General features: G+C 34.1%; 47 protein-coding genes, 1 other RNA gene and 1 pseudogene (1 of these 49 running past the window's edge). 24 read left to right on the forward strand and 25 right to left on the reverse strand.

Annotation, left to right across the window (positions count from 1 at the left end; all coding sequences use genetic code 11):
* Positions 1 to 386: 386 nt before the first annotated feature.
* Positions 387 to 1,448 (reverse strand): alkaline phosphatase D family protein, encoded by a 1,062-nt coding sequence (locus EKL97_RS08455; RefSeq protein ID WP_126568644.1) that lies wholly within the window; start codon positions 1,446 to 1,448, stop codon positions 387 to 389.
* 347 nt (positions 1,449 to 1,795) lie between these two features.
* On the opposite strand from EKL97_RS08455, the gene EKL97_RS08460 reads away from it, so the two are divergent.
* Positions 1,796 to 4,264 (forward strand): zinc-dependent metalloprotease, encoded by a 2,469-nt coding sequence (locus tag EKL97_RS08460; RefSeq protein WP_126568645.1) that lies wholly within the window; start codon positions 1,796 to 1,798, stop codon positions 4,262 to 4,264.
* A gap of 89 nt (positions 4,265 to 4,353) precedes the next feature.
* Here EKL97_RS08460 and EKL97_RS08465 read toward each other — a convergent pair whose 3' ends face one another.
* Positions 4,354 to 5,772: an adenosine deaminase gene (locus EKL97_RS08465; RefSeq protein WP_126568646.1), complete on the reverse strand. Its 1,419-nt coding sequence runs from the start codon at positions 5,770 to 5,772 to the stop codon at positions 4,354 to 4,356.
* A 373-nt stretch (positions 5,773 to 6,145) separates the two neighbouring features.
* Between EKL97_RS08465 and EKL97_RS08470 the strand changes: the two genes are divergently transcribed.
* On the forward strand, positions 6,146 to 7,678 hold the full coding sequence (locus tag EKL97_RS08470) for a SulP family inorganic anion transporter (RefSeq protein WP_126568647.1): 1,533 nt from the start codon (positions 6,146 to 6,148) through the stop codon (positions 7,676 to 7,678).
* A 526-nt stretch (positions 7,679 to 8,204) separates the two neighbouring features.
* On the opposite strand, the gene EKL97_RS08475 is transcribed toward EKL97_RS08470, so the two are convergent.
* A complete protein-coding gene (locus EKL97_RS08475) occupies positions 8,205 to 8,732 on the reverse strand; it encodes a GNAT family N-acetyltransferase (RefSeq protein ID WP_126463434.1) in 528 nt (175 codons plus the stop codon).
* 170 nt (positions 8,733 to 8,902) lie between these two features.
* Between EKL97_RS08475 and yaaA the strand changes: the two genes are divergently transcribed.
* A complete protein-coding gene (gene yaaA / locus EKL97_RS08480; protein WP_126463432.1) occupies positions 8,903 to 9,661 on the forward strand; it encodes a peroxide stress protein YaaA in 759 nt (252 codons plus the stop codon).
* 23 nt (positions 9,662 to 9,684) lie between these two features.
* Here the strand turns inward: yaaA and EKL97_RS08485 are convergent, their stop codons facing one another.
* The 4 genes from EKL97_RS08485 to EKL97_RS08500 all read right to left on the reverse strand — a co-directional run bounded on the left by EKL97_RS08485 (position 9,685) and on the right by EKL97_RS08500 (position 14,462).
* Positions 9,685 to 11,268: an MDR family MFS transporter gene (locus EKL97_RS08485; RefSeq protein WP_126555429.1), complete on the reverse strand. Its 1,584-nt coding sequence runs from the start codon at positions 11,266 to 11,268 to the stop codon at positions 9,685 to 9,687.
* Positions 11,269 to 11,334: 66 nt separating this feature from the next.
* The gene (locus EKL97_RS08490) at positions 11,335 to 12,414 is read right to left on the reverse strand and encodes an HlyD family secretion protein (RefSeq protein WP_126463428.1); all 1,080 of its coding nucleotides are present in this window, start codon (positions 12,412 to 12,414) and stop codon (positions 11,335 to 11,337) included.
* A gap of 10 nt (positions 12,415 to 12,424) precedes the next feature.
* Entirely contained in the window at positions 12,425 to 13,756 is a 1,332-nt protein-coding gene (locus tag EKL97_RS08495) for a TolC family protein (protein WP_126463426.1), read from the reverse strand.
* Positions 13,757 to 13,808: 52 nt separating this feature from the next.
* Positions 13,809 to 14,462, reverse strand: a complete 654-nt coding sequence (locus tag EKL97_RS08500) for a TetR/AcrR family transcriptional regulator (protein ID WP_126463424.1) — start codon at positions 14,460 to 14,462, stop codon at positions 13,809 to 13,811.
* 243 nt (positions 14,463 to 14,705) lie between these two features.
* Between EKL97_RS08500 and EKL97_RS08505 the strand changes: the two genes are divergently transcribed.
* Positions 14,706 to 15,263 (forward strand): DUF4494 domain-containing protein, encoded by a 558-nt coding sequence (locus EKL97_RS08505; RefSeq protein WP_126455916.1) that lies wholly within the window; start codon positions 14,706 to 14,708, stop codon positions 15,261 to 15,263.
* 108 nt (positions 15,264 to 15,371) lie between these two features.
* Here the strand turns inward: EKL97_RS08505 and EKL97_RS08510 are convergent, their stop codons facing one another.
* Positions 15,372 to 15,902, reverse strand: coding sequence for a GNAT family N-acetyltransferase (locus tag EKL97_RS08510; RefSeq protein ID WP_126555440.1), 531 nt, complete (start codon positions 15,900 to 15,902; stop codon positions 15,372 to 15,374).
* 419 nt (positions 15,903 to 16,321) lie between these two features.
* Between EKL97_RS08510 and EKL97_RS08515 the strand changes: the two genes are divergently transcribed.
* Together EKL97_RS08515 and EKL97_RS08520 are read left to right on the forward strand one after the other, a co-directional pair.
* Complete coding sequence (locus tag EKL97_RS08515) at positions 16,322 to 16,858, forward strand: lipocalin family protein (RefSeq protein ID WP_126463420.1); 537 nt, start codon at positions 16,322 to 16,324, stop codon at positions 16,856 to 16,858.
* Between the two features lie 143 nt (positions 16,859 to 17,001).
* Positions 17,002 to 18,179: pseudogene (locus EKL97_RS08520) on the forward strand (MFS transporter).
* A gap of 88 nt (positions 18,180 to 18,267) precedes the next feature.
* Here the strand turns inward: EKL97_RS08520 and EKL97_RS08525 are convergent.
* Positions 18,268 to 20,787, reverse strand: coding sequence for a M14 family metallopeptidase (locus EKL97_RS08525; RefSeq protein WP_126568648.1), 2,520 nt, complete (start codon positions 20,785 to 20,787; stop codon positions 18,268 to 18,270).
* 224 nt (positions 20,788 to 21,011) lie between these two features.
* Here EKL97_RS08525 and EKL97_RS08530 point away from each other — a divergent pair, with 224 nt between their 5' ends.
* Complete coding sequence (locus EKL97_RS08530) at positions 21,012 to 21,944, forward strand: peptidylprolyl isomerase (protein WP_126455419.1); 933 nt, start codon at positions 21,012 to 21,014, stop codon at positions 21,942 to 21,944.
* 144 nt (positions 21,945 to 22,088) lie between these two features.
* On the opposite strand, the gene EKL97_RS08535 is transcribed toward EKL97_RS08530, so the two are convergent.
* Positions 22,089 to 22,973, reverse strand: coding sequence for a transporter (locus tag EKL97_RS08535; RefSeq protein ID WP_199742826.1), 885 nt, complete (start codon positions 22,971 to 22,973; stop codon positions 22,089 to 22,091).
* Positions 22,974 to 23,096: 123 nt separating this feature from the next.
* Between EKL97_RS08535 and EKL97_RS08540 the strand changes: the two genes are divergently transcribed.
* The 8 genes from EKL97_RS08540 (at position 23,097) to EKL97_RS08570 (ending at position 30,087) form a co-directional block, all read left to right on the forward strand.
* Positions 23,097 to 23,381 carry a DUF4834 family protein gene (locus EKL97_RS08540; protein WP_126455421.1) on the forward strand — a complete coding sequence of 95 codons (285 nt, stop codon included), beginning with the start codon at positions 23,097 to 23,099 and terminating at the stop codon, positions 23,379 to 23,381.
* Positions 23,382 to 23,429: 48 nt separating this feature from the next.
* Entirely contained in the window at positions 23,430 to 25,850 is a 2,421-nt protein-coding gene (locus EKL97_RS08545; RefSeq protein WP_126568649.1) for a YfhO family protein, read from the forward strand.
* A 235-nt stretch (positions 25,851 to 26,085) separates the two neighbouring features.
* Positions 26,086 to 26,289 (forward strand): hypothetical protein, encoded by a 204-nt coding sequence (locus EKL97_RS15820; RefSeq protein ID WP_233579320.1) that lies wholly within the window; start codon positions 26,086 to 26,088, stop codon positions 26,287 to 26,289.
* A gap of 12 nt (positions 26,290 to 26,301) precedes the next feature.
* Positions 26,302 to 26,559 carry a hypothetical protein gene (locus EKL97_RS15825; RefSeq protein WP_233588568.1) on the forward strand — a complete coding sequence of 86 codons (258 nt, stop codon included), beginning with the start codon at positions 26,302 to 26,304 and terminating at the stop codon, positions 26,557 to 26,559.
* 4 nt (positions 26,560 to 26,563) lie between these two features.
* Positions 26,564 to 26,791 carry a hypothetical protein gene (locus EKL97_RS08555; protein ID WP_126463410.1) on the forward strand — a complete coding sequence of 76 codons (228 nt, stop codon included), beginning with the start codon at positions 26,564 to 26,566 and terminating at the stop codon, positions 26,789 to 26,791.
* A 2-nt stretch (positions 26,792 to 26,793) separates the two neighbouring features.
* Positions 26,794 to 28,083, forward strand: coding sequence for a glycosyltransferase family 4 protein (locus EKL97_RS08560; protein WP_126568650.1), 1,290 nt, complete (start codon positions 26,794 to 26,796; stop codon positions 28,081 to 28,083).
* Positions 28,084 to 28,124: 41 nt separating this feature from the next.
* Positions 28,125 to 29,585: a lipopolysaccharide biosynthesis protein gene (locus EKL97_RS08565; RefSeq protein ID WP_126568651.1), complete on the forward strand. Its 1,461-nt coding sequence runs from the start codon at positions 28,125 to 28,127 to the stop codon at positions 29,583 to 29,585.
* A gap of 202 nt (positions 29,586 to 29,787) precedes the next feature.
* Positions 29,788 to 30,087 carry a hypothetical protein gene (locus EKL97_RS08570; protein WP_126463404.1) on the forward strand — a complete coding sequence of 100 codons (300 nt, stop codon included), beginning with the start codon at positions 29,788 to 29,790 and terminating at the stop codon, positions 30,085 to 30,087.
* Between the two features lie 3 nt (positions 30,088 to 30,090).
* Here EKL97_RS08570 and uvrA read toward each other — a convergent pair whose 3' ends face one another.
* The gene (gene uvrA / locus EKL97_RS08575) at positions 30,091 to 32,886 is read right to left on the reverse strand and encodes an excinuclease ABC subunit UvrA (protein ID WP_126564442.1); all 2,796 of its coding nucleotides are present in this window, start codon (positions 32,884 to 32,886) and stop codon (positions 30,091 to 30,093) included.
* Between the two features lie 224 nt (positions 32,887 to 33,110).
* Here uvrA and EKL97_RS16035 point away from each other — a divergent pair, with 224 nt between their 5' ends.
* A complete protein-coding gene (locus EKL97_RS16035; protein WP_317125237.1) occupies positions 33,111 to 33,446 on the forward strand; it encodes a hypothetical protein in 336 nt (111 codons plus the stop codon).
* Between the two features lie 226 nt (positions 33,447 to 33,672).
* The gene (locus tag EKL97_RS08585) at positions 33,673 to 34,257 is read left to right on the forward strand and encodes an RNA polymerase sigma factor (protein WP_126562083.1); all 585 of its coding nucleotides are present in this window, start codon (positions 33,673 to 33,675) and stop codon (positions 34,255 to 34,257) included.
* Between the two features lie 287 nt (positions 34,258 to 34,544).
* Here the strand turns inward: EKL97_RS08585 and EKL97_RS08590 are convergent, their stop codons facing one another.
* Positions 34,545 to 35,195: an endonuclease III domain-containing protein gene (locus EKL97_RS08590; RefSeq protein WP_126555464.1), complete on the reverse strand. Its 651-nt coding sequence runs from the start codon at positions 35,193 to 35,195 to the stop codon at positions 34,545 to 34,547.
* A gap of 77 nt (positions 35,196 to 35,272) precedes the next feature.
* Between EKL97_RS08590 and bcp the strand changes: the two genes are divergently transcribed.
* Positions 35,273 to 35,725, forward strand: a complete 453-nt coding sequence (bcp, locus tag EKL97_RS08595; RefSeq protein WP_126463396.1) for a thioredoxin-dependent thiol peroxidase — start codon at positions 35,273 to 35,275, stop codon at positions 35,723 to 35,725.
* A 144-nt stretch (positions 35,726 to 35,869) separates the two neighbouring features.
* Here the strand turns inward: bcp and EKL97_RS08600 are convergent, their stop codons facing one another.
* Positions 35,870 to 37,333: a TonB-dependent receptor gene (locus EKL97_RS08600; RefSeq protein WP_126463394.1), complete on the reverse strand. Its 1,464-nt coding sequence runs from the start codon at positions 37,331 to 37,333 to the stop codon at positions 35,870 to 35,872.
* Positions 37,334 to 37,427: 94 nt separating this feature from the next.
* On the opposite strand from EKL97_RS08600, the gene EKL97_RS08605 reads away from it, so the two are divergent.
* Together EKL97_RS08605 and EKL97_RS08610 are read left to right on the forward strand one after the other, a co-directional pair.
* Positions 37,428 to 38,192, forward strand: coding sequence for an MBL fold metallo-hydrolase (locus EKL97_RS08605; protein WP_126463392.1), 765 nt, complete (start codon positions 37,428 to 37,430; stop codon positions 38,190 to 38,192).
* 11 nt (positions 38,193 to 38,203) lie between these two features.
* Complete coding sequence (locus EKL97_RS08610) at positions 38,204 to 38,704, forward strand: hypothetical protein (protein WP_126555469.1); 501 nt, start codon at positions 38,204 to 38,206, stop codon at positions 38,702 to 38,704.
* A 51-nt stretch (positions 38,705 to 38,755) separates the two neighbouring features.
* On the opposite strand, the gene EKL97_RS08615 is transcribed toward EKL97_RS08610, so the two are convergent.
* The 4 genes from EKL97_RS08615 to EKL97_RS08630 form a co-directional block, all read right to left on the reverse strand.
* Positions 38,756 to 39,406, reverse strand: a complete 651-nt coding sequence (locus EKL97_RS08615; RefSeq protein WP_126568652.1) for an alpha/beta hydrolase — start codon at positions 39,404 to 39,406, stop codon at positions 38,756 to 38,758.
* A 3-nt stretch (positions 39,407 to 39,409) separates the two neighbouring features.
* Complete coding sequence (locus tag EKL97_RS08620; protein ID WP_126455457.1) at positions 39,410 to 39,748, reverse strand: hypothetical protein; 339 nt, start codon at positions 39,746 to 39,748, stop codon at positions 39,410 to 39,412.
* Between the two features lie 4 nt (positions 39,749 to 39,752).
* Positions 39,753 to 41,006, reverse strand: a complete 1,254-nt coding sequence (locus tag EKL97_RS08625) for a dihydroorotase (RefSeq protein ID WP_126568653.1) — start codon at positions 41,004 to 41,006, stop codon at positions 39,753 to 39,755.
* A gap of 111 nt (positions 41,007 to 41,117) precedes the next feature.
* Entirely contained in the window at positions 41,118 to 43,046 is a 1,929-nt protein-coding gene (locus tag EKL97_RS08630; RefSeq protein WP_126568654.1) for a BatA domain-containing protein, read from the reverse strand.
* Between the two features lie 182 nt (positions 43,047 to 43,228).
* On the opposite strand from EKL97_RS08630, the gene EKL97_RS08635 reads away from it, so the two are divergent.
* On the forward strand, positions 43,229 to 44,341 hold the full coding sequence (locus tag EKL97_RS08635) for a lactonase family protein (RefSeq protein ID WP_126562076.1): 1,113 nt from the start codon (positions 43,229 to 43,231) through the stop codon (positions 44,339 to 44,341).
* Positions 44,342 to 44,488: 147 nt separating this feature from the next.
* Here the strand turns inward: EKL97_RS08635 and EKL97_RS08640 are convergent, their stop codons facing one another.
* From EKL97_RS08640 to EKL97_RS15690, 6 genes are all read right to left on the reverse strand, one after another.
* Positions 44,489 to 45,841 (reverse strand): DEAD/DEAH box helicase, encoded by a 1,353-nt coding sequence (locus EKL97_RS08640; RefSeq protein ID WP_126568655.1) that lies wholly within the window; start codon positions 45,839 to 45,841, stop codon positions 44,489 to 44,491.
* 781 nt (positions 45,842 to 46,622) lie between these two features.
* Positions 46,623 to 48,152, reverse strand: coding sequence for a phosphoethanolamine--lipid A transferase EptA (gene eptA, locus EKL97_RS08645; protein WP_126568656.1), 1,530 nt, complete (start codon positions 48,150 to 48,152; stop codon positions 46,623 to 46,625).
* The gene (locus EKL97_RS08650; protein WP_199739627.1) at positions 48,133 to 48,960 is read right to left on the reverse strand and encodes a phosphatase PAP2 family protein; all 828 of its coding nucleotides are present in this window, start codon (positions 48,958 to 48,960) and stop codon (positions 48,133 to 48,135) included. Before EKL97_RS08650 ends, eptA begins: the two co-directional genes overlap by 20 nt.
* Positions 48,961 to 49,468: 508 nt before the next feature.
* Positions 49,469 to 49,865: a transfer-messenger RNA gene (ssrA, locus tag EKL97_RS08655) on the reverse strand.
* Positions 49,866 to 49,971: 106 nt separating this feature from the next.
* Positions 49,972 to 51,171 (reverse strand): serine hydrolase domain-containing protein, encoded by a 1,200-nt coding sequence (locus tag EKL97_RS08660; RefSeq protein ID WP_126463373.1) that lies wholly within the window; start codon positions 51,169 to 51,171, stop codon positions 49,972 to 49,974.
* A complete protein-coding gene (locus tag EKL97_RS15690) occupies positions 51,083 to 51,271 on the reverse strand; it encodes a hypothetical protein (protein ID WP_197037256.1) in 189 nt (62 codons plus the stop codon). The genes EKL97_RS08660 and EKL97_RS15690 overlap by 89 nt, the downstream gene beginning before the upstream one ends.
* A 149-nt stretch (positions 51,272 to 51,420) precedes the next feature.
* Between EKL97_RS15690 and EKL97_RS08665 the strand changes: the two genes are divergently transcribed.
* Both EKL97_RS08665 and EKL97_RS08670 read left to right on the forward strand, forming a co-directional pair.
* Positions 51,421 to 52,623 (forward strand): NAD(P)-dependent oxidoreductase, encoded by a 1,203-nt coding sequence (locus EKL97_RS08665; protein WP_126568657.1) that lies wholly within the window; start codon positions 51,421 to 51,423, stop codon positions 52,621 to 52,623.
* 171 nt (positions 52,624 to 52,794) lie between these two features.
* Positions 52,795 to 53,802, forward strand: a complete 1,008-nt coding sequence (locus tag EKL97_RS08670; protein WP_126463369.1) for an LLM class flavin-dependent oxidoreductase — start codon at positions 52,795 to 52,797, stop codon at positions 53,800 to 53,802.
* Positions 53,803 to 54,010: 208 nt separating this feature from the next.
* On the opposite strand, the gene fumC is transcribed toward EKL97_RS08670, so the two are convergent.
* Positions 54,011 to 55,408 (reverse strand): class II fumarate hydratase, encoded by a 1,398-nt coding sequence (gene fumC / locus EKL97_RS08675; RefSeq protein ID WP_126463367.1) that lies wholly within the window; start codon positions 55,406 to 55,408, stop codon positions 54,011 to 54,013.
* A gap of 250 nt (positions 55,409 to 55,658) precedes the next feature.
* Between fumC and EKL97_RS08680 the strand changes: the two genes are divergently transcribed.
* Positions 55,659 to 55,823, forward strand: coding sequence for a hypothetical protein (locus tag EKL97_RS08680; RefSeq protein ID WP_091170588.1), 165 nt, complete (start codon positions 55,659 to 55,661; stop codon positions 55,821 to 55,823).
* 124 nt (positions 55,824 to 55,947) lie between these two features.
* On the opposite strand, the gene EKL97_RS08685 is transcribed toward EKL97_RS08680, so the two are convergent.
* Positions 55,948 to 57,671, reverse strand: the 3' portion of a protein-coding gene (locus tag EKL97_RS08685) for an outer membrane beta-barrel family protein (RefSeq protein ID WP_126568658.1). It continues 730 nt past the right edge of the window; the window shows 1,724 of its 2,454 coding nt (coding positions 731-2,454); its start codon lies beyond the right edge, outside the window; its stop codon occupies positions 55,948 to 55,950.

Below are 57,671 nucleotides of genomic sequence, written 5' to 3' on the forward strand. Positions count from 1 at the left end.
AAATAAGTATTTTTCGACTAAATCTGTTTTCGGACAGTTGATTTCTTTAATAGATGATTCAATGATTCAGAAAGCTGGTGTCCGAGCGGAAATAATCCCAACGGCTAGCGCGATGCCTCTGGCTCGTGCCCAATGTCATTAAGTTAAGGATTTTCATATTGTATCTTTATGATTTTTAAGTACTACAGTTCTACCTAAGTCTTAGTTATGTTTGCAACCGAGTGAATGAGATTGCTAAAAAAATAAGAATAGTCACTGAATTCATACTTTATCCAGACTTATTTTCAATATAAAAATATCTTGAGCTTGTTTTTATGGTTTAGGAAGCGAACTTTTGATTTTTAAGAAAATTATAGGCTAGCATAAAAAATCATTCTTAAAATCTGCTATTTTCTAAAACTAATTTCATCCAACCCAATTGTGTATTCTGCACGTTGATTATTATTGATATCCCAAATTTCCATTTTTATTTGAGGAATTTTTCCCCCCCAATTAATTGTTAATAAGCCAAAATGGTTATCCATAATAGGGCCTTCAATTCTATTTTTGTTGGGTGTCGCAAAGTGCCAGGTGGAGGAAAGTCCGCTGGAGGTAAAGTCGTAAATAGGATATAATCCGGGTTCTGTAAGTTTAGAAATTTCACCATAATGAACGTCTCCGGTCAAAAACAAAATACCGTTTGCTTTGGTTTTCTTGATTAGATCTAAAAATCTTTGTTGCTCCAGCGGAAAATTAGCCCAGCCTTCATACCCGTTGTACTCAATCCCAAACTGGGATCCTGAACCAATTAGGCGAAGATCAGCTGGTTTTTGTAGTTCTGTTTCTAACCATTTCCACTGTTCTGCTCCTAAGTATGTGGAATCCGGGTTTTGTACTGGTGCATAGTCCAAGGAGTAAAAATAACGTTTGTCATCCTCAAGTTCGTTATTATATAGCTTGTAATCATCCCGGAAAGTACGGTTGTCTAACAGGATAATCTGTACTTTTTTGCCTTTAGTTTCATACAAATAAGAGGTATATATTCCCTCGTGTTTTCGTCTTTCGGAAGCTATAGGTTCCCCAAAAAAATTAAGAAAAAGTTCTTTTGATTCTTTCTTTTTGGGATAATGCCTTCCTGCATCATTTTGGCCGTAATCGTGATCATCCCAAGTAGCTATGATAGGCATATTTTTTTTCAAATTTTGAAAAGTAGGTTTAGCTGCCAATCGCTCGTATTTGGCTTGCAGTGTGTGCATATTTTCAGTGTCACCGTAAATATTATCTCCCAGAAATATAAATAAATCTGGTTGGTGTTTTACCACGACATCAAAAATAGACAGGGAATTACTTTGGTTTGAACACGATCCAAAAGCAATTTTTGAAAGGTTTTTTTGCGAGTAACCATTGCAGGAAAGCAATGTTAAAGCTGCTAAAAACAAGGGTATTTTAAAGAGATTATTTTGAATCATTTTTTATTGTTTTGTTTTATAATTGTATTTAAAAGGAGATTGGTTGTCCAAAAAAATTAATGCTTCTCTACAAATCACATGGCGACTTTTAGAAAGTATTTTTAAACGGTGACAATTAAAAATATAGGTTTGAGTAATAATTTTGAACTTAATTGTAAAAAAATAATCTTCCCAAATGTAATAAAAAAAAGGGATCTAACTAAAATCACATTAGAAACGTATTGCCACTATATTACCTTAAAACAGATTGGTTTGCTGTTAATTAAAAGTTAAACCAATAGATTATATGCAATTTACAGGTGCTAAAATTTATTTTTGATATTGATTAACCAATAAAAAACCTATTAATGAAGAAATTTTTCATTTTAACTGCAATCGCAGCATTAATGCTTGTGCCTACAACCCAATTTGCACAATCGAAAAGAAAAAAAGATAAAAACACCACTGTAGCCCCTCCACCAGAAAAGAAACCAGAAGCTACCATCAAGGAATACAGCAAGGTGATTACCAAAGACGCCGTTTCTGACGAAGGTTTGTTTATGGTACACAAAGTGGACAAAAAATATTTTTTCGAAATCCCGAATAAATACTTGGATAAAGACATGCTTTTGGTAAGTAGGTTGGCTAAATTACCGGCTAATTTAGGAGGCGGATATGTAAATGCGGGTTCCGAAACCAATGAACAATTAATTATCTGGCATCGTTTTCAGGACAAAATTCTGATCAAATTAAAATCATTTAGTGCCGTTGCCAATGACAGTTTACCCATTAGTATTTCAGTAAAATCAAATAATTATGAACCTACTTTATTTGCTTTTGATATTGTAGCATTTAGTAAAGATTCTTTAAATACCGTTATTGATGTGACTAAATTTTATAGCACTGACGTTAAATCAATCAGCGGTTTATCTAGTGAAATGAGAGAAACCTATAAAGTAAAAGGCCTCGATGAATCCCGCAGTTTTATCAATACGATGAAAAGTTATCCTATGAATATTGAAGTGGTTCAGGATTTCACTTACAATGCATCTAAACCGCCTGTTCAGGAAGATGCAGAAACAATTAGCATCCAAATGAATCAATCGATGATTTTGTTGCCAGAAAAACTGATGCAACCCAGATTAGCAGATCCGCGAGTGGGTTGGTTTACCATGAGCCAGATTGACTATGGAAGTAATGAATTGAAATCCGACAGTAAAACCTATATCCGCCGTTGGAAATTGGAGCCTAAAGATACTGTCGCTTACGCAAAAGGTGAACTGGTAGAACCCATCAAACCTATTGTGTACTATTTAGATCCTGCCACGCCTGAAAAACTACGCAAATACATTAAACAAGGAATTGAAGATTGGCAAAAGCCTTTTGAAACTGCTGGTTTTAAAAATGCAATTATTGCCAAAGATGCGCCTACTAAAGACGAGGATCCTGATTTTAGCCCGGAAGACATTCGGTATTCTGTGATTCGTTATGTAGCGAGTACGACGCGTAATGCGGTTGGACCAAGTGTTTCTGATCCCAGAACAGGAGAAATTATAGAGAGTGATGTTATTTGGTACCACAATCATTTGCGTTCCTATAGAAACCGTTATTTGTTAGAAACCGGAGCAGCAAATCCTTCAGCAAGAACCTTGAATACCAGCGACGAAGAGATGGGTGAAATGATGCGCATGGTTATTGCACATGAAGTAGGGCATGCGCTTGGTTTTCCTCATAATATGGGCGCGAGTTGTGCGTATGATACTGAAAATTACAGAGACGGTGCCTTTACTCAAAAAAATGGAATTTCAGCGAGTTTGATGGATTATGCCCGTTTTAATTATATCGCTCAACCTGGAGATAAAGACATTCGTTTCATACGCCAGATGGGGCCTTACGATCATTATGCTACCAATTGGGGATACAGAGTCATTCCTAATGCCTCTTCTCCGGAAGTAGAAGTGCCTATTTTAGACCAATGGATTATGGAAAAAGCAGGAAATCTTGTTTATAAATATGGGAAACAAAGCAGTAGTTTTGATCCAACTTCACAAACGGAAGATATCGGAAATAATTCCATGAAAGCAAGTTCATACGGACTTAAAAACTTGCAATATGTAGCTTCTCATTTATCAGAATGGACGAGTGATGTGACTAATAACTATGAGGATTTAGACGAATTATACAAAGAAATGCTGGATGTCTGGAGTAGATATGTGGGACATGTGGTAACGAATGTGGGCGGTGTTTATGAAACAACCAAAAAGCCAAACCAAACCGGAAATATTTATGAAATTGTACCAAAAGCAAAACAACAAGAAGCCATGCAATGGTTACAAGCCAATGCTTTTACTTCTCCAACGTGGTTGGTGAATGTAAGTACATTAAAAAATATTGATTACTCCGGTTACACAGAACGTTTTCGAAATTTACAAGCCAGACATTTGAATGCTATGTTGAGTTTTGAACGAATTGGTCGATTGATGGATGCGGAAATAATGGGAACTACTAATTATAAAGCATTGGATTTATTGAGTGATATGCGTAAAGGAATTTGGAAAGAAGCCAATTTAGCTTCGAATGTGACTATTTACAGAAGAAATTTGCAACGCGCATACATTGAAAGAATGAGTTATCTGATGAAAGAAGAAATTAAATCCGGACGTTCTTCTGACTATTATAATGTGGCTCAGTCCGATGTGAGAGGATTGGTGAGAGGCGAGTTGAATGCATTAAAAACCACCTTAGCAGTTGCTAAAACCAGAGTTGTAAATGCAGAAACAAGATACCATTATGAAGACGCGATTAAAAGAATTGAATTGATTTTAAATCCAAAATAATCAAAACTTAGATTCTGTTTTACAAAAAAAATCCGCTTTCGAGCGGATTTTTTGGTGTTATAAAAAAGATTTTATACTATGAAAATGATTTACTTCAAAGGAAATGTAGCTTCGAAAGCCTTAAATCTGGACTCTAAATCATTTAGCAATTGTTTTTTTACAGAAGCCTCTTTGATGAAACTGTACTGAATGCTGTTGTACACATATTGCTTTATATCTTTAAAGGAAACGTCTTTGTATCTTTTGGCTAACAAGACATATTGTTCGGTCATATTCGTGCGTAAAATCCCTGCATCATCCGTACTAATTACGATTGGCACGCCAAATTCTTTATATAAAGTCAATGGATGACGGCTTTCTTTTACCTTCAAAATAAACTCATTGCTTACTAAATTGATTTCGATAGGAATGGTTTTCTTTGCCATATAACGGAGCAAATTATACGAATCTTTCTCGTAGGCCATATCTACTCCGTGCCCAATACGGTTGGCTCCTGCAGTATAAACGGCTGATCCAATATGCCACGTTAACTCTTCTGGTTGTACCAAACCAAGCGTCAACTCGCCGGCGTGCATTGTATATTTTACATTTGGATAACGGGAATGACAGTATTTAAACATTAGCATGTGTAACCAATAATCCTTCATCGAGGTTTCGCCATCTTCCGGAGAAACAATGTTAACTCCTGCCATCAGTGAACTTTCATCTGCAGATATGAATGCGATTACCAGATTTTTGAATAAATCTACGGGTTCCATAAATCGCAATACAAAATTTTGATACCGCATTGTAAATTGCTTGTCATCGATTTTAAGGTCTTTGTGCAGCTTAGTAACAAAATTGGTATTGAAGGCTTTAGCATAGGATTCGGCATCTTTTTTTAGTAGTGAATTGTACACCGAATCCAATGATTTTAAAACTGCTTTTTCATCTTTTGCTAAAGCTGATTTTCGCAATCTGGAATTGAATTTTGTTAAATCATCGGTATTCATATCTGTTGGGATTGTAGACAATTGGGTTTCAATATAACTGACATTTTCTGAAATAGCTCTGTTTTTAAGTTCCAATAATCCTTGTCCAAAATTCCCTTTGATGGCCGGTTCGAACTTCATAAATGATTCGAAAAACAACTTGTCGGATGGATAATCTACATCATTATAGTCTTTTATAGACCACTTTTGCATGATTTTTTGCTTATATGCTTCTAATGTTCCGTTATTTTTCAATGTCGAAAATAGTAGCCAGTTTCCCGTTACTGGTTTTTCTTTTAACACATCCATCGTCTCAATATTGAGATAAAAATCGTCTGCAATAGCGCGTTGCAAAATAGGTTCGGCGTAAATAGAACCTGAGAAATGATGATGCAAATCACCGCCTTTTGGCATTTGCGAAAAGAAAGCAGTTAGTTCCGCTTCATTGTTTCTGATCTTTTCAAAATAGTCATTCGTGGATTGTGAGTAACTATTATTTAAAAAAAGTGCGAAGAATAAAGTATAGAGTAATTTCATGATTTTTTAATTGTATTGATAGTATTTTGCTGGTTCTTTTTTCAAAACGGTTTTTTTGCTTTTAAGCTTTTAATGCAAAGGATATTTTTTTATGCTTGAATCTATTGATGTGGCATTTAAACCCTTGTTTTTGAAAAAAAGATATACCTTTTGCCAAATTTAAGCAATTTCACTTTCTGTTTGGTGAAACAATTAAAAAGTTTTATTTTTGCAACTCTTATGAAAAACGGTACCATTCTAATCTCTCAAGGTACTCCGCCTTGATTTATAGTTTTTAAATTAAAAGAGTTTTTAAAAACATTTTATCGCATTTTTTGTCGATACAACTTCTTTATATGAAATTGTACCAAAATATTCTTATTATAATTATCACATGAAAAAAGTATTTAACTTATTTGATTTTTCACGGCAAGTCAATTACAAAACTGAAATTTTAGCAGGATTAACCGTGGCTATGACTATGATTCCGGAATCATTATCTTTTGCAATAGTAGCAGGTTTTCCGCCATTGATGGGTTTATATGCGTCTTTTATTGCGGGATTGATTACGGCTGTCTTTGGTGGTAGACCGGGAATGATTTCTGGAGGAGCAGGAGCAACGGTAATTGTTTTAATTGCTTTAATGAATTCAAATGGATTAGAATATGTTCTTGCAGCAGTTGCTTTGGCAGGAGTTTTACAAATTTTAGTAGGGCTTTTTAAACTTGGAAAATTTATCCGACTGGTACCACAGCCCGTTATGTTTGGTTTTGTAAATGGATTAGCCGTAATTATTTTCATGTCGCAATTGGATCAATTCAAAACCTTTGTTAATGGTAAAAGCGAATGGCTTTCTGGAACTTCTTTCTTTATTATGACAGGATTGGTTGCATTGACAATAGCAATTGTGGTGTTGCTACCCAAAATAACAAAAGCAGTTCCATCTTCATTAGTGGCAATTATTGTGGTATTTGGACTGGTTTTTTTCTTTGGAATTGAGACTAAAACGGTGCGGGATATTGCTTCCGTAAGTGGCGGTTTTCCACCTTTTCATATTCCTAATATTCCTCTTAACCTGCAAACGTTACAAATAATATTTCCTTACGCATTAATCATGGCTTCTGTGGGATTGACAGAAGGGTTATTGACCTTGAACTTAGTCGATGAAATAACTGAAACAAAAGGCAAAGGAAATAAAGAGTGTATCGCCCAAGGAAGTGCTAATATTTTGAATGGTTTTTTCTTTGGCATGGGAGGTTGTCCTATGATTGCACAAACATTAGTTAATCTTTCGGCGGGTTCCAGAGCGCGATTATCAGGAATCATTGCTGCACTAACCATACTTGTAATTATTTTGTTTGGTGCTCCAATAATTGAACAGTTACCTATGGCGGCTCTGGTTGGTGTCATGATTATGGTAGCAATTGGAACATTTGAATGGGCGAGTTTCAGAATCATCAATAAAATGCCAAAACACGATATTTTTGTTGGGATTTTAGTGGCACTAATTACTATAGTACTACACAATTTGGCTTTAGCCGTCTTAGTTGGAGTCATCATTTCTGCATTAGTTTTCTCTTGGGAAAGCGCCAAAAGAATTAGGGCTAAAAAATACCTAGATGATAAAGGAGTGAAGCATTACGAAATTTATGGGCCTTTATTTTTTGCTTCAACAACCGCTTTTTTGGAAAAATTTGATATTTTGAATGATCCAAACGAAGTCATTATTGATTTTAAAGAAAGTAAAATTACCGATATGAGTGCTATTGATGCCGTAAATAAAATTACAGAGCGGTATGCAAAAGTCGATAAAACGGTTCATTTGCGACATTTAAGCGAAGATTGCAGAGTGTTACTAAAAAACGCGGATAGCGTAATTGACGTAAATATTTTAGAAGATCCTACTTATAAAGTTGTTGTTGATTAGCATTACAACTTGAAGCTATTCAAAAAAGAATAGCCACAGATTCACTAATTTTATTTTTTATTCGAATTAAAATCATTAAAAATGTGGCGATAATCTTATTGCTTATTTTTATAATAAGCTATACTTTCATCGCCTCTGCTGCTAATCATCCTGTTTTGAGAGCGGCATTGATAGAACTATTCAGTAAGTTGTCGCCACAAATGAACAGCGTATCTGATATTTTTATTTCCGAAACAGCAATCGTATTTCGCACACTTGCCTGATTAGGCAAAGCATAGTCAATGTGATACGCCTTTAGAATTTTCCACGAACTTATTTTTGAACCAAGGGTATTTATTTTATCTTTTAAATTCCCAACGGGAGCAAAAAGAGTGGCAAGTGCGGCCGATGGTATTCAGAATGGATCTGCCAGTCTAGCTCCCACAATAATTACATCCTGTTTCATAGCTTTTTGATAAATTTTCGTATAAAAACAGACCAAATAGAGTTTTATAGTCACTTAAATAAACGACAATTTAAATTTTGATTATTGTTGCTGTATTTGAAATTGCATCATTAAGTCAATTTGTTCGTCATTTCCTAAGGTAAAAATGTGTTTGTCAAATACTACAAATCCATTTTTAGTATAAAATCGAATGGCTCGGTGATTTTCTTCCCAGACACCAAGCCAAATATAATCAACGCCAGTACGTTGTGCAATCTTTTTTACTTCGTTCAGCAACAGTTGCCCAATGTTTTTACCATGAAAAGTTTGTAAAACATAAATCCGATGTATTTCTAAAGCATTTTTGTTTATGTTTTCCGTTTGAGCATCACCAATGTTTATTTTTAAATATCCAACGATTTCTGATTTTGAAATGGCTACATAAAAAAAGGAATTTGGATTGTTCAATTCAGTTGTTAATTGTACTGCATTGAAGTTTTTTTCGATGTAATTAGTGATGTTTTCAGGGGTGTTTACAGCGGCATAAGTTGCTGTAAATGTTTGGATACTTATCTTTTGCAGTTCTTTAAGATCAGCGATTGTAGCTTTTCTAATTTCAATTAGATTCATGTTGACCTACTCTTTGTGTTATTTTTAAACTCAAAAATACCAAAAAAAAGGTTGCTAAACTAAATCCTCTAGTACACTATTAAACAAATTAGTTTAAAGGCTCTTGATTTCTTGATTTCAATTAGTACTTTTGGGAGAATTAATAAAAAGCGCTCGAAAGAGTAATGTGTATGAAAATTGTAATATCGCCAGCCAAGTCGTTAAATTTAGAGAAACAGCTACCTACGGAGTTGCACACCCAACCTTTGTTTTTAAAAGAATCGCGAGAAGTCCACAAAGTTTTAAAAGAGATGAAGCCTGCTGATTTATCAATTTTGATGAGTATTTCAGATAAGCTAGCTGATTTGAACTGGAAACGAAATCAAGATTGGAAAACACCTTTTACCACTTCAAATGCACGTCCGGCTGTGTTTACTTTTGATGGTGATGTGTACATTGGATTAGATGCGTATTCGATTCCAGAAAAAAAAACAGAAGCTTTACAAGATCGTTTAAGAATCCTATCCGGTTTGTATGGCTTGCTGAAACCATTGGATTTAATTCAGGCGTACAGATTGGAAATGGGCACCAAATTACCCATTGGCGAAAGCAAAAATCTGTATGAATTTTGGAAACCAATCGTTACAAAAGCTTTAAATAAAGAGCTCAAAGAAGACGAATTGTTTGTCAATCTTGCAAGTACGGAATACTTTTTGGCAATTGATGTCAAGGCGTTGAAAGTTCCTGTGATCACTCCGGAATTTAAAGAGTACAAAAACGGAAAATTAAAGATCATCAGCTTTTTTGCCAAAAAAGCTAGGGGAATGATGGTGCGTTATATTATTGATACGGATGCTCAAACGATTGAAGATTTAAAAGGGTTCAATTATGATAGCTATCAATTTGATGCAAATTTATCGGAGGGCAATCATTTGGTTTTTACCCGTTAGAGACGCTATTAATCGGCTCTTTATTAATGCATGGCATCAGCAGGATTGATTTTGTTTTTCCCTTTTTTGATAAAAAAGATGATTGGAATACAACACAGAAACATAATTCCCAGATACAGAAAAATATCCATATACGATAAAACGGTACTTTGTTTCATCACTGAATAATCAATAACCTGATAGGCTTTTTTCAGCGATTCATTAGCACTAAATCCTTTTGACATAAACCCTTTTTGCAACATTATAACGCGTTGTTGGACTTCGAACTTGCTGGCATCTAAATTTGAAATCAAATTTACTCTGTGTTCCTGACCAAATCTCGTGATAAAGGTGGTGATAATTGCTATTCCAAATGAACCTCCCAATTGGCGCATCATTCCTGTAAAGGCTGCCCCTTCGCCAATATCCTTTCCTTTTAAGGTGGAGAGTGACAGTGTGGTTATGGGTACAAACAGCAGTCCCAATCCTATTCCTCTTAAAATTAATCCCCAATACAAATGCTCAACACCCGTATTAGGAGTCAAGCTGTTGTGCATCATTAGGGTAAAGAAAAAGAAAATCAAAAAACCAAGACCCACCATATAACTTTGCGGAACACCTCTTTGAATTAGTTTACCAATAATGGGCATCATAATAGCAGTGGTGATTGAACCCGGAATAAGCAATAATCCTGCATCTGTAGCGGTCCAGCCTAGAATGGTTTGGGTGTAAATTGGAATTATTAATGTGGAACCATAAAGACCAAAGCCTAATATGAAACACATTATGACACCAATTCTTAGATTTCCATCTTTTAAAACCTGCAAATTGACAATAGGATGTTTGTAGGTCATTTCTCTCCAAATGAATAATACCAGGCCAAAAATGGATACCGTACTCAAGAATATAATTATTTTATTGTTGAACCAGTCATCTTGTTGTCCGTGTTCTAGAACATATTGCAAAGAACCAATAAACACAGTCAACAGAAAAATCCCCAACCAATCGACCTGATTGGCTTTTAGTTTTTCGCCATATTTAGGACTTTTAACAAAAGTTAAAGCTAGAATAGTAGCTATGATACCAATGGGAATATTGATATAAAAAATATAAGGCCAAGAGAAATTGTCAACAATATAACCCCCTAATGGCGGACCCAAAGTAGGTCCCACGATAACTCCCATTCCATAAATAGCCTGTGCCATACCTCGTTTTGCAATGGGATAACTCTCTGTTATAATGGTTTGTGCGGTCACTAATAAAGCACCACCGCCCAAACCCTGAATAAATCTAAACGTAATAAGTTCCCATATATTATTGGCATTGCCGCACAAAAAAGAGGCTACTGTAAAAATGATAATGGAAGTCACAAAATAATTTCGTCTTCCAAATTGTTGTGAAAGCCAGCTGGTCATAGGGATTACAATCACGTTTGCAATAGCATAAGCGGTAATGACCCAAGCAACATCATTTAATGTGGCACCCAGACTTCCTCTCATGTTTGTCAGTGCCACATTGACTATAGTGGTATCTACGATTTCAAGTAAAGCACAAAGTACTGCTGTGATCGTAATAAGAACTCGTCTGTAGCCATATTCTACTAAATCGTCTTCTCCTGCTTGTGCCATTTATACTAAAGTGTAAACTATCATTTTATTAAAAGAGGTGCCGTTTTTAATTCAAAAAAAACAGCTTTAATCTAAATGTACATCAACATCTACATTCATTCCCGGGCGCAGTAATTTTATTTTTTCAGGGTCATTTGTTGGAATCAAACTTATTTTAACAGGTAATCTTTGAATGGTTTTTACAAAATTTCCTGTGGCATTATCTGGCGGTAATAAGGAGAAACGGGATCCTGTTGCTGGGGAAAAGGAAGTAATGGTTCCCTTGAAATCATATTCGGGATACGCATCTACTTTTACGATTACTTTTTGACCAATAACCATTTTGTTGAGTTGCGTTTCTTTGAAATTAGCAACTACCCATGCTTCATTGTTGTTGATAATATAAAATAGGGATTGCCCTGGTTGCACTAGTTGTCCCGGCTGAATATCAATTTTTGATACCTGACCATCAATAGCAGCAGTGATAGCAGTGTAGGTTAAATTTAATTTTGCGGCATCAAGCATTGCTTTTGCTCTTTGTATATTGGCTGCAGCCACTTCTGTCTGTTTACCTGAAACTTTAGATTTAGCTATAATAACTGATTTTTGAAAGGCAGTGGCTCTTTCCTGTTGTTGTAACACGCGTACTTGACTTTCAGCTTCCAGTTTGGCGGCTAAAGCCTGTTCGTATTGTTGTTTTGTGATCGAATGGCTTTTGTATAAATTATCATATCGATTGTAATCACTGGTTATGCGTCCCAATCTTATTTTTGCGGATTCGATATTACCACTTGCAGATCGTACATTGGCATCCGAAACAGAAATACTGGCTAAAGCACTTCCTATATCAGCTTTAGTAACTTCAAAATTACCTTCAGCGCCAATCATTGCAGCATGTGCTTCTTCAATTTTTAACTGGTAATCCCTTTTGTCAATGGTAAAAAGCGTATCGCCTTTCTTTACAAAATCATTGTCCTTGATGTACACTTTATCCACATATCCTGAAACTCTTGGGATAATTGGGTTCATGTTTTTTTCAATTTGGGCATCATCAGTTTCTTCGTGAGATTGTGAATGCAGGTATTTAAAAGTTCCGTACGTCCCACCTAAAACTACCAATGCCACTAGGATTATGATAAATTTTGTATTTGTTTTTTTGTTTTCCATGGTAGGTATATTATAATTTTGAAAGTGTGAAGGTTTGAGATAATTGGCCGGTTACCGAGAGTAACTCATAGTATTTTTGAATGGTATTGGCTTTGGCCAAAGTCTTATTGATTTTAGAACTCAATTGCTCTACATCAGCCTCCAGTAAATCATTAGTGTCCGAAAGACCATTATCATATTTATCTTTGATGATTCTGTAATTTTCAGAAGATTGTTCCAGCGCTTGTCCATATACAACATCTTGTTTTAAAGCTAAATCATAATCTTCAATCGCTTTTTGAACTTGGATTTTAATATAATCCGTTAGTATGGCTTCAGAGTTTTGGACTTCTAAAAATTTATTTTCGGCCAGCCGCACTAAAGTTCCGTTTTTTAGAATGGCACTCAAATCATACGAAAGCCCGATGCCTATATTCATCGCGTTTTGCACCGTAATCACATTGCTCAGGTCTAATGCCGTATACCCGCCAACTAACGCAATGGCCGGATAGTACGACCCTTTAGCTATTTTTATATTGGCTTCACTGGCTTTTCCCTGAAACCGAAGGGCTTCTAAATCCTTCCGATTTTCTAGTGCCGGTAATTCATTTTCAGGGATATTAGTCATTTGGAAATCGGCAAAATCACGCTCTCGAATCTCTAATTTTGTGTCCGGATTTAGTTTTAAAAGCGTAACCAGATAAAAGTTGATGATTTTTAAATTATTATTTGTTTCGTCTAATGACAATTGGATTTTCGAAGCCTGTAATTGGGATTTTAACAAATCATTTCTGGGGATAATTCCGTTTTTTTCAAGGGCTATAAAATCGTTTACCCGCTGTTGCGCACTTTTTTGATTTTCTTTTAGTAGTTCAATTGTTTTCTGGGCTTTGTATAAACTGGCATAATAATCAATCACCCGCAACGCAATTTCCTCCTTTGTTTGCAATGCCGTAGCCATTTCTGCCTGATACAAATTTTCATAAACGGTGATGCTATTTTGAATTTTAAAACCTGAGAAAACCGGAACACTAGCATTCAACTGTCCAATCATCAATTGATTGACAATTGGGAGTGCTTCCTGAGTTCCTGTATTATTTTGATTGAGTTTGAAATTAACGGAAGCATTTGCTAATCTTTGGTATTGCCCTGAAAGTTTCAAATCAGGATATTGATTGTTTTTGGTAGATTGCAGTTCGTACTTTTTAGTTTTTACTTTTGTATTGGCTAGTGTAACTTCATTACTTTTGGCCCAAGCCAAATTGATGGCTTCGTTCAATGTTAAACTTGTTTTTTCTTGCGCTGCTGCAGATGAAATTCCAATGAAGAAAATCACAATGAGCATGAATGGACTAACTTTCATACGTAGATAATTTTTGTTTTTTGTAGGAATATGGAATTCGCATAGGTCTTTATTATTGTTTGCATAGCATTTCTGGTGTGCCCATTTCATAGATCAGAAGTGCCTTTACAGTTTGTTGAATGTGCGTTGTCAAATTGGTTTTGATGTAATTATTGTATAAATCTTCAGTTTTCAAGTTTAATAAATTTTCGAAGAAAGGTTTGTTCATGTGAAAATGAAAAAAAGTGCCCAGAATTGTGGGTGTGATAAGCGGAATAATAATATCTTTTCTGAAAATGCCTTTATTCTGGCCTTCTTTAATTATAATTTCAAGGGATTTTAGATTTCCTTTTTTTAATTCTGAAAAAACTGAAAGATTTTGTTTGCTTTTTTTGGAGGGGAATTCAAAGTGTAATATTCTATAAATCCCTCGATTACTATTGATTCTGTTGATGTACAGTTCAATCAGCTTATTGATTTTGTCAAGGGGTTCCAGATCTTCCAGTAATAAATGTTCTAATTGATTTTTAAGATCTGAAGTTCTGTACACTATAAGCGATTCCAGTAGTCGCTCTTTGGACCCAAAATAATACGAAACCATAGCAATATTGATTTTTGCTATTTTTGCTATGTTCCTAATCGAAGTACCGTCAAATCCCTTTTCTGCAAAAAGAGTTTCTGCAACTTCCAGGATTTGAATTTGTTTGTCGTTAAAATTACGTTTCAAGAGAATTTAATTTTTTCAAAAACAAAACTAAACAAGCGTTTAAATTAAACAACCGTTTGGTTTTTATTTAACATTGTTTTAACATTTTAAATAAAGCCGAACGGTTTTTTTTATTTTTGATAGTCTCAAAAAGGAAGGTTTCGGGAACGGTGACTTCTATCTAAAATTGTGAATATCTATTTTAGGAATAGTAAATTTAGTTTCCTTTAAAATCTATCTTTGACATCCTAAAAATAAAATAAAATGAGCACAACTTGGTACGAATGCAAAGTGAAATATAGAAAAACAGATGAAACTGGCGGGCAAAAAATTACGACCGAACCCTACTTGGTAGATGCGTTATCTTACACAGAAGCCGAAAGCCGAATTAATGAAGAAATGTCAGCGTATATCAGTGAAGAATTCAAAATCACGAATATAAAAGTGGCTAATTATGCTGAGATTCATCCTTTTGAAAATGCAGATCGCTGGTTTAGATCTAAAGTTTCATTACTCGCCTATGACGAAGAAAGTGGCAAAGAACGCAAGACCAATATGTATTTATTAGTGCAAGCCAATGAGGTAAAAGAGGCTTATGATAATACTATCAGTGTGATGAAAGGCACGATGGGAGATTATACGATTCCTGCTATTTCAGAATCTCCTATTATGGATGTTTTTCCGTATTTCAGTGGAGAAGAAGGAGAATTGGAACAATTAGAAAGGTTCAATGCAATCAAAGCTTCTAAACCGGAAGCAACTGTCGAGATAGAAGATCACATGGAGTTTGAAACCGCACTTGAAGAAGAAGTTGCAGTTTAAGACAAATTGTATTAAATAAAACTCACCGCAAATTCGCAAATTATAGAAACCGTTGCTAACTGTTTTTATCTGCGAATTTGCGGTTTTTAAATTTTAATACTAAGTTTTTTATAATTCCAATTGGTTCTGTCTAGCCAAGACTTTCTCGTATGCTTTTCGTGGGCTTCCTCTAAAATAAACTTCACCACAATAGGTATAACCTGAACTTTCAAAAATTTTTATCATGGCAATGTTGTCAAAATTGGTGTCTGCTTTTATGCTGTAAATGAGGTTGCTTACCGCAAAATCCTCAATGTGTCTGAGAATCATTTTAGCCAAGCCTTTGCCTAAATACTTTTCAGCAATAGCTACGCGGTGAAGTACAACAAAATCATCATTGGTTAACCAGTTTCCTTCAATTTTCTCATAAGCAGGCTCGTCATTGATTAATACCGCACTATAGCCAATGATGGTTTCTCCTTCAACCAAAACAAATCCTTCCCCTTTTTCTATATCTTTTTGTACAACCTCTGGATTTGGGTAACCGTCTTGCCATTGATTGCTGCCGTCTTTTTTTCTTCGAATGATAGCTTGTTGTAATATCTCCCATATTGGAGATATCTCAGAGGATTCTGCTTTTCTAAAGTGATACTTGATCATCGTAATTTAAGTTTTTTAGGGTATTCGCTAAAGTATTTCTGCCGCTTACAAAGGGTACTAAATTAGGTTTTATTTTTCGTTTTTTTTTAGCTTTGGTCTATAAAAGAGTGTTTTTTTATACTCAAAAGAAGCTGTAGAGTACAAATGAATCAACTTCTGGAACGTTTATGGAATGACAGAACAGAACTGTTGAATAAAAAAAAGACTACAGCAATTCCTGAAATTAAACTAGAGTCAAATTTAACAATGATAGCGGTGGTGGGCATCTAACACTATTTGTCAATAGATAAAATACGTTTTTTATGTTTCATAAGTGTGTAAATTATTCGAGCGCAATACCCAAAACAAATCCTAAAGTATTCTAAATTGTATTGATTTACAGTTTTTTATTTCTGAATTTTGATATCTAAAGATAGATCATGAAAAAGAAAATTCTGGCCTTAGGAAGTCTAACATTGCTCTCAGTAACTTTATTCGTAATGAATCTGTGCCACTCTACACCTAAAAAGGTAAAGGCAATACAAAATTTTGATAAAGACAAATTTCTAGGCAACTGGTACGAAATTGCACGGCTGGATTTTGTTTTTGAAAAAAATTTAAACAATACCACAGCTAAATATTCACTCAATAAGGATGGAAGTCTTAAAGTGATAAATCGGGGTTTTAATTTTATAAAGAACAAATACGTTGCAGCTACAGGCAAGGTTAAGTTTGCGGGCGATTCAAACACCGGAAAATTAAAAGTTTCTTTTTTTGGTCCATTTTATTCAGGGTACACCATTATAGCACTTGATTCGGATTATAAATATGCTTTGATGGCTGGGAGAAGTCTTAAGAATTTATGGTTTCTTTCACGAGATAAAACAATGCCTCAAAATATAAAACAAGAGTATCTAAAAACAGCACAAGACCTTGGCTACAATACTTCACAACTCATTTGGGTCCAACACAATTAATTGATACAATTGAAAACGTACTTGCTTATTTTCAATAATTGGTACTTAGTACGTTCCAATTGAAGCCGTAAATTGTGCAGGAATGTATGAAAAAAAATATTTATTAATTTTTTCAGGAAAAATTAGAATAGTATTTTTGTCACATGAATTTATCCAAATCAAGTGTTTTGTTTATGGCAGCCTGCACTGGACTTATTGTTGCCAACCTCTATTATTGCCAACCCTTAATTATTTTAATAGCATCCGAATTTAAAATCCCCGTTACGGATTCCGGTACAATAACCTACCTGACGCAAGCAGGTTATGCTATTGGACTTTTTTTTATGGTTCCGCTTGGCGATAAGATTGAACGTAAAAAACAGATTTTAATCACCACTTTTGCCTCAGTAATAGCCTTGATTATTGCGGCTACTGCCCAAAGTTTTGTGGTGCTAGAAATTGCTTCATTACTTATAGGTATTACTTCTATAGTACCACAATTGATTTTACCTTTGGCTGCCTCTTTGAGTAAGCCGGAAGAACGGGGTAAAGTGGTAGGGACCATTATGAGTGGTTTGCTTGTGGGGATATTATTGTCTAGAACCCTTAGCGGCTTTATTGGAGATATTTGGGGCTGGCGAGCCATGTTTTGGATAGCCGCCGGAATATGTCTTTTTATTTTTTTGTAATCTACAAGCAATTTCCATTCAATCAACCAGTATTCGGGGGAACTTATGCGCAATTAATCCAATCGCTTTTTTCTTTGATAAAAACCCAACCGTTATTGCGAGAAGCAACCGTGATGAATGTATTTTGTTTTGCTCAATTTGGAGCGTTTTGGACCACAATGGTGTTATTGCTTTCTGATGATCCTTTTCATTTTAATAGCGCAACAATAGGTCTTTTTGGCGTGGTGGGCGCTTCCGGAGCATTAGCGGCACCTTTGGTAGGTAAAATCGGAGACAAAGGCAGTTCTAGAGTTGTTGTGGGATATGGCAGTTTATTGATGTTAGTCAGTTTTGTTATTTTTTATTTTTCAGCACAAAGTATTATCGGAATAATTATAGGGATTGTCTGTATTGATATTGGTTTACAAAGTGTTCATATTTCAAATCAAACCCGTGTATATTCAATACTTCCAGAGGCACGAAACCGTATGAACACCGTGTATATGTCGTTTAGTTTTTTAGGAACTGCGGCAGGTTCAGCTTATGGTTTGATGTTATGGAAATATGGAGGCTGGAAGGCTGTTACTTTGGGTTGCATTATTTTGTCATTATTAGCATTAACTGTGTATGCAGTTACTTATAAACGCAAAGACAAAGTGCAAAAAGTACAATGAATTGAGTATTATAAAAAAAGCGCAAAGTATTTTGACTTTGCGCTTTTTTTATAATACTCTGAAATACTTTAAAAAAAAAAATAGTTTTTTACATGAGTTTGCCAAAGAAAACAGCATTCCAAAATAATTTTTCTGTTCCCAGCCAGAAGGCTCGGAAATTAGTATTGTCTGTGAAAATTAAAATAGCTCCATCTCCTTTTCGAATGGCTTGAAACGGTACGGTTTCTTTTAACAACTCCAGTTTTGGTTTCGAAATGTAACCGCTCAACAATGGATTTTTAGTATACTGGATTGGATTACCAAAACTGTTTTTATTGGGTTCAATAAAAATAGAGGAGTTTCTGAAAATAGGCATCGTATTTCGTGGCATTCCATAATTAATAGGATGTGATAAATCTAATCTGGTTTCAAATATTGCCCCGCCAATCTCTTGTGCTCCCTTGAAATCACTAGTTTGTTCAAATGAAATTGCTTTAGCTTCATTTTTAGTAGTTTTCAAAGTTAATTCAATTAATTTACTATCATTCAGCCATTTAATAGCATCCTGATACGCAATTAAAGTTCCTCCACTTTGAGTCCATTGCTCTATTTTAGCTGCTGTAGCTGGTGAAAGTCCACCATAATTTCCATTGACCATGATCAAAGTCGTATAACCACTTAGAGTCACTCTTTGTAGTTGTTCCATATCTATTTTAGTCAATGGAATTTGTGCTTTTTGATCAAATAAATGCCATAATTCTCCCGCATCTGATGGATCAACACCACGTCCCACGACCATAGCTACTTTAGGCATGGTAAGATTGACTAGATTGGGATTTCCTAAATTGGCACCATCAGTAAACCCGGTTTCTACGGCGGTAATAGCAATAGCGTATTCCGGGATAATTTGGTTCAGGTACGCATACATTTCATCTGAACTCATTGTCTGATTCTGAACAGGTACTAACAAACTCCCATAGGAAAAAGTTTTTCCGTTGTGGACAAATGGTTTCTTAGTGGTTTTTATACGCAGTCCTTTGGCCTGTAATTGGTATAAAAGTTTAGGAGAATTGTAGTCTGTCCATTCGATTAGGTATCCTACATCACTTTTTTGATTGACCGTTCCGGGTTTCAATACATTTTCGTAACGTGCCCCGGCTTGTGAAAGGGAATTCAGTTCCTCAAAATTTAAATTGAAAGCCAGATCAAAATTCCATGCTGAAATGTCATAAAAGATACTGTCTTTGAACTTGGTTTGTCTATCAAAAATAGCGTGTATGAGCTTTGATTTTTTTTGTTCCATGGGAATAATAATACTCAAATCTTTACTGAATTTCTTTTTGTTGATGGTGATGTCTTCTTTCAATTGCAGCATTTCAATTTTATGCTGGCTAAGTATTTTGGCGAGTTCTTGAACTTTAGTAGCATCTTTTTCGTCTCCAAATACATAGCCTTTTGTTTTGTTTCTTTTACTTTCGGCACTGGAATTAGTAAAAAAATCGCGTTGGTATTCCAGCAACTCTTTTCGCATTTCATACGCAGCCTGTACTGATGACAAGCTGGTTGTAAATTGATTTTTGATGGTAAATGGAAAAGTGATTATTCCGTTTACGCTTTGTTGGGCATGTCCTCTTGAACTCGCTTGTTCAAATAAAATACCGATACCTCCATTGATGTCAGGATAGGTAGATCCTTTGCCGTAATAAAAGTCATCAAAACCATCTTCGACATAATAAAAACTTCCAATTTTATCCAATGCTTTGGCATGGTAGCCTGCAATTTTTTTGGTTAGTTTTTGGTTTAATTCAGGAGTGAGTGGGTTGGTGCGACTTTGAACTCCCGGCTGAAAAAAGTAAGTCGAATTAGTTCCCATTTCGTGAAAATCACACAATACATTTGGCATCCATTTCCTGAAAGTCCTAATGCGCGCCTGACTTTCTGGAAGTTGAACGGGAAGCCAGTCTCTGTTCATGTCAAACCAGTAGTGATTAAATCTTCCGCCTGGCCATGCTTCATTAAATTCTCGGTCATTAGGATCTGTTACTAAGTTTTTACTTTTATGGCTGTTCACCCAAGTTGAAAAACGATGCAAACCATCTGGATTTAAACTTGGATCTAATAGAATAATCGTATTATCCAGCATTTTCTTTAGTTCAGGACTTTCTGAGGCTGTAAGATAATAGGCCAGAGCAATTGCGGCACCGGTTCCGCTGGATTCATTTCCATGGATTGAATAGCCTAAATAGAGTACGATAGGCAAATTAGATACATCCGAAGCATTAGTATCTGAATCCGATAAAGCGAGGTGTTTTCTATGAATTTCATCAATTTTTGCTAAATTTTCAGGACTTGAAATGGTAAGTAATTGTAGTGGACGGTTTTCATAAGTGTAACCGGTTGTTTCTATTTGCACTCTGTCAGAAGCTTTTGCAATAGCTTCCATAAAGCGAACTACTTGATTGTGATCAGTATGCATTTCTCCTAATTCAAAATTAAAAACACTTTTAGGTGTCGGAATTTTGTCATTGTACGTTTCGTTTTGCGGCAAAAAATACGCTAGCGGTACTGGTCTTTCTTGCGCATTGCAAATGAAACTAAAAAAGAGTAAAAGGTAATAAATAGATTTCATAGATAAATAGGTTTTTAGTGGTGACGGTATAAAAAGAATCATTTGAATACAGGTTGTGTTAGAATTACATCAAAGATTAAATTTCAAGTGGCTTTAAATAGGATCCTTTTTAAGACAGAAAATTGGAAGAAATTTCAAGATGATTTATCAAATGTAACGTTTTAGTGAATAGGTTCAAATAAATTAATTTTGTAAATTTGCATTTCAATAAAAATTAAAAAGCAATGGAAAACGGAATATATGCTAAGTTCAACACCACAAAAGGGGCTGTTTTAGTAAAACTAACGCACGATTTGACTCCTGGTACAGTTGGGAACTTTGTAGGATTAGCAGAAGGGAACTTAGAAAATAAAGTTAAACCACAAGGAGTTAAGTTTTATAATGGATTAAAATTTCACAGAGTAATTCCTGATTTTATGGTACAAGGCGGTTGTCCACAAGGAACAGGAACTGGAGATCCAGGGTACAAATTTGATGATGAGTTTCATCCAAGTCTAAAACATGATCGTCCGGGTGTTTTGGCGATGGCCAATTCAGGACCAGGAACGAATGGTTCTCAATTTTACATTACACACATTCCTACGGAATGGCTGGATAATAAGCATACTGTTTTTGGTCATGTAGTTGAAGGTCAGGATGTCGTTGATGCTATCGCTCAAGGCGATGTTTTAGAGACTTTAGAGATCGTTAGAGTAGGAGATGAAGCTAAAAATTGGAATGCAATTGAAGCTTTTATTAGCTTTAAGGGATCACGGAACAAACGGGATGCCACTTTGAAAGCTGATGCTGAAGCTGCGATGGAAAAATTAGCTGCGGGTTTTGAAAAAACAGAAAGTGGACTGCGTTACCAATTCATCCAAAGAGGAGAAGGTAAAAAAGCAGAAAGCGGAAAAACCGTTGCTGTTCACTATGAAGGTTCATTAGAGAATGGAAAAGTGTTTGATTCCTCTTATCCAAGAAAAAAACCAATCGAATTTAGATTGGGGCAAGGTCAGGTTATTGAGGGTTGGGATGAAGGAATTGCCTTGTTGCGTGTAGGTGACAAAGCACGTTTTGTGATTCCATCTCATTTAGGGTATGGATCTCGTGGTGCCGGAGGAGCAATTCCGCCAAATGCTACTTTGATTTTTGATGTAGAATTGATGGAAGTAAAATAGTTTTTAGTACTCTTTTCAGCGACTAGAAAAGACAAATACAAAGAATCCCAAAACGAAAGTTTTGGGATTCTTTTATACCGCTTATTTTACTGTACTTATTTTTATATTTTTTCGCTTATTTTTAAGGCTTTTTTATCGGAATACTTAATTGTCAATATTTATTCTTACTTCTTGGTAATTGGCATCATAGCGCCAGGAAAAACCAATACCTCCATACAGTGCAGATGGAGTATCTTTAAGACTTGTACTTATTGAGGCATCAATTTGCATGTCTTTATTTAACAAATAAGCAGCGCCACCACGAACAATTGCATCGCTGTAAAAATCACTTTTGAACCCCTGATTTTCTACAAATCCGGACCATTTGTCATTAAACCCTCTAGTCAAAGTTAGCACGTAGCCATAACTCGGGAAATCAGTTGTAATATAGTCAGCAATGATATTCGTTACAAAAACCCACCTGCCATCACCTAAATGATTTTGGGTAATCAACATAATTTTTGGAGATATACCGGATTCAGTGGAAAAAGAATACGGATTGTCTGCCATTGTAAAATTAGCTCCTGCAAACACAGATACAGCAGGTATTAGTTGGTGCCAGTCAAAACTGCGATTGGCTTTCCAGCTGTAGAGGTTTGTTTTTTTTTCATAATTACGGAAAGGATCATACACTAAATATTTAGCTCCCAGAACCGTTTGCTTGAAGTCTGCACGATTGCTTTTGTTGAATAAAGAAGTGTACAGTTCGTTTTGGTATTGTATATCGGCTATCAATTCCAGCTTTTCCATGAATAATCCCCATCGCAATGTGGCATCAATCCCAAAACCGTTTGCATCATAGTTCAATAAACGATGGTTTTGTTTGATCCCGTAAACACCAGTTTCTATTTGGATAACAGACTTTCCAACAGCAAAAGCCGACATGGTTTCACCCGGTCTGTTCGAATTGATTTGATCCGTATGTTGCCCATAATGAATACTTGGAATCATTGAGAGAGCTACAATTAGTAAGATTTTGATTTTGGACATCTTATTTTTTTTAGTTAAAAAGTAACAACGCTTTTCAAATGTACTATATTTTATTATTTATTTAAGAGAGATAGTTTAATTTTGAACAGTTGATTTATTAATTTTGGAAAAAATTACACTTATATGCAAACAGCTTCATTTACGGGTTTTATAAAAGCACTTTTTTATATGATTGCTTTCTATTATATTTTTAGATTTTTGGCTAAATTATTTCTGCCATTATTAGTAAAAAAAGTAGTGCAGAAAGCAGGCGAAAACATGCAGAAGCAACAGCAGTATGCACAAGAGAATACGTGGCAAAAAACGCAATCTAAGGAGGAAGAAGTTCTTTACACAACAGCAAATACTAAAAACCCACGCGAAACCAAAAAAGTGGGCGATTATGTAGATTACGAAGAAATAGATTAAATTTGTCATTATTAGCATCATTTTTACTATAATCCAAACCATTTTACATTGAAAATAATAAATAAGTTCTATCCACACGCCTTAGCCATACTTGGTTTTGTTGTGATTTCTCTGCTATATTTTTATCCTGTGTTACAAGGAAAGCAAATTTTCCAGTCTGATATTGTGCAATATACAGGAATGGCCAAAGAGCAAAATGACTTTAGAGCCACCAATGATGTGGAGCCGTATTGGACTAATTCTGCATTTGGAGGTATGCCAACCTATCAACTAGGAGCCAAATATCCTCACGATTACATTGGGGCAATAGATGATGTATTGCGATTTTTACCGCGTCCTGCGGATTATTTGTTTTTATATTTTCTTGGATTTTATGGTTTGATGCTGGTATTAAAAGTGGATCCCTTAAAAGCCTTTTTTGGAGCATTGGCCTTTGGTTTATCTACATATCTGATTATTATTCTCGGTGTTGGTCATAATGCTAAAGCACACGCTATTGCGTATATGCCACTGGTTATTGCTGGATTTATTTTGGTGTTTCAAAAAAAATATATTCTTGGAGGTTTGATTACGCTTTTTGCGACAGCATTAGAAATCAATGCGAATCACTTCCAGATGACCTATTATTTATTGATTTTCTTATTGATTCTTTCTATATATTTTGTGTACCGGCAAGTAAAAGAAAAAGACTATAAATCGCTACTGTATTCATTTGGAATACTTGCGGTTGCGGGAATATTTGCTATTGGCACCAATGCGACTAATTTATTAGCTACTGCCGAATATGCAGATTTTAGTACTCGAGGGAAAAGTGAATTAACCTTTAATCCTGATGGTTCAAAAAAGGATAGTAATAGCGCCTTGACGTATGAGTACATAACGGAATACAGTTATGGAATTATGGAAAGTTTTAATCTGATAGCGCCCCGACTTTTTGGAGGCTCAAATAATGAGGCAGTAGGAAAAGACAGTAATATGTTTGAACTAATGGTGGGCAAGGGCGTACCAGAAGATCAGGCAACTGATTTTGTTTCAGGAATGCCAACCTATTGGGGAGATCAACCCATAGTTGCTGCTCCCGCATACATTGGTATAGTGGTTTTCTTTTTGGCTATTATGGCCTTGTTTATTGATACACGCAAAATAAAATATGTATTCCTTTCTGGAGCTGTAGTTGCTTTGATACTTTCATGGGGGAAGAATCTTCCTTTAGTGACTGATTTTTTTATTGACTATATTCCTATGTACAATAAATTTAGAGCAGTTTCCTCCATACAAGTTATTCTTGAATTGTGTTTTCCTGTTCTGGCTATTATGGGATTGCAGTCTTTCTTTACATTGGACAAAAAACTACAAAAGAAAGCCGTAATGGAGACCGGTGTTTTAGGGCTGGGATTAATACTGATCTTGTTTTTTAGTAAAAGTATGTTTAGTTTCTCTGGAGGTAATGATGCGTATTATCAACAAAGTTACGGACCTGACTTTGTTAATGCCTTAAAACAGGACCGAATGAGTTTGTATAGTGCTGATTTATTGCGATCTGGTTTCTTGATAGTAATTACAGCGGGTATTTTATGGTTGTTTATTAAAGATAGGTTTGCTCAGAAAACCGCTATTATACTTGTAGGCTTATTGATGGTTTTTGATTTGTTTTTTGTTGATAAAAATTATGTGTCAGGAAAAGATTTTGTCAGCGGCAGGGAAGTGGAAGTCCCATTTCAGGAAACAGCTTCCGATGTTGAAATTCTCAAGGATACAACTCATTACAGAGTTTTTGAAGTAAGTGGAAACTTGTCCAGCGCACGTGCTTCTTATTTTCATAAATCAATTGGTGGCTACAGTGCCGTGAAGCCGCGAAGAATGCAACAATTATTTGATTATCAAATTGCCAATAATAATATGGAAATCCTAAACATGCTAAATGTCAAGTATGTAATTCAGACGGATAAGGAAGGAAAAGAATTTCCAACTTCGAACCCAAATGCCAATGGGAATGCCTGGTTTGTAAGCAGTGTGAAAGTAGTTAATACCCCTGATGATGAGATGAAATCTTTAGGACAACTAGATACTAAAGATGTCGCAATATTTAACCGGCATGAGCATGGATCTAAGTTTAGAAATGTTGGATTGAAAAGGAGATGGGATACCAGTGGAACCATTCAATTAGACGTTTACAAACCCAATTATCTTAAATATACTGCTAATAATACTAAATATGCTTTGGCAGTTTTCTCTGAAATATATTATGAAAAGGGATGGAATGCCTATGTTGATGGCGTAAAAACAGTTCATTTCCCTGTTGATTATGTATTGAGAGCACTAGTTCTTCCAGGGGGGCAACACAAAATAGAATTCAAGTTTGAACCTCAAGTTATAAAAACCGGAAGCACGATTACGTTGGTAAGTTCCATAGGAATGTTGTTGCTTTTGATTGGTGGGATTTATTTTGAAAGAAAAAAAAGGCGTTAGCTGTCTGATATTTATTTGTAAATTTGATCTAATAAATTTCGAATACATTCTAAATTTTTAATGCAATGGGTAAAGTCAAATTAAATCACGAACATCAACAGTAAAGGAGGCTAGATATGTTGAGGAAACAAGAGGATTGACTTATCAGCAACGTTTTGAAAAACTGATGGCAATAATCGAAATATCTTGCTTATTAAAGGCAGCAAAGAAATATTCAAAATCAAAATAATTTGAAATGAATATGCATAAACAAATAATAGATGTTTGGAAGTACTTGTCAGAAAACAAGGTAAACTATTTAACTATCGGTGGATTTGCAGTAAATATTTACGGCTACGGAAGAAACACAGGAGATATTGATATTTTCATTGAAGATACGATTGCTAATCGTGGAAATTTAAGAAATGCGATCAAACAAATTGGTTTAGGTGATTTTTAAAGTATTAATACAATGCAATTTATTCCGGGACGGACAGATTTCACTCTAAATATTAATTTTAGATTGGATATTATGACTTCTGTTAAAGGTTTAGAAAATCAGCCTTTTGTAGTACTTTTAGAAAAAGCAAATATCATAGATATAGATGGAATTCCAGTGTTTTTTATTGATTATGATAATTTGATTATTTCCAAAAAAGCAGCTAATAGACTTAAAGATCAACTAGATATTGAAGAGTTGGAGAAACTAAATAACAAAAATATTTATTAAAATTATGATAGAATTATTCGGTTTAAAATCGTTTCAACAAATATTGTTGTTACTTTTTTTATTAGGTTTTATTTTTGGAGTATTGTTTGGTATTTACTTATTTATACCTGACAAATTTAAATATTATTCAGTAATCCCCGCTTTACCGGCTTTTTACATTATTTCAAAAGGATTGTATCAAAACAGTACTTTGTTTTTTACGGATTTAAAATCAATTACAACAAAATCCTAAACTTGGAACCAAAAAAAATTTTAATAATTACCTATTATTGGCCACCGGCTGGAGGACCTGGGGTACAACGTTGGCTAAAGTTTGTTAAGTATTTGCCAGATTTTGGCATTCAGCCGATTGTGTATATTCCGGAGAATCCAACTTATCCTATTGTTGATGAAAACTTGGTTAAAGAAGTTTCGGATAAGACCATTATTCTGAAACAGAAAATTTTTGAACCGTATCAACTGGCTTCGTTTCTTTCGAAAAACAAAACCCAAAAAATCAGTTCCGGGATTATTCCAAATCAAAAAAAACAATCTTTTCTGGATAAAACGTTTCTTTGGATTCGCGGGAATCTTTTTATTCCAGATGCACGTGTTTTTTGGGTAAAACCATCAGTTGCTTATCTGGAGAAATATATTGTAGAAAACAATATTGATACCATAGTTACTTCCGGACCACCGCACAGTCTGCATCTTATTGGAATGGAATTAAAACAGAAATTAGATTTAAAATGGTTTGCTGATTTCAGGGATCCATGGACCACTATTGGTTATCACAAATCCTTGCGATTGTCGAGTTTTGCTGCTAAAAAACACAAAGCACTAGAACACCAGGTTTTGAATACAGCCGATACCATTATAGTCACGAGTAAAACTACTAAAACTGAATTTGTAGCGATTACAAATAAGCCCATTGCGGTAATTACCAATGGGTATGATATGGAGCAAGTCGAAAAACAAGTGTTAGATTCTAAATTTTCTTTGGCGCACATTGGTTCTTTTCTTTCCGAGAGAAATCCTCTGATTTTATGGGAGAGTTTGGTTGAATTAATTAATGAGATTCCGGAGTTCAAATCGCATGTAGAAATAAAGCTAATCGGAGCAGTCAGTCAAGAAGTTTTGGAAACTATGACGCAATTCGGGTTAAATTCCTATTTGAATAATTTGGGATATGTTTCGCATGCAGAAGCGATTGCACATCAAAGAAAATCCCAGGTTTTGTTGCTTGTCGAAATTAATTCTCAAGAGACTAAAAGCATTATCCCTGGAAAATTATTTGAATATATGGTTTCCAGCCGTCCAATTATTGCAATTGGTCCCAAAGGTTCTGATTTTGCCGAAATTATTACCACTACCAACACAGGCATATTTTTTGATTATTCGGAGAAAATGAAACTTAAAAGTGTAATTTTGGACTTTTATAATCAGTTTTTGGAAGGTGAATTGCAAGTAAATGGAGTTGGATTACAGCGTTATTCCAGAAAAAATCTTACAAAAGAATTGGTTGAACTGCTTAATAAAATATAAATTAAAAGTGAGATTGCTTTGTGTCTCGCAATGATAAAGAAATGGGAATAGTATTAAATCAATCTTTAAAGAATACAATAATTACCTATTTTGGTTTTGGTATTGGGGCAATAAATACACTTTATTTGTATCCGTTTTTTTTAGGAACAGTATTTTATGCCTTAACAAACTACATTCTTTCTTGGGCAAATATCATTATGCCTTTATTGGCTTTTGGTATGCAAAATACGTTGGTGAAGTTTTATACTCAGTATAAAACAGAAGAAGAACGCTCTCAGTTTCTCTCGTTTACTGTACTAATTCCTTTCTTGTTGTGTATCCCTTTAGTATTGATTGGATTATTCTTTTTTGAACCTATTTCATTATACTTGAGCAAAGAAAATCCTGTAGTCAAGGATTATTTATGGCTTATTCCATTTATAGGACTTAGTATGGCTTATTTCGAGATCTTTTATGCTTGGGCCAGAGTGCACATGCATTCGGTTTTTGGAAATTTTGTGAAAGAGGTAGGGCTAAGATTATTTTCTTTATTTGCTTTGATTGGAGTCTATTATAAATGGATTACAGTGGTACAATTTATTTATGTTACTGCTATTATTTATTTTCTGGCTTTTGCTATAACGATGTTTTATGCTTTCCGAATAAAAAAACCTGTATTTCAGTTTTCCATTCCTCAAAATGTGAAAGATGTTTTAGTATATACTTTTTTCATTATTTTATCAGGTAGTGTTGCGGTTATGTTGTTGGATATTGATAAAATTATGCTGAATCAATACATTAAAATTGAGAATATAGCCTATTATTCCGTTGCTACTTATATTGCATCCGTCATAGCAGTTCCCAGTAGGGCGATGCATCAAATTACATATCCCATAACGGCTAAGTTAATGCATGAGAATAAACAGGATGAATTAAATGATTTGTACAAAAAGACTTCAATTAATTTGCAAGTTGTAGGTGGTTTTGTAATGCTGTGTATTTTTGTCAATATCAACCAGTTGTATGTAATGGTTCCAAAAGAGTATAGTGGAGGAATTCTAGTGGTATTTTTGATAGGGATTTCTAAATATTTTGATTTGATTTTAGGAAATAATAATGCTATTATTTTTAATTCAAAATACTACCGTATGGTCTTGTTTTTAGGTTTATTACTTGTTTTTCTAACAATAGGACTGAATATGTTTTTTATACCAAGATATGCTATAACAGGAACTGCAGTAGCTACTTTGTTATCAATAACACTGTATAGTTTGGCTAAACTGCTTTTTGTAGTCAAGCGTATGCACTTGTATCCGTTTACAATACAGACATTATATTCTCTTGCGATAACTTTTGTATTGTTCTTGATGTTTTATTTCTGGGAATTTCCTTTTCATCCAATCATAAGCATAGGATTAAAATCTATTTTAGTAGCCGTTTTATATATTTATATTAATTACAAGTTTGTTATTTCAATAGAGATAAACGAAGCTCTGAATCTGGTTGTAAAAAAATTCACCTAAATATTATTTATTTTCGGATTGTTACGTATTAAGTCACTTATTTTCATGTATTTATAATTATTATTTTTATATTTAATAAAAAATAGAAATGCAAAATATCACTAAAAGTGGGTATTGTGAAGTTCTAAAATTGCCATTATTTTTGTAAACGTCATTTTGTCACTACTAGTAAAAAAATTAGAGATAAATTATCTGAAATAATATGAAAAGCAATACAAGTATAACCGAGGAGAATTTTATAAAGTTTTCCTCCATCCTGGAAAATAAAACCAACCATGGATTTATAGTGTTGGAACGAAACGACAAGTTGCCCTTCGCTATTTTATTGAAAAAAAGAAAAAAAGTAGATCATCTTTTTAATTTTTGTATCTGTTGCATTACATTAGGACTGTGGTCCATCGCCTGGATTTATATTACACAGGTTTCCTCAAAAGCTAAAAAAATACTTGTAGCTATTGATGAAGATGGAAATACTTTTGAAGAGAAATGTTATATGGGATAATATTTATAATTTATCTTTCAAATATTTTCCCGTAACAGATTCTTTTATTTTAACAACTTGTTCCGGAGTTCCTACCGCCAATAATTTCCCGCCATTTTCCCCGCCCTCAGGCCCCAAATCAATAATCCAATCCGCACATTTTATTAAATCAAGGTTGTGTTCAATAACAATAATTGAATGTCCTTTATCAATCAATGCATCGAAAGACGCTAATAATTTTTTGATGTCATGAAAGTGCAGTCCCGTTGTAGGTTCGTCAAAAACAAATAAGGCTTTGTCTTTTGTAGCTCCTTTCACTAAGAATGAAGCCAGTTTTATTCGTTGGGCTTCGCCTCCGGACAGAGTAGAAGATGATTGGCCTAATTGAACATATCCCAATCCCACATCTTGCAAAGGCTGTAATTTTTGAGTAATTTTAGTCTGTTTATTTGCTATAAAAAAGGCAATAGCATCATCGATTGTCATCGTTAGTATATCGTGAATGTTTTTACCTTCAAAAGCGACTTCCAGTACTTCTTTTTTGAATCGTTTCCCGTTGCAGGTTTCACAAGGTAATTGTACATCAGCCATAAAAACCATTTCTACGTTGATAGCACCTTCCCCTTTACATGTTTCACATCTCCCTCCATCAACATTAAAAGAAAAATGTTTGGCTTGATAGCCTCTAATCGTTGATAGTTTTTGTTTAGCATACAATTCTCGGATATCATCATACGCCTTGATATACGTCACCGGATTAGAACGGGAACTTCTTCCTATTGGGTTTTGATCTACGTATTCTATGTGTTTAATTTGAGCAAAAGAACCGGTCATTTCAGTAAATTGTCCTGCTTTTTCACCTGCGTTTTCCAACTTTTTTTGCATGGCCGGAAAAAGGATTTTCTTAACAAGCGTACTTTTTCCACTTCCAGAAACTCCTGTAATAACCGTTAATACATCCAGTGGAAAAGTAACATCAATATTTTGTAAATTATTTTCTCGTGCTCCTTTTATGTCTATAAAATTCTTGAAAAGTCTTCGTTTTTTAGGGACGGTAATTTCTAAATCACCGTTTAGATATTTTGCTGTAAGTGAAGTAGATTTTAGTATTTCATCATAGGTTCCCTGCGCGACTAAATGCCCGCCTAAAGTTCCTGCTTCCGGACCTATATCAATAATCATATCAGCGGCTTTCATGATATCCTCATCGTGTTCTACCACAATGACCGTATTGCCTAAATCGCGTAACGATAACAATACTTTTATCAAACGTTCCGTATCTTTTGGATGTAAACCAATACTGGGTTCATCCAAGATATACATTGAACCCACTAAGCTGCTCCCTAATGAAGTGGCTAAGTTGATGCGTTGTGATTCACCTCCAGAAAGTGTTGCAGAATTTCTGTTTAATGTAAGGTAGTCTAATCCTACTTCGGTTAAAAACGATAGACGGTTGTTGATTTCAACCATTAATCGCTTCGCAATTTGCTTTTCATACACATCTAAATCAATGTTTTCGAAAAAGGTTACCAGATGTTTAATCGGTAAATCAACTAAATCAGAAACCGTTTTTGCGTTTATTTTCACATAGGAAGCTTCTACTCTCAAGCGTTTTCCTTTGCAGGAATGGCATTTGGTTTTGCCTCGATAGCGCGAAAGCATTACTCTGTTTTGAATTTTATAATTTTTTTCTTCCAGTTCTTTAAAAAAATCATTCAGCCCTTGAAAGTAGCTATTTCCATTCCAAATTAGTTCTTTTTGATCCTCAGACAACTCATAATACGGTTTGTGTATTGGAAAATCAAATTTGTAGGCATTATTTACTAATTCGTCGCGAAACCAGCTCATACTTTCTCCTCGCCAAGGGAAGATTGCGTTTTCATAAACAGACAAAGTGGTATTTGGCACGACTAATTCGGAATCAATTCCTATAATATTTCCATATCCTTCACAAACGGGACATGCTCCATACGGATTATTGAAGCTGAACAAATGAACGTTGGGTTCTAGAAATGTAATACCATCCAACTCAAAATTATTGGAGTAGGAATACTTTTTATCAGCGTTTAATTCTTGTAAATGGCAGATCCCTTTTCCTTCAAAGAAAGCAGTTTGCACCGCATCAGCAAGACGATTGTAGAATTCTTCTTCTCCGGAAGTATCGTGATTGACTACAATTCGGTCAATGATTAAGAATATTTCTTTTTTATCTAGTGAATCCGGTAAGTCGTCCAGACGAACCATTTCGTTATTCACTAATATTCGGGCAAAACCTTGCTGTAATAGGACCTTTAGTTTGTCTTCCAGTTTTCGCCCTTCTTCCAGATGAATCGGAGCAAGCAGCAACCATTTGCTGTTTATTGCAAATGTTTTGACATCGGTAACGACATCGGTAACGTTATTTTTTTTGACTTCCCGACCAGAAATAGGCGAATACGTGCGTCCAATTCTGGCAAAAAGCAATTTTACATAATCGTATATTTCGGTTGAGGTTCCTACAGTAGAGCGGGCATTGGTAGTATTCACCTTTTGTTCAATAGCAATTGCCGGAGCAATTCCTTTGATGTATTCCACTTTTGGTTTATCCAATCGTCCAAGAAATTGTCTCGCATACGAAGATAAACTTTCTACGTAACGGCGTTGCCCTTCGGCATATAAAGTATCAAAAGCCAAGCTTGATTTTCCAGAACCCGAAAGTCCCGTGATAACCACTAATTTATTGCGGGGAATGGCGACGTCTACATTTTTTAGGTTGTGTACTTGCGCTCCTTTTATAATAATATTTTTCTTTGGATCTAGTTTCGAAAGGTCAACTTGCATAAAAATGATAATTTTTACAAAAGTAATCAATTTTGAACAGAGAAAAGGGAATGAACAACTCACAAATAATCATTAAAAGCACGGTTGAAAAGTGCTTTTCTTCTTGTATCGTTTTAATATTTTCAATCCAATAAATAAATACTATTATTAATTTTATTTTTGAAAAATTAATAACAAGAACTTTTGAAAACAAAATTATACATTTTTCTTTTTTTAATATCTTTTTGTGTTTTTCGCAAGAGCTACCGCCAATTGTAAAATATTTCTCTACTACTTATGGTGCAGGAAATCAAAACTGGATGATTTCTCAAGATCAAAATCATTATGTTTTCTTTGCAAACAATGAGGGATTATTAGAATTTAATGGATCTAATTGGGAATTGTATCCATCACCAAATGAAACTATTGTTCGTTCTGTAAAAGTGATTGGAAATAAGACTTTTACTGGTTGTTATATGGAATTTCAGTTTTGGAAAAAACGAATAATTAGTGGAGTTTTAGAAATAAAATTGGCGAATTTGATTATTCTGCTAAATATTTTGAAATTACAAACAACTTGAATGTATTCATCGGCATGCTATTTGTGTTGTAAATGTGAAAAAACAAGAAAAATTTTAACAAATTTCAATGAACATCTGTTAATTTATATTAATTTTACTTGGATCTTAAAATAATAATTGGTTAAATTTGAAAACTTTAATAAACCTAAAAACTCTTTAGCCTATATACAAAACTACTTTTTAGAGAAAACTCTCCAATTTTAATTAAAAACTAAAAAGTATAATTATGGTTAATATACAACTCCCTGACGCATTATTGGTAAAGGAATACATCTCAGGTAATGAGGATGCCTTAGCTAAATTGATAAAAAGGCATGAATCAAAAATTTTTGGTTTTATATATTCTAAAATTCCGGATAGAGATATTACCAAAGACATTTTTCAGGATACTTTTATCAAAGTAATAAAAACTTTAAAATCAAATTCGTATAATGAAGAAGGTAAATTTTTACCTTGGGTAATGCGTATTTCCCATAATCTGGTTGTTGATCATTACCGAAAAACTAAAAAAATGCCCATGTTCAGAGAAACGGAAGAGTTTTCCATTTTCTCAATTATGTCCGATGATTCGTTGACCATAGAAAACAAAATAATATCGGAACAAGTCGAACTGGATTTAAAAAAACTAATAGAAGAACTTCCTGCTGATCAAAAAGAAGTTTTGGTGATGCGAATGTACCAGGATATGAGTTTTAAGGAAATTTCAGAGACAACAGGAGTGAGTATCAATACCGCCTTAGGGAGAATGCGTTACGCTTTGATGAATTTGAGAAAAGTGATTGATAAACACCAAATTGTTTTGACTAATTGACAATATACTGAAACTTGCTGCGTTGTAATAGAAAACAAATTTGTATTACTCTATGGCAAAAACTTACTCAAAAAAATCATTAGTTTCTCAAACAATGAAACCCAGTAAAGAAACAATTTCTTTTTTATTAAGCTATTCTAAGGCGTTAAGCATACTGAAAATAGACAATAAAAATTTCGAAATTATATCGAATTGACCAAGAAATAGCAGCTTTCCTATTTTATTTGGATTGTAAAAGACTAGAAAACCGCTTATTCCATTTGGAAGCAGCGGTTTTTTAGCATACTTTATTTTTTATAATATGTATCAATAACCGTTTTTCGGCCAATAGTTTTAGTAATAATATCCTGATCTAAATCCCAGCCACGAGCCGGAGAATATTCTCTTCCGTACCAAATAATTTGAAGATGCAGGTCATTCCAAATTGCTTCAGGAAAAAGGCGTTTAGCATCTTTCTCTGTTTGAACTACGTTTTTCCCATTGGTTAAATTCCATCGGTACATCAAGCGATGAATGTGTGTGTCAACCGGAAAGGCTGGAACTCCAAAAGCTTGGGACATCACGACACTGGCCGTTTTATGTCCTACCGCGGGTAATTCTTCCAGAAATTCAAAACTCTGAGGTACTTTTCCGCCATGTTTGTCAATTAATATATGGGATAAACCATGAATTCCTTTTGATTTCATTGGCGATAAGCCACAAGGCCGAATGATTTCCTTAATTTCTTCGACAGACATTTTGATCATATCAAACGGATTATCTGCTTTTGCAAAAAGTAAAGGAGTGATTTTATTTACTTGAATATCCGTACATTGTGCGGATAATAAAACGGCAATCAGCAACGTATACGGGTCTTTATGATCCAAGGGAATTGGAATCGTAGGATATAGTTTTTTTAACGTATTTATAACAAAAATTACACGTTCCTGTTTATTCATTATTTATTAAATTTGATTGGTAAAGAAAAACAATTTCGGCGGCATTAGCAAAATTCAAATTCAAATCAATAAAAATAATGACAACATTAAAAAAAGGAGATAAAGCACCTGATTTTTCAGGTCTGGATCAAGATGGAAAATTACATCAATTAACAGATTATGCAGGTAAAAAATTAGTAATTTTCTTTTATCCAAAAGCAAATACGCCAGGATGTACAGCTGAGGCTTGTGACTTAAGAGATAATTTCGAGCGATTTGAAGCAAACAATTATGCACTTCTGGGCGTTAGTGCCGATGTTCAAAAAGCACAGGCCAAGTTTAAGGAAAAGTATAACTTTCCTTTTCCATTACTTGCAGATGAAGACAAATCAGTGATACAGGCTTTTGGGGTTTGGGGTCCCAAGAAATTTATGGGAAAAGAGTATGACGGGATCCACAGGACTACTTTTGTAATTGATGAAAACGGGATTATTGATGAGGTTATCTCGGCTGTAAAAACCAAAGTGCATGCTGCTCAGATACTAAAATAAGGATTCCGTGGTGTCATCCTTTATTGCATTTGCAAATATAAATGCAAACCAACTTTTAATAATAAACAAAGTCCAGATCTGCGGTTTTAATTGACCCCAGCTCTGGACTTTGTTTTTAATTTAACTCAAAATTTGACTACTGATTCACGAATTGATTTCCTTCAAAACTTTATTAGGATCAAATCCAAAAAGTCTGTGTTCCTTAATTATTTCTGCAATACCAGGGGGAAGCATTGTTTCCCAACCAGGCTTTCCATTATTAATCATATTTAAAACTTCACGAGAGAACACCTCTAAAATAGAGGGATCATAATCATCTATATCAACTACTTTTCCGTTGAATTTAAAGAATTTATAGAGTTCTTTCATTCTTGGGTGTACTTTTAAATTTTCGGAGGTGATTATTTCTCCATTTTCCCCAATCATTGGATACAAGAATACTTTCATGTCGCGGTAGAATAATTTCCCGAAAGCTTCCAGAATTCCGCCACTTAAATGACGGTAATATTTCTCGTCAAAAATATCTATTAAATTATTCACACCCATGGCTAATCCCATTCTGGCTTTGGTATAATTCGCAAAATACTCCACTACCTTGTAATATTCCTGAAAATTTGAAATCATTACGGTTTGTCCAAGTGAACAGAGTAATTCAGCTCGATCCATAAAATCTCTTTCATCGATTTCTCCATCAGATCGTAGGTTGGATAATGTAATTTCAAAAATCACTAATGTGTTTTCCGGACTGACCTTGTTCTCATTTAAAAACATTTTTAATGATTTCTCATACATGTCCATGTTGACTTTTGTAACGGGACGAAAACTACCCCTAAAAGCAAGGATGTTTTTCTTGTATAATATAGCAGCAGGAAGTATGTTTATTCCATCAGGATTAAACATAACGGCATCAGTCATTCCATTTTTGACTAATTGTAAACTCATCAAACGATTGTCAACATCAGCAAAACGTGGACCTGAGAAATTTATGGTGTCTATTTCTAATTGATCTTTGTCTAAATGGTCATACAAATAACGCAAGAGACGTTTGGGATCATTGTATTTGTAATACGCCCCGTAAATTAAATTTACGCCCAGAATACCCAATGTTTCCTGTTGCAAACGCACATCAGTTTCTTTAAATCGAATGTGAAGAATAATTTCATTATAATCCTCATCCGGCTCAATTTGATAACTAATACCAACCCAGCCATGTCCTTTGAATTGTTTGGCAAAGTCAATAGTGGCCACGGTATTCGCATAGCTAAAAAACATTTTATTAGGATGTTTTTCTCTGCTTAGCCTTTTTTCTATTAGATTTACTTCATGAGAAAGCATTTTTTTGAGTCGACTTTCAGTCACATAACGACCGTCCTCTTCAATTCCATAAACGGCATCACTAAAGTCTTTGTCATAGGCTGACATTGCTTTTGCAATTGTACCTGACGATCCACCAGATCTAAAAAAATGTCTTACAGTTTCCTGTCCAGCGCCAATTTCTGCAAAAGTTCCATAGATATTTTCGTTCAAATTGATACGAAGTGCTTTATCTTTGACTGAAGGGATTTGTTCGATGATTTTATCACCTTTTAATTTTATTTCTGTATCCATTTTCTTTTAATATGGCTAATATTTTGTAAAGTTAGTTAAATAGGTTTCTAATGAAAGGGAATTAACCCTATTTTTGCAAATAAAATAAAGAAAGTTGACGGTATATTTTTTAGGAACTGGTACATCACAAGGCATTCCTGTTATTGGTAGTAATCATCCTGTTTGTAAAAGCTCTGATTCTAAAGATAAAAGACTGCGCGTCTCTGTATGGATTTCTTGGGAGAATTATTCTTTTGTAATTGATTGCGGACCTGATTTCAGACAGCAAATGCTTGCGTCAAATTGCCAGAAAGTAGATGGTATTTTATTTACTCATGAACATGCGGATCATACCGCAGGAATCGATGATATTCGGCCTTTTAATTTCAAACAAGGAGAAATTCCAATTTATGCACATCAACGGGTTATAACTAATCTAAAAAGACGTTTCGATTATGTTTTTGAAACGGTCAATAAATATCCCGGTGCGCCTTCTGTTACAACTATTGAAGTTGTCAACAACCAGTCATTTGCCATTGGCAACAAAACGGTTGTCCCCATCAGTGTCATGCATGGAAATCTTCAGGTTTTTGGGTATCGAATTGATGATTTTGCCTACTTAACGGATGTGAAAACTATTGAAAAAAGTGAAATAGTCAAGTTGAAAAATCTAAAGGTATTGGTTGTGAATGCTTTACGGGAAGAGTCTCATGAAACGCATTTCAATTTAAAAGAAGCGTTGGATTTTATAGCTTTGGTCCAACCAGAAAAAGCCTATCTCACACACATTAGTCATATCATGGGGTATCACGAAGAGGTTCAAAAAAATCTCCCCGAGCATGTTTATCTCGCCTATGATAATCTAGAAATTAAAATTTAATTATATTTAAAATGAAAAATTCATTATTCCTGTACCTTACTATTCTGGCTGTGCTTTCTACTGTTTTTACGTATATGTTTTTGAGTAAACAAGTAGTATTTGAGCAAACTAGATATGAAAAAACCACTAAAAAATTAAGAGACAGTCTGAGTTTGGTTTCGAATCAATTAGTGGATGCCAACTATTTTTCTTTGGAAAAAAATGAGAATGCTCAAAATTATTTTGATACTACAAGCGCTAACAAAACAATTCAATACGAGAAATTGATTCCTTTCGTCACTGAAAAATTATTGGATTTGAACGCCAACCCAAAGGGAAATCCGTATACGGGTCAAGATCAAATTAGCACAAATAAATTTATTATTAACAAAGTCAAAATACTAAACCACAGATGGATTATTGCTGATTATAGTGATGGTGAAATTTGGGGTGAAGTTTTGTTGAAATATTTTGTCAATGAAGATAAAAGTATTTCTTTTGAGGTCAATCAATCGTTGTTGTACCAAAAATAATTAAGGTGCCGTATTCCGTTTATAAAGACCTGAATACGGCACAAATATTATTTATTCATTCTCTAAAATCCAGTTTTTGAAGTCATAAAAATTCTGTGGAGCAACTCCATGACCTATAGGATATTCTTTGTAGGTTATATTTATCCCTAAATTTTCTACTATTGCTGGTGTTTTTCTAGCCCATTCAACTGGAATTACTTGATCCACTGTTCCATGTGAAGCAAATATTTTCAGGGTATGAAAGTTGTTTTTTAGGTAATCCTCAGTGACAATTTCTAAATTTAAGTACCCGCTCATCGCAACTACTTTCTGAACCTTTTCAGGGTACGAAAGTGCAACTGCATAACTCAATATAGATCCTTGGCTGAAGCCAATCAATGTGACTTTCTCAGTATTTATGGGGTAGGTTTGAATTAATTCATCAATAAATCCGGCAATTAAATTTCTTGAAACTTTGGCTTGATCGTGATCCGAAAATTTATTTTGATCCGCATCAAAATTGATTGCATACCATGCATATGCACCGTATTGCATGTTATAAGGCGCACGTGCTGAAACAATATAATATTCATCAGGAAGCTCGGTTGCAAATGAAAATAAATCGTCTTCATTGCTGCCGTATCCGTGCAATAAAAGTAAAAGTGGATTTTCGTCTAATTTTATTTTAGGCTCTCGTATTTTATATTCTAAAGATAAATTCATGGATTATGAGATGTTTGATAACCATTTTTGATAATACGTTCCCAATAATGGAACCGGTTTTGTTTCTCCTTTTATAGCACTGGTAATACCGTAAGACCATAAAACAAATACGAAAATCCACATGGGAGCCGAAATCATTAGGCTGTCAAAATTGCTGATGATTAATCCTAGTGATATGAATGTTAAAGTAAGTCCCAGTCCTTGACGGATGTGAAATGAAGCAAATTCATTTTTGTCCTCGGAGTTCATAGACATGGCAATAAATACGCCAATTCCTAAAATATAACTGGTGATTGCGGCCGTCTTTCCTGACTCTGAATTATTATTATTAATAGTATTCATTTTTTTATGCTAAAATTAATTTTCCTTGATTCACAATTCCGTACACTTTACCTCTTAGTTCAGTTCCTAAAAAAGCAGTGTTTTTAGATTTGGATAAAATGGATGATTTTGTAAAAATGCTTATTGGTTCCGGATTAAATAAGGTAATATTTGCTTTTGAACCTTGATTAATTGATACTGTTTCGATGCCAAAAGTTGTTTTTCCTGAAGTGAGTTTTTCTATTACGGTTTCTAATGGCAAAACAGTCATCAAAGCTCCAAAAGCACTTTCCAGACCAATAGTTCCATTCTTGGCTCCATCAAATTCCATTTTTTTGTGCTCAATATCCATCGGATTATGGTCGGATGTAATCATATCGATCGTTCCGTCTTTTATTCCTTTCAGTAATGCTTTCCTATCGGTTTCAGTTCTAAGCGGTGGAGAAATTTTATAACGGGTATCAAAACCTTCCAGTTTTTCATCAGTTAGAACTAAATGATGCACAGCAACACTGCAGGTTACCTGCAGTCCATTGGCCTTAGCCTCTTTGATTAATTGTACTGATTTTTTAGTTGAAATAGTTGGAATATGAAGTTTTCCCCCAGTATATTCTAACAGAAATAAATTTCGTGCAATTTGTATTTCTTCGGCAAGATTTGGAATTCCTTTCAAACCCAGTCGGGTCGAAACTATGCCTTCATTGGCCACTCCATTTCCTTTTATATTTTCGTCTTGGGAAAAAGCAAGAATCAATCCATCAAAATCCTGAACGTATTGTAAGGCTATTTTTAGCAAATTAGCATTATCTAAACTTTTATTATAATCTCCAAAAGCAACGGCTCCCGCTTTTTTCATATCATATAATTCAGCCATGTCTTTTCCTGCACTTTCTTTACTCAAAGCGCCGATAGGATACAGTTGAGTTGCAAATCCTTGTGCTTTGTTCAAAACAAAATTGACTTGGGATTGATTGTCAATAATAGGAAAGGAGTTGGGTTGTAATGCGATTGCCGTGAAACCACTTTTGGCAGCTACAGTAAGTCCGTTTGATATGGTTTCACGGTCTTCATAACCAGGCTCCCCGAGCGAAACGCTACTATCAAACCAGCCTTGGGAGACATGTAAATTATCAAGTTGTATTTCTTCTGCTTTATCCAGATTTGGGAGCCAGGTTCCAATTTTTTGTATAAAACCATCAACAATTAAAATATCTGCAGTCTTATTATGAAAGGGACTTTTCGAATCGATAATTTTGGCGTCTCTGAGGATTAATTTCATATGTAGATACTATTTGTTTTTTTGATTGAATATGAAATTTGCATTGACTTTTATGACTAAAGTACATTCATGCTCATTTTATATTGATTTTTAAGTATTGAACTTCGTTATTTACTTTACGAATCGTATAATTGCCATTTCGGTTATTAGAAATAACAGTGCAAAGATAACAAACCATTTCCAAATTTGATTATCAGTTCTGTCAGTTTGTAAAGTGTCAAAGAACGATGGTATTGATTCGATTGTTTTATAGTCAGAAAGAATAGTCTCATTGGCTGAAGCCAAATCACTTTCGGTTCGGTTGTAATTGAAACTAATGTTTTCAATCCACTCTTTTGTATTGTAAATGCTGAAATTCCCTGCTTGTATCGGATAATCATTGAAAGTCATTTTGACTTTATTATTCAGAATTTGTTGGATAGGAATAAATTGTTCGTCTAAGCCTTTTACCGTTAAAATAGCGCCTTTGTTTAGCGATGCTTCTATAAAATGCGGGTTGTTATTACCAATTATCAAAGTATTTACGCCGTTGTTTTGATTGTGCATCGCCATCTTGTAAAATGTAGGTACAATTAATGGAGATTGCTGAAAATTTGAATTTTCGATGTTAATAGGAGCAGCAAAAAAACTAACTGCTGAAACCGAATTTGCTATCGATGTCAAGAAAACGCTTTGGTCTTCATAAGACAAAGCAGCAGGATTGGAACTGGATATTATAAAGGATTTTTTTGTCTTTGGATATTGAAAATTAGTCACTTTATTTTCAAAAACGCTATGGAATATAGGATGATTGAAGTTGATTTTAGTAATCAGTTTTTCTCTATTTTCTAAAGAACTAAATTTGAGGTTTCCAAAATTCGACATAAAAGAATTTATATTGGTAATGGAACTTATCGCCGAAGGAATCACAATTAAATTGCCGCCTTTTTCTACAAAAGAGTTCAACGTGGTTGCCAAAGCTTGCGGAATTTCATTCAATTCATTAAGAATAATCGCGTCTTGTTCTTCCAGTTTATTATAGTCTAAGGTGCTTAAGGTATAATTGTTATAATTGAATTCTTCACTGGTATAAATTCTGGAAAGGAAGTTGCTTTTCGCTAGTTCTCCAATGCTGATAATGTTGGTTTTCTTCGTTTTTGAAATACTGAAAAACAACGTGTTGTCATAAGACAAACCATTGTCAACTATAGAAAAATAACCATGAAAGGATTGTTTAGGAATCGTGAAAACAAGGTTTTCTTTTTTTGTATCTAAAGTTGTTATCGTTTTAGCAATAAGCTTGTTTTCATTGTATAGAGAAATTGGAATCGGGTTGAAATCCTTGCCATAACCGGATATTTGGACGCTAATTTCATAAAAATTTTCTACTGTTTTATGGATGAATACGCTGTCAATAGAAACATTGTTTTTTTGTTCTGCTTTTGGAATTATAAATGAAGGAGAATCAGTTGCATCACTATTTTTCAGTTGTTTTTCATCAAGACCTACCGCATCCGTAATGATGACGATATCTTTATTAAAAGCTGATTTATGCGCTTTTATTTTTGCCATTATATTGTCTAATTGGAACGGAGTTGGGCTGTATTTCAGATTTTGTAAAGCACTACGAACAGACTTTATATCCGTGTTCCAATAATTTTCGGAATTGGTAATTAAAGAAAAATTTACATTTTCCGGAGTTTCTTCAAGTAATTCCTGAACCGCTCTTTTTAGCAATTCCCCTTTTTTGCCTTTGGCTTGCATGCTAAAAGAATTGTCCAAAATAATATACAATTCATTCGTGGCATTTTTGCTGTCTTGGGACTCGAAAAAAGGTTGCGAAAATGCGAAAATAAGGCAAGTTAGAAGTAATAAACGACAGGCGAGAAGCAACCATTTTTTGATTTTAGAGCTTTTTCTGGTTTGAATTGAAAGTGCTTTTAAGAACCGAACATTGGTGAAATATTCTTTTTTGAAATGGCGTAATTGAAACAAATGAACCAAAATTGGAACAATCAACAAGAACAGAAAGTATAAAATTTCGGGATGTTTAAAATGCATTCTGAGGTTGAGTTTACTTTACTGTATTTTGTTTTCAACGGTGTTCATTGAATTTCAGGAGTCAAAAATACAAATTTGTTGACAGTTTTAGATGAAGTTGTTATAATTTTTCAAAGGAATAAACTATTGACATTCATTAGGAATATAATGTGTATTTTAGCTTTCTAATAAATTTTAAAAACATGAAAAAGCCGTTTGCGGTTCTTCTATTAATCTTCCTTTTTACAAGTGTTCATGCACAAAAAAACAAATTGAATTTACTAATAGGAACCTATACCCAAAGTTGTGACAGTAAAGGAATTTATGTATATGATTTTGATTCAAACACAGGCGATTTCAGTTTTAAAAATGCGACTGAAAAGGTTATAAATCCCAGTTATTTAACGGTTTCAAAAAATAATAATTTTGTGTATTCCGTAAACGAAAATGGGACTAAAAGTACGGTGAGTTCTTTTAGCTATAATCCAGCAAGAGGAAAATTAGACTTAATCAACAAGCAAAGCTCCAAGGGTGCGGATCCTTGTTACATAATCAATGACGATAAAAATGTAATTGTTGCTAATTATTCCGGGGGAAATATTTCCGTTTTTGCTAAAAATAACGACGGAAGTCTAGCTGAAGCGAAGCAAGTTATTCAACATTATGGAAAAGGAACTAATACACAAAGACAAGAAGGTCCGCACGTACACATGGTTCATTTTTCTCCAGATAAAAAGTTTGTTTTGTCTAACGATTTAGGGAATGACAAAGTATATTCATACGCTTATAATCCTAATGCTGAACACACTGTTTTAGAATTAAAAGACAGCATTTCAGTGAAATCCGGGAGTGGACCCAGACATTTAACCTTTAGCAAAGATGGTAAATTTGTTTATTTATTACAGGAACTGGACGGCGCGCTAACAGTATTTAGTTATTCTAACGGAACATTGACAAAGATTGATGAAACGATTATTTTAGCCAAAGATTTCAAAGGATCATTTAGTGCTGCGGATATCCATATTTCACCTGACGGGAAGTTTTTATATGCCTCTAATCGCGGCGAAGCAAATAATATCACCATTTTTGAAATTCTAAAAAACGGAAAATTACTATTGAAAGGGCAAACCAGTAGTTTAGGAAAAGGACCTCGAAATTTCACCATTGACCCAACGGGAAATTTTCTTGTGGTAGCACATCAATATACCAATGATGTAGTGATTTTTAAAAGAAATAAAAAGACTGGATTGCTTGCTGATACTGGCAAAAAAATTGTTTTGTGTTCTCCGGTTTGCTTGGTTTTTACTAAGAATTAAAATTAAAAACTCACAAAAAAAGTGTTGAAAAACGAAAATTATTTTTCAACACTTTTTACTATTTATTTTTGTTTTTATCTTTAGACCCCGATGTTCAGAAAAAAATCAGGATTTAGAAAATGAACACTAAACACGGAATACTGATCACTATTTGTTCTTGTCTTTTCTCTTTTTGTCTCTGGTTTTTAGCATATTCCTATTTACAGAACCATGTGTTTTTTTCTTAGTTACACCAGGGCCGCCTAAATTGACTTTTTTATTCTTTTTACTTTTCTCTTGAAAAGCGCCATCTCCGTCAAGTTTTTGTTTTTTCATCATAAACTTGATCGGTTGTCTCTCTTTTTCAGGTTCAATTAATTTTGATGAAATTTCTACGGTTTCTGGGAAAGGTTCAATAGCTAATTCCATATTCATCAGCACTTCAATCTCTACTTTAAATTCTTCTTCGCGAGGTGCGATAAGACTTATAGCGGTTCCTGTAGCATCTGCACGACCGGTTCGACCAATTCTGTGCATATATAGTTCAGGTAATTCAGGCATTTCAAAATTGATAACGTGGGTAATATTAGAAATATCCAAACCTCTGGCCATGATGTCAGTAGTAATCAAACCACGTAAATTTCCTTCTTGGAACGAAGCCATCGTACTCAAACGATAATTTTGTGATTTATTCGAGTGAATTACTCCAAACTGACCTTCAAAATCCTCCTCGATTCGTTCGTGAACCATATCAGAAATTTTCTTATTATTGACAAACACCAGCACACGGCTCATGTCTTCGTTGTTTTGCAATAAGTGTTTTAAAAGGTTTATTTTAGTATTAAAATTAGGAACCTGATAGGATATTTGTTTGATGTTTTTCAGAGGTGTTCCTGATGCCGAAAGCGTAACTTCTTGAGGATAATCAAAATAATCATTCAAAATCGCATCTACTTCATCTGTCATAGTTGCTGAAAACAGAATGTTTTGACGTTTTTTAGGCATCATGGCCAATATAGAGGTCAATTGGGTACGGAAACCTAAATTCAGCATTTCATCAAACTCATCTATTACCAGCTTTTGCATTTCTTCAAAACGAATCACATTATCCAGCGTTAAATCCATGATTCTTCCGGGAGTTCCCACTAGTATGTCGCAACCTGCATACACTGCTTTCTTTTGGGTATTGATATTGACACCTCCAAAGATTCCAATAGTACGAACCGACATGTATTTTGTCAATTTCTCAATTTCTTCCGCAACTTGTACAACAAGTTCACGAGTAGGAACCAGGAGCACTATTTTTGGGGTATGCCCGGGAGTAAATTTATATAGTTTCAACAAAGGCAAAAGGTAAGCAAATGTTTTACCAGTACCGGTTTGAGCGATTCCCATCATATCTCTTCCTGACATTATCACAGAAAATGTTTTTTCTTGAATAGGAGTAGGAGTTGTAAACCCTAAATCATCTATCGCTTTTTGTACGGATTTAGGAAGATTGAATTGCTCAAAAGTAGTCATTTGCTTAAATTTTTTGCAAATATAGTCTTTTTGAAAGTAATGCTCTAAAAATGATAAATATCACAAATCAAACGCATTAAAATCACCAGTTTTCCATTTAATTTTTCAAGCAAATTATATTAAATTCAACAGATTATACGTGATAAATATGTTTGTTGTTAGTGTATTTATTTGATAAGTAGCAAGAAAGATATATTGTCGCAATTATTAAAAAGAGTTTTTGCCACAGATTGTAAGGATTAAAAAGATTTTTAAAATTACATAACGAATTAATCTGTGCTAATCTGTGAAATCTGTGGTAAAGAAATTTAGTGCTTTATTAAAATACGACATTAAATTTTAGTCATTACTTAGATGCACAATATTTAATAATTTATATCAAAAGGATGGTAAAGGCAAATAATATTTGTCATAAAGAAATAATATGCGGTTAGTTAGATACCGACCTCGAAGTTTTATAATTAAATTAGCAATGAATTGACGGTTGATGATAAATAGTGTCTCAACCAAGATATGGAAAGAATAGCAAATATACTTTTACAAATCAACAAATCCAGGTTAATTAAGATTATACTTCAAGCAGAAAATAGTCAAGCAGGACTTAAAAACTCGCAACGCCAGAAACCGAAAAACGGTAATGCTCTTTTGGTCACTACTATATTGACAATATAAATCAAATGATCGATTTCTTGAAAGTAATCATTTTAAATAGTTTGTGAATAAAAAGCACTGAATTACAAGGGTTAAAAATGTTTTTACTAAAAGAGATACGAAGTTTTACTTATTTAAAAATGTTCAATTCTTCGTTATAAATAGGACTTTGAATATTTAAAAAATTTAAAACACTGTGAAATACATGGTTTTGAGACAACATCTCATTAGGTTTTAAATGTTTTGAACTGTTATCAGAATACCAAACTATAAAAGGGATTTCATATTGTTCTTTTGGTGCAATACTCAAAGGTAAACCATGCATGTATAGGTTTTTTTCTCCCAAAGATTCACCATGGTCAGACACAAAAATCATAGTACTTTTATAGGCAGTCAATTGCTTTAAATCTTTAATTATATTGGCTAATATATAATCGGTATACACAATGGTATTGTCGTAAGCATTGATTAGTTCTGTTTGAGAACAATTAGCTAATTCAACGCTTTTGCAAACGGGTTTAAAAGTCTCAAATTCAGGGGGATATTTCTTGCTGTATGTAGGTCCATGACTTGTACTTGTATGTAAAACGATTAATATTTTATTCTTTTTACTGGCTAAAATTTGTTCCTTTAATCCGCTCAAAAGTACTTCATCATAATTACAGCCATCGCCTTTGCAATTTGGCATTAGAAATGCTCTGTTTTGATAATTTTTTATATGAATTGGTGGCTCTCCCCAATTTGTTGTTCTCCAAATAACCTCAACATTATTTCGATGCAAATAATTGGGCAAAATTTCATACAAATCATCGGTGTTTTTATGTTCTAAAATACTTTTCACACCTGCAGTGGTATAGGTTGCATCCGATTTTGCATTAAAATGAAATACATTATTAGTTTTAGAGAGTAGGGGATTTGTGTTTTTGTTGTATCCATACAAAGAAAAATTTTGACTTCTTGCAGATTCGCCAATAACTAAAACTACAACTGATTTTTGATTATCTTTTATTGTTGCATTTGGTAATAAAATTTCTTTTTCATTTTTTTTGGATTCATGTGCATAAAAAAGTGAAATATTTACAGTATAAGACCAAGGCATTGCAAGTCCGCCCAAAGTTTTTGAATTTTTATCAATCCACAAAACATTACTTGAATTGGCAATTACTAAACCTAAAATAAATAATAAAGTCAATGAGATCAGGACAAAAAATCTTTTTACTGTAACATTTATGACTTTAACTTTGATGATATAAATACTAGGAATTATGCCCAGAAAAAGTAAGTATACAACTAATTTGAACGAAAAAAAACTGCTAGACTCATCATAATTGGTATTAAGTATATTGCCTATCATACTTTCGTCAATGATAACACTATAGGTATTAACGAAGTAAACGGCAACTGAATTTATTATAAAGAACAACACTAAAAGAAATTTCCCAACATAACGCGACAGGAAAAAAAGCAGAAAAAAAACGAAAGCATTTAGCACTAACATTAGAATCATCAAACTAAGAATTAAAAACATTCCGTTCAAGTTTTTATATTCAACGTTATTAAACACAAATTTAAAAAACGGATAATGAAAGAATATAAAATTAAGAAAACTCATCAATAAGACAAAACGAGTTAATTTTAAATTATTTTTTAACGTATACATGAATGATTTTATAAAGTGAAACAATTAAACTAATTAACGCCAAATCAAATATGATGAAACTTTCTCGATTTATTTTGATGATGAATGAAATACCGCAGATCACAATCAACAGAATAAAAATTGGATAGTATTTTTTATTATTTACCCAATTCCATATTTTATATTTTCGGCTGGCAAAAATACCAATAAGACCCGAAATATATCCTATAATACTGCCTATAATGACGTCTAGCGGATGATGTGCTCCAACACCCACTCTGGAAAACACAATAATCAATCCTGTAAATACAACAGAAAAGACCCATAAGATTTTATAGTTTAACTTTTCAGTCATAAATGCAAACAACAAAACGGTGAGTATAGTAAAAACTGTAATGGAATGCCCAGAAGGCAAACTACTAAATCCGATAGCTGTTTTTCCTACAATGATAAAACTATGATTGTCAAAAATTTGAGCAGGTCGAGGTACTAAGAACAAGTTTTTTAAGAGGCAAGAAAATAGGAGGGAAGCCAATGAAGCTGTTAATATTGCCTCCCATATTTTAGGTGCATACACGATGAAAATAATTAAAAATGACAAAAAAACAGAGGCATCGCCTAATTGGGTAAGATTGTATTCTAAATTTGGATATTGACCTAAATAATGGTTAATATATAAAAAGTAGTCCTTTTGAATTTGTACATACTTAAAAGTAGTTAAAGAATCTTGGCTGAAAAGAAATATAAGAATAACCAATAACAATATAAGCGGTAAAAAAAACAAAGTTGTTTTTAGTTTGGCGTAATTATTAATAACTTTTACATTCATTATAATTTTATGTTTTCAGATTTAGATGAACAAATTTATTTAAAACTCGCATACATTTATGACACCTTATTCGGTTAACGAACCACTTAATAAGTATTCTGGTGAAACTGTACCACTTTTTTAATGATATTTTCTGGGATCAAAATTAGATGTTTTTTTCTAATTATTTTTCATTTTTTTATGCATCGATTCACCCTTATGTTCGAACCTAATTGCGGAGTGAATTATCCTATCTGTAACTATTTAGGTTGCAATAAAGCAAACTTGGCTATCTAATTCTAAATGATTGGTAGAGTTTTAAACGAAATTTTGATAAAAGAGGGATATGCAAAGCCATATAACAATGTTTTCCGTGAAACGCTTCTATGTATCAGGAATGGAATTTACAAGCTAAAAACAAAAAATAGGATTGTATTCTATTGTAAATAAATTTTAATTTATTTTGTTGGGAAATAGCAAAATAAAAAAATCGTAAAAACTTAAAATATAGCTTATTACGATTTTTTTAAAGTGGAGTCGCCGAGAATCGAACTCGGGTCCAAACAAGCAACTAAAAAGCTTTCTACGCGTTTATTTTCTGATTGAGTTTTCGATACTGTGCTAGGCCAGAAACAGCCACACGATACTTATCTTCTTAATTTTGAAATCCACCCGAAGCTCATGGAAATCTAGGTTTATTTTTACGGTTCTCCTAAACTGAACGCCACAAACCAAGGCTTTCAAGGAGAATCCAGCTTTCCTATCTGATAGGAACGTGGCTTAATCGTACTATAATTCGGATTATGCAGCTAAAGCGTAGTTATTTTCGCCGTGTAAAATGGTAAGATCTTATATTTACGAGCAAGGTCTCAATGCTCGACGTGCTTACTTATCAATTCGACTTGCTGTCAAAACCAGTCGACCCCTTTTTGTTTAAAATTCCAATCCTGAATTTTAAGTTTGCAAATTTACACTTTTTATTGGGATTACTATTGCAAATCTAGTATCACTATTCTAAAATCATTCTTTTTTTTATTCATCTCTTAATTTGAATGGATAGTCGCCAAATAAGACAGCTAATTTTCGTACATTATACGTTTTTCGTGTAAATTTATTAGAAAGTGCTATAATAGTAACTCCTTCTTTTCTCAAAGTAATATAGGCTGAAGTATTTCCATGCCACCAGCCGTTGTGGAAATAAAAATTTTGTCCCGTTTCCCAATTGACCATTCGAATCCCCAAACCATAATTTTTTGTTCCTTTGCGTTCATTACTGTAGCCTTTATATACCTGACTTTGTAGTTCAGGTGTTAAAAAAGCAGCGCTATTTCTGGCTCTGTCAAACTTTAATAAATCACGTGGTGTAGAATAGATATTTTTATCTCCATAAACGGCATCCAGGTAATCTTTTCCTATCTCGACTTTGTTTCCTTTGTAGGATGTAACGGCAGTATCTTTATCTCTTTCATAATCAAAAACATACGTATTTTTCATATTAAGTGGCTTGAAAATAATTTGTTTCATAGCCTCTTTATAGGGAAGTTTTGTGATTTTTTCAATTATTAGTGCTAACATGGCATAATTGGTATTGCAGTAACTAAAACGGGTATTAGTTTTGAATTCTAAACCAATGTCTTTTGTAACCATGATCGTCAGTATGTCTTGATTGGAAAGTATGTTGTGTCGGTCCCATATCGTTTTGTCTCGATCTGTAAAATAGGCGTAATTACGCATGCCGCTTCTGTGATTCAATAATGTTTTTATCGTAATTTCGGGATAAGGAAATTCCTTCAGGATTGTATTTACCTTTTGATCCAATTCGATTCTTTTTGCGTTTACTAATTTTAAAATAGCCGTTGCCGTAATAACCTTGCTGACAGATGCAATGTGCAGCGGCGTAGATTTAGTAATGACTGTTTTATCTTTGAAATTTGCATACCCTTCATATTTTTCATAAATAATTTGACCGTTTTTAGCAACCAGAAAACTTCCATTTGCGCTGTTATTGGGCCAATTTTTTTTGTAAAAAGAGTCTATTTCTTTTCTTTTTGAATCGACATATTCCGCGGTAAGTTTGGGCTCTAGGTTTGTTAACGGCTTCATTTTAGGCAATGTACTCTTTGGAAGTTGGGCATCACTTAATTCAACTTTCTTTTTCTCCTTGGCGCAGGAGCTCAAAATCAAAAAGAGGAGGTATATATGTAGTATCTTTGTTTTTTTTATAAAATTCATTTCTGTGGTGCTGGAAAGGCAAATATATAGAATCAAAGCCTTTTTGTTTGTTATTTTTTCTAAACCTTAACACTATTTTATCAGTAGACAGGGTACTCATTTTTGTATCATTTTGTACTTCAGTGACTAGGAGTGTACTGCCTGCAGATTTTAATTTTAAAATAAATTCAAATTCGTTTAAATTGTTATATTTGTAACAAATAAACGATATAAAGTTATATTAAACTAAGTCAAAAGCATTCAAAACGTATGAAATTTGGAATTTTAAAAGAACGGAAAAATCCGCCGGACAGAAGAGTTGTTTTCTCACCTAATGAATTAACAAAGCTGAAACAACAGTATCAAGAGTGTATGGTAAAGGTAGAATACTCTGATATTAGAGTTTTTACCGACTCTCAATATGAAAATCAAGGCATCGAATTGACTGATGATATCAGTGATTGTGATGTTTTGTTTGGGGTAAAAGAAGTACCGGTAGAAAATTTGATTCCTAACAAAACCTATTTCTTTTTTTCGCATACCATAAAAGAACAGCCCTATAACAAAAAATTATTGCAGGCTGTTTTAGAAAAAAATATCGATTTGTACGATTATGAAACAATTGTAGATGCTAACAATCGCAGGTTAATTGGTTTTGGTCGTTATGCAGGGATAGTAGGGGCATACAACAGTATTCGTGCTTTTGGAATAAAATTCGAATTGTTCAAATTGCCAAAAGCAGAAACATTATCCGGTAAAGAAGCCTTAATAGCTCATTTAAAACGATTAGTATTACCGCCTTTAAAATTTGTTATTACAGGAACAGGAAAAGTGGGAAACGGAGCCAAAGAAATTTTGGATGCTATAAAAATAAAGGAAGTTTCGGTGGAGAATTATTTAACTAAAAACTATTCGCAGCCTGTTTATACTCAAATAGATGTCTTAGAATATAACAAAAGAAAAGACGGGCAGGTTTTAGATTTTACTGATTTTTATCACAATCCAAAAGAATATGTTTCTGATTTCGAAAGATTTACAAAAGTGTCTGATATCTATATAACAGGACATTTTCATGCCAATGAGGCTCCGGTGATTTTGACCCGAGAAATGCTTCAATCCAATGATTGCAAGATCAAAGTAGTGGCAGATGTTTCTTGTGATGTGAATGGGCCAATAGCCTGCACCCTCAGATCATCAACAATTGCTGAACCTCTCTATGGGTATGTGCCAAATGAAGATAAAGAAGTGGATGTGTTTCATCCTGCGGCAATTGTGGTTATGGCAGTTGATAATTTGCCGTGTGAATTGCCAAAAGATGCCAGTGAAGGATTTGGAGAAATGTTCATGGAACATGTAATTCCTGCATTTTTCAATGGAGATAAAGATGGAATTTTGCAAAGAGCCAAAATAACTAAAAAAGGAAAACTGACTCCACGATTTAGTTATTTACAAAATTATGTTGATGGAAAATAAATCTTTTTTCTTATGAATCCAAAAGCCCTGAATACAACGTTGCCGGTTTTTTTTATTAAAAGTTTTTAGACATGTTTTTTTTTGGTTTTATAATATTATAAATCAATTAACACCAGACAATTTTTGGCTCGACCGAAAATGATTATTTTTGTATAAAATCAGAAATTTATAATGACTAAAAAGATTCCAATTTCCATATTAGAGTTAGCATTAATTACTCAAGATAGCGATGCAAACGAAACATTTAAAAAAACAACAGCACTGGCGCAACTGGCTGACAGTTTAGAGTACGACCGTTTTTGGCTAGCCGAACATCATAATATGGCTAATGTAGCCAGTACAGCAACGGTTGTTCTGATTGGTTATATTGCCAGCCAGACTCAGAATATCCGGGTAGGTTCCGGCGGAATAATGTTGCCCAATCATGCTCCGTTAATTATAGCGGAACAGTTTGGAACCTTAGAAATATTGTTCCCCAACAGGATTGATTTAGGATTAGGAAGAGCGCCGGGAACAGATGGATTAACCGCACAAGCGATTCGGAAAGATTTCTTTGAGCAATCGCAGCGATTTCCTCAAAATGTTGCCGCACTGCAAGAATTTTTCTCTAAAGATAATGCTATAGCCAAAGTGCGTGCTTTTCCTGCCGAAGGAACGAATGTTCCCATTTGGATTTTAGGTTCCAGTATGGATAGTGCTGCTTTGGCTGCTGCCAATGGTTTGCCGTATGCCTTTGCCGGTCATTTTGCGCCAAAACTAATGCATCAGGCATTTGAGTTTTATCGAGAAAATTTCAAACCTTCCCAATTTTTAGAAGCACCCAAAACTATGGCTTGTGTAAACGCCATAGCTGCTGATACGGATGAAGAAGCGGAAAAATTATCAACCAGTTTGACTCAAATGTTTTTGAACTTGATTCGGAATGATAGAAAACAATTGCAACCGCCTGTTGATTCGCTAGATGGGATTATGCGTGAAGAAGAACATTTTCATGTGAATCAAATGACTGCTTGTTCGTTTGTAGGAAGCAAAAAGAAATTAGAAACAGAATTGAAACAATTTATCGAATATACGCAAATTGATGAATTGATGATTACAAGCCCAATTTTTGATCATGAAGACAAATTGAAAAGCATTCGAATCATGAAAGAAGTTATGGATACAATTAATAAGAAATAAAAACTATAAGACATTCTTTCTCAAAGCATAAAGAAACTTAATTGACTTATATGGTAAAAAAAATTAATCAGATAAGCCATGTAAGCAAAGATCAATTTTTAAATTTTGCTATTTAGAATATAAATAGATACAAAGAAACCCTGCAACGTTACATTGCAGGGTTTCTAATTTACAGCTTAATAATTAAAAATTCAACATTGATAATTAATTATTTAAGGCTTCCCACCATATCTTCGGGTTTAACCCAAGCATCAAAATCTTCTGGAGTTACGTAGCCTAGACGAACAGCTTCTTCTTTGAGAGTTGTTCCGTTTTTATGTGCAGTTTGTGCAATTTCAGCTGATTTGTAATACCCAATTTTAGTATTCAAAGCCGTAACTAACATCAATGAGTTGTCAACTAATTCTTGAATACGTTTGTAGTTAGGTGCAATTCCTTGTGCACAATGTTCGTCAAAAGACATACAAGCATCACCAAGTAATCTGGCTGATTGCAAGAAATTTGCAGCCATCAAAGGTTTGAAAACATTCAATTCATAATGACCTTGCATTCCTCCCACAGAGATGGCAACATCATTACCCATCACTTGTGCGCAAACCATTGTCAATGCTTCACATTGTGTTGGGTTTACTTTTCCTGGCATGATGGAAGATCCCGGCTCATTTTCAGGAATAAGGATTTCTCCAATTCCGGAGCGTGGTCCAGAAGCCAGCATACGGACGTCATTGGCAATTTTATTCAATGAAACGGCCAGTTGCTTGAGGGCACCGTGCGTTTCTACAATGGCATCGTGTGCGGCAAGTGCTTCAAATTTATTTTCGGCAGTTACAAATGGATGTCCGGTAAATTCAGCGATGTATTCGGCAACTTTTACATCGTATCCATCAGGAGTATTCAATCCTGTTCCTACGGCTGTTCCTCCTAAAGCCACTTCGGATAAGTGTGCCAATGTATTTTTAACCGCTTTCAAACCGTAGTTCAATTGTGCTACATATCCTGAAATTTCCTGACCTAATGTTAGTGGCGTAGCATCCATTAAATGTGTCCGACCTATTTTGACTACTGTATTAAATTCAACTGCTTTGGCATGAAGCGTGTCTCTTAATTTTTCAACTCCGGGAATAGTAACTTCAACTACTGCTTTGTAGGCTGCAATGTGCATTCCGGTAGGGAAGGTGTCATTTGAAGATTGGGATTTATTCACATCATCATTGGCTTTGATGAATTGTTCGCCTTCGCCAATGTTGAATCCTTTGAGAACTTGAGCACGATTGGCAACTACTTCGTTCACGTTCATATTACTTTGTGTACCAGAACCCGTTTGCCAAATTACCAATGGGAATTCATCATCTAGTTTTCCAGCTAGAATTTCATCACAAACCGCAGCAATGGCATCTCTTTTTTCGACTGGTAAAACTCCTAAATCACAATTGGCATACGCTGCTGCTTTTTTAAGATATGCAAAACCTTCCACGATTTCTTTTGGCATGGAAGCTGATGGGCCTATTTTGAAGTTGTTCCTGGAACGTTCTGTTTGTGCACCCCAGTATTTGTCAGCGGGAACCTGCACTTCACCCATGGTGTCTTTTTCTATTCTGAATTTCATTTTGTTGTTATTTAAAAATAATTATGTTGTTTATTACGTTTTTAGCCCCGATGGCAACGGAAATCCTTTTCTTTTTATTTTCAAAAAGAAAAGATTGGAGCGTACAGCGGGAAATAGCTCCAAATTCTGAGTTCAAAAATACGGATAATTCCTTTTTTATAAAAATTGATTGATAGTTTTTATGGTTTTTTATTGGTACGAAAAGGAATTAAACTTACATTTGTGGCTACATTCAAAAATTCCGGAAAACATGTTTGAATTTTCACAGTATTTAGGCTTTTTACTTTTCTTAACCATCCTTACTATAGGATTTTGGTTAATGTTTTTTCTTGTAGGTTTCGTTCAATATTGGATTGGCGGCGCATTATGGGAAATGTATAAAGAAAGAAAAGCAAAGAAAGAACAATCAGTATAATCTGTTTGTTAAATAAAAAAAGGACTTCTGAAAAGGAGTCCTTTTTTTATGCTTATACTTTTCAATTTTATTAGCTCTGATGATTTATAAAAAAAAAGACCCATTTTCATGAGTCCTTACTTTATTATCCTTGATAATCTCCTTCGTTATCATTTTGCAATTTTTTAGGCTGTTTTTCTTTTTCGTTTTTTGGTTTGTTAAAACGATATGTGAATGACAAACTAAACTGTCTGACTCTCCATTGCATCTCACCGTAGGAGTTTGCAAATCCGGGAAGGTTTGTTTCCATCATTCTTTTCCTGGAGTTGAATACATCGCTGATATTAAACGAAAGCGTTCCTTTGTCTTTCATGATATCTTTACTGAATGCTAAGTTTGCACTAAAAACACCTAGACGATTTCCTTGAGCACTTTTTTCTGCACCATTATAAGTCGCATTCGTTTGCCAGTCAATTTTGTACGGCAACGAAACTTTTGAGGTTATTCTGGTGAACCATGATGTTGCGATATTGTCAAAATTTTGTGTAATTATTTTGTTGTTGAAATCAGTATAAACAAAATCTCCTTGTGTTTCGTTTCTGAAGAAATTGAAATTCCCGTTTAATTTCCACCATTTGTACGGAGAATAATTTAACGTGAATTCAAAACCTGCTCTATATTCTGTAGCTAAATTAATTGGTGAACTGATTGTTATTGGTATGCCGTTAACGAAATCTCCGGATTCTCTTCTTGCAAATTGAAAAACATCTGTTGTTTTATTTACATATAGGGATGTATTAAAGGTAAGTTTATCCCATCTTTTGATATAACCAAAATCAATAGCATCTGAAAAAGCAGGATCTAAATCTGGATTTCCCACAAAAATATTGATATTACTAGACAAGTTGCTGAATGGATTCAACATTCGTCCTCTTGGTCTTTGTATTCTTCGGCTGTAGCTTACCGAAGCGCTGCTTTTATCGGAGATTTCATAAGTAAAGAAGGCGCTTGGGAAAAAGTTATTGTATTTTTTAGTATTAAAATCATTAGTTGCCAATTGATTGATATTAATATTAGAATCCTCAAAACGCAATCCTACTAAGACAGAAAATTTATTTATTTTCATTCCATATTGGGTGTAAACAGCATTCACTTTCTCCTTATATTCTAATGTATTGGTGAAGTTTTTATTGATTAGGCCGTCATTTTTAACTTGATAATCCGTGAGTAATTCTGAAAAATCACCACGATATCCAGCCTCAAACTGACCTCCTTCGCCAATAGGCAACACATAATCCATCTGTAGTAAATTTCGACTTTGACTTTGGTTGTTGAGGGTGTTGTCAAATTTTACCTTAGCGGTATTGGTAGCTCTATCCGTAATTACTGCTATTTCGAGGTCTTTACTAGTTGAAAAGGAACCGTCAAGGGTTAATTTATGTCCTTCTTTTTTGAATTTTTTAGTAAAATTAGTTGCAAATTCTACATTTTCACTATCACTGTTTTCTAAATTGATTCGGTTGCGAGTGTAATCAAAAGTATTGTCTGCTTCAAAATAATTCTGAAAAACATTATCCCGATTATCTCCGTTATTTTTTCGGTAATTGAATGTATTGGTCCATGCGGTGGTCTCGTTTAAAAACAATTCTATTCCAAAATTTCCATTGTACCCTTTACTAAATCGGTCATTTTCTCGGGTTTCATTTACAATATTGTTGATAGTGTTGTCCGCATTTAAATAATTGGTATTTGTAAGAGCGTTTCCTGGACTGTTCCGCTTGTTGTATCCTTGAGTAGTGAAAAGATTAAAGTTGTCAGATTTATAATTTAATGTACCACTCAAACCATTATTTTCAGGATAACCTGCCG

The organism is Flavobacterium sp. LS1P28, assembly GCF_003970335.1.
Lineage (GTDB): Bacteria > Bacteroidota > Bacteroidia > Flavobacteriales > Flavobacteriaceae > Flavobacterium.

Excerpts from the sequence above, each read along its gene's own strand:
- EKL97_RS08475 (WP_126463434.1), bottom strand. The coding sequence starts at position 8,732 with ATGAATCTAATTGAAATTAGAAAAGCTACAATCGCTGATCTTAAAGAA.
- EKL97_RS08495 (WP_126463426.1), bottom strand. The coding sequence starts at position 13,756 with ATGAAAGTTAGTCCATTCATGCTCATTGTGATTTTCTTCATTGGAATT.
- EKL97_RS08565 (WP_126568651.1), top strand. The coding sequence starts at position 28,125 with ATGGGAATAGTATTAAATCAATCTTTAAAGAATACAATAATTACCTAT.
- EKL97_RS15820 (WP_233579320.1), top strand. The coding sequence starts at position 26,086 with ATGAATATGCATAAACAAATAATAGATGTTTGGAAGTACTTGTCAGAA.
- EKL97_RS08615 (WP_126568652.1), bottom strand. The coding sequence starts at position 39,406 with ATGAATTTATCTTTAGAATATAAAATACGAGAGCCTAAAATAAAATTA.
- EKL97_RS15825 (WP_233588568.1), top strand. The coding sequence starts at position 26,302 with ATGCAATTTATTCCGGGACGGACAGATTTCACTCTAAATATTAATTTT.
- fumC (WP_126463367.1), bottom strand. The coding sequence starts at position 55,408 with ATGAAATTCAGAATAGAAAAAGACACCATGGGTGAAGTGCAGGTTCCC.
- EKL97_RS08585 (WP_126562083.1), top strand. The coding sequence starts at position 33,673 with ATGGTTAATATACAACTCCCTGACGCATTATTGGTAAAGGAATACATC.
- uvrA (WP_126564442.1), bottom strand. The coding sequence starts at position 32,886 with ATGCAAGTTGACCTTTCGAAACTAGATCCAAAGAAAAATATTATTATA.
- EKL97_RS08590 (WP_126555464.1), bottom strand. The coding sequence starts at position 35,195 with ATGAATAAACAGGAACGTGTAATTTTTGTTATAAATACGTTAAAAAAA.
- EKL97_RS08660 (WP_126463373.1), bottom strand. The coding sequence starts at position 51,171 with ATGAATTTTATAAAAAAAACAAAGATACTACATATATACCTCCTCTTT.
- EKL97_RS08485 (WP_126555429.1), bottom strand. The coding sequence starts at position 11,268 with ATGGCACAAGCAGGAGAAGACGATTTAGTAGAATATGGCTACAGACGA.
- EKL97_RS08680 (WP_091170588.1), top strand. The coding sequence starts at position 55,659 with ATGTTTGAATTTTCACAGTATTTAGGCTTTTTACTTTTCTTAACCATC.
- EKL97_RS08620 (WP_126455457.1), bottom strand. The coding sequence starts at position 39,748 with ATGAATACTATTAATAATAATAATTCAGAGTCAGGAAAGACGGCCGCA.
- EKL97_RS08525 (WP_126568648.1), bottom strand. The coding sequence starts at position 20,787 with ATGAAATCTATTTATTACCTTTTACTCTTTTTTAGTTTCATTTGCAAT.
- EKL97_RS08530 (WP_126455419.1), top strand. The coding sequence starts at position 21,012 with ATGGAAAACGGAATATATGCTAAGTTCAACACCACAAAAGGGGCTGTT.
- EKL97_RS08490 (WP_126463428.1), bottom strand. The coding sequence starts at position 12,414 with ATGGAAAACAAAAAAACAAATACAAAATTTATCATAATCCTAGTGGCA.
- EKL97_RS08650 (WP_199739627.1), bottom strand. The coding sequence starts at position 48,960 with ATGAATGTAAAAGTTATTAATAATTACGCCAAACTAAAAACAACTTTG.
- EKL97_RS08665 (WP_126568657.1), top strand. The coding sequence starts at position 51,421 with ATGAAATTTGGAATTTTAAAAGAACGGAAAAATCCGCCGGACAGAAGA.
- EKL97_RS08465 (WP_126568646.1), bottom strand. The coding sequence starts at position 5,772 with ATGAAATTACTCTATACTTTATTCTTCGCACTTTTTTTAAATAATAGT.
- EKL97_RS08630 (WP_126568654.1), bottom strand. The coding sequence starts at position 43,046 with ATGCATTTTAAACATCCCGAAATTTTATACTTTCTGTTCTTGTTGATT.
- EKL97_RS08505 (WP_126455916.1), top strand. The coding sequence starts at position 14,706 with ATGAGCACAACTTGGTACGAATGCAAAGTGAAATATAGAAAAACAGAT.
- EKL97_RS08635 (WP_126562076.1), top strand. The coding sequence starts at position 43,229 with ATGAAAAAGCCGTTTGCGGTTCTTCTATTAATCTTCCTTTTTACAAGT.
- EKL97_RS15690 (WP_197037256.1), bottom strand. The coding sequence starts at position 51,271 with ATGAGTACCCTGTCTACTGATAAAATAGTGTTAAGGTTTAGAAAAAAT.
- EKL97_RS08570 (WP_126463404.1), top strand. The coding sequence starts at position 29,788 with ATGAAAAGCAATACAAGTATAACCGAGGAGAATTTTATAAAGTTTTCC.
- EKL97_RS08600 (WP_126463394.1), bottom strand. The coding sequence starts at position 37,333 with ATGGATACAGAAATAAAATTAAAAGGTGATAAAATCATCGAACAAATC.
- EKL97_RS08540 (WP_126455421.1), top strand. The coding sequence starts at position 23,097 with ATGCAAACAGCTTCATTTACGGGTTTTATAAAAGCACTTTTTTATATG.
- EKL97_RS08625 (WP_126568653.1), bottom strand. The coding sequence starts at position 41,006 with ATGAAATTAATCCTCAGAGACGCCAAAATTATCGATTCGAAAAGTCCC.
- EKL97_RS08460 (WP_126568645.1), top strand. The coding sequence starts at position 1,796 with ATGAAGAAATTTTTCATTTTAACTGCAATCGCAGCATTAATGCTTGTG.
- EKL97_RS08515 (WP_126463420.1), top strand. The coding sequence starts at position 16,322 with ATGAAAAAGAAAATTCTGGCCTTAGGAAGTCTAACATTGCTCTCAGTA.
- EKL97_RS08470 (WP_126568647.1), top strand. The coding sequence starts at position 6,146 with ATGAAAAAAGTATTTAACTTATTTGATTTTTCACGGCAAGTCAATTAC.
- EKL97_RS08455 (WP_126568644.1), bottom strand. The coding sequence starts at position 1,448 with ATGATTCAAAATAATCTCTTTAAAATACCCTTGTTTTTAGCAGCTTTA.
- eptA (WP_126568656.1), bottom strand. The coding sequence starts at position 48,152 with ATGTATACGTTAAAAAATAATTTAAAATTAACTCGTTTTGTCTTATTG.
- EKL97_RS08610 (WP_126555469.1), top strand. The coding sequence starts at position 38,204 with ATGAAAAATTCATTATTCCTGTACCTTACTATTCTGGCTGTGCTTTCT.
- EKL97_RS08670 (WP_126463369.1), top strand. The coding sequence starts at position 52,795 with ATGACTAAAAAGATTCCAATTTCCATATTAGAGTTAGCATTAATTACT.
- EKL97_RS08535 (WP_199742826.1), bottom strand. The coding sequence starts at position 22,973 with ATGTCCAAAATCAAAATCTTACTAATTGTAGCTCTCTCAATGATTCCA.
- EKL97_RS08640 (WP_126568655.1), bottom strand. The coding sequence starts at position 45,841 with ATGACTACTTTTGAGCAATTCAATCTTCCTAAATCCGTACAAAAAGCG.
- yaaA (WP_126463432.1), top strand. The coding sequence starts at position 8,903 with ATGAAAATTGTAATATCGCCAGCCAAGTCGTTAAATTTAGAGAAACAG.
- bcp (WP_126463396.1), top strand. The coding sequence starts at position 35,273 with ATGACAACATTAAAAAAAGGAGATAAAGCACCTGATTTTTCAGGTCTG.
- EKL97_RS08555 (WP_126463410.1), top strand. The coding sequence starts at position 26,564 with ATGATAGAATTATTCGGTTTAAAATCGTTTCAACAAATATTGTTGTTA.
- EKL97_RS08510 (WP_126555440.1), bottom strand. The coding sequence starts at position 15,902 with ATGATCAAGTATCACTTTAGAAAAGCAGAATCCTCTGAGATATCTCCA.